Here is a 45,732-nt window from a genome sequence, read left to right on the forward strand (position 1 = left end):
CAGATAAACAGCTATCATCTTTATTATTAGGGCAAGAACCACAAATATCATCTTCGCAAGATACTAAGGTTATTTTAGAATTACTGTTGTCTTCCAGTATATTTATTATATTTTTCATATTAAAGATAAAGGTATCACTATACCCTTTTCCTATAAAATGATGTATACATAGTCCATGATGTGGTCTTAAGTAAATCATCTTTTATGTTTCCTCCAGTGTTTTTAGTAAGAACTGCTTAATAAATCCATTATAATATAAGTTTATTATATAGTAATTGTTTTAGGATAAAATCTAAGTGTAGAAAAAAGTTTGTGCGGACATGTTGCGGTGTAAATGCATAAATTAATATCTAAAATTGGAAGTATATATAGGAGATATAAGTTTAAGTTAATTTAATCAAATGGACAAAGGAGCATCAGAATTATGAATGTACAGTATGTTCAAGGGGATTGTATCTTTACTAGAGTAAATAAGGTAACTAAGCAGTATGAGTACTTGATTGATGATATAGATACAGATGTAATAATAGTTGGAGGTGGAGTTACTGGAGCAATTTTAGGATATTACCTTACAAAGAATAATATAAAATCTGTTATCTTAGAAAAATCAAGAATAGGTCATGGTAGTACTAGTATAACTACTTCTCTTCTTCAGTACGAACTTGATAGTACAATAATGGAACTGAAACAATATACAACCATAGAAAATATAATAAAATCATATAGATTAGGAATAAAGGCGCTTAATGAGATTCAATATTTTACAGAACAGTATGGTAATGATTGTGACTTTAAAAGAGTAGATAGCCTTTTATATACTTCTAAAGAAATTGATAAAAATAAAGTTGAAGAGGAATATAAAATTAGAAAAGCTAATGGGTTTAAAGTAGAATTTATCGATGAATCCAGTAATCCATTTTCATTTGATGTAAAGGCAGGATTATTAAGTAAAGATGGTGGAGCTCAATTTGATCCGTTTAGATTTACTCATGAATTGCTTAGAGTAAGCTGTGATAAAGGTTTAAAAGTATATGAGAATACAGAGGTTGTAAGTGCTACCTATAATGAAAGTGATGTTGTAGCTGAAACTGTATATGGGCATAAAGTTAGAGGAAAGATTCTTATAGTAGCAACTGGTTATAACACAAGTTTATTTACTAAGAGAGAGTTTGGTACTAAAACTACTGCGTTTAATCTTGCAACTAAACCTATTAACAACATAGAGGAAATATATAAAAATATAGTTTTTAGAGATACTGAAGTACCATATAACTATTTTAGAACTACTAATGATAATAGGCTTATTATAGGTGGAGAGGATATAAACTTTTTGCCTGATATATTTAATGAACAGCTATGTACTAAAAGCTATGATAAGTTAGAACAGAGAGTAAAGAATTTATTTAAGCAACATAAAAGAGAAATAGAATATAGATATTGTGGAGCATTTGCATCTACACAAGATAACTTGGGCTTTATTGGAAAGGATCCTGATCACTCTAGATTATGGTATTGCTTAGGATACGGAGCAAATGGTATTTTATTTGCGATATTAGGTGGAATGATGCTGAGTGAATTATACTTAGGTAAAGTAAATGAAGATTTAAAATTATTCAAGGTTGATAGATTTGATTCATAAAAAGTTTACAAAAGAATAGCAATGTATACACTTTGAGACTGTTTAAATAATATTAATTTATTAAACGGTCTTTTATAGTTGAAGGAAATTTTGTGCAATTATTTTAGAAAAGTTATTATTAAATAATTTATTTGGTGTTAACTTAAGTCATTATTTACTATAAAAAAAGACTTCATTCGATAAATGATATATAATGTTGATATAATCCTAATTTATTAACAGATAAAATTGAGGTTCTTATAAGTTTTATTAGGAGTTGATACATATGAGTGTAAAATTGAAGACTTTATTTATATCTACAGTAAGTTTTTTACTTTTTCTTGCTATTACAATTGGTATATCATATTTAGTTTTTTTTAAGTTTATAATTAATATAGAAGATACAGGTGTCAATAATTCTTTTAGGACTTTTGATTCCATAATTGATAGAGAAGAGAATGGAATTAAGAGAACGTCTTTAGACTGGGCACACTGGGATGATACATATAACTTTATGTTTGATAAAAATCAAGAATATATTAAGAGTAATCTGGTAAATCAGTCACTTCGACAACTTAATTTGAGTTTTATAATATTTCTTGATAAAGATAATAAAGTTTTTTATGAAATAGATGGTGATATTGATAATAGGCAAAGAGACATCTTAATAGATAAAATAACTAACATAAGGTATAAGAAGTTTTTCAATCCAGATAAGATTGATGCAGACGCTGGGGCAATCTATGCTTATGATAAGTTGTTTATAATATCTGAAGCTCCAATTACTACTTCTGATGAGAAAGCTAAAAGTAATGGAACCTTAGTGATGGGACGTTATGTAGATAAAGAACTGATGAACTATATAAACGAAAGTAGTAAAGCTAACATAACATTTAAAGGTTTACCTGGAAATAGTCATTCATTAAGTGAGATTTCAATTGCTAGAAGTTATGATAAGATAAGTGCCTATAGGAATACAAAGGATATAAATGAAGAAAGCAGTATACTAATATCTATGTCTATTGAAAGATATGCGCATATACTTGCAATAAATTATATTAAGATATTTTGTTTACTGTATATAGTAGCCTTGTTCATGATTTTAGTTCTAAATAACCGCATTTTAGATAAATATGTTTTAAAAAGATTAAAATTACTAGATGATTTCGTTGAAAGGGTCAGAAAGACGAAGGACACAACCTTAAGGCTTGTATTAGCAGGTAATGATGAATTAAGTAAAATAGCTGATTCTACTAGTAATATGGTAGCTGAATTAGCTATTGCTAATAATGATGTCAAGGAAATGGATGAAAGATTTAGACTTATAATGGAAGCTACTAAAGATGGGTATTTAGATTTAGATTTAGTTGCTAATAGATTATATATAAATAGAGAATGGAAACAAGAGTTAGGATATACTTCAAAGAATGAAAATGGATTGTTTTATGAGCATTTTTCAAAGATTCATCCAGAGTTTATTGAGTACTTGAGTACTAACTACACTAATATCATTAATAATAACGATGAGCTTTTTGATATAACCTACAAGATGATTAAAGATACTGGAGAAATAATATGGGTTTTAGAAAGAGGTAAAATAGTAAGTAAAGATGAAAAGGGAAGACCAACTAGGATTTTAAGTATAGTAATGGATATAACTGAAAGAAAAAAATATGAAGAAGAAATTTTGTTCTTGAGCTATTCTGATAAACTTACTGGACTTAGTAATAGAGCATATATGGAAAAGCAGTTTGAAGAGCTTGATAAAGATAAGAATAGTTCATATTTTATAATCATGGGGGATGTAAATGGATTAAAACTAATTAATGATGCTTTGGGTCATAAGATTGGTGATAAACTGATATATAATGTAAGCAATGAAATGAAGAATATATGTGATCATAATGATGTGGTCTCTCGTTGGAGTGGTGATGAATTCATAATATTAATCAAAAATAGAGAAAAAGACTATGTTGAAGATTTGATTGCAAAAATCAAACAAGCTTGTGATACTATAAAAGACTTTCCTATAAGTATTAGTATTGCCTTAGGCTATGCTGAAAAGGATGATGACAATAAAGAATCTGAAGCAGTTATGAGTGTAGCAGAAAAAAGGATGTATAGAAATAAGCTCATAGAAAAGAAGAGTACAAGAAATGCTATTACTAGTTCTTTACTAAGAACCTTGCACGAAAAACATAGTGAAACAGAAGAGCATACTATGAGAATTAAGAATATGAGTTTTAAGCTAGGTAAAAGGATGGGGTTGCCTCAAGATAAATTAGATGAATTAGAGCTTTTAGGTCTATTACATGATATCGGAAAGATAGGGATACCAGAACAAATTTTATTAAAACCAGCAAAGCTTACAGCTGAGGAGTGGGTTGTTATGAAATCTCATACAGAGATTGGATATAGGATAGCTAAATCAACTCCTGAATTATCGCATATAGCTGATGAGATTTTATCCCATCACGAAAGATATGATGGAACTGGCTATCCTAATGGATTGAAGGCAGAAGAAATACCATTACTTGCTAGGATTATCAATGTAGTTGATTCTTTTGATGTTATGACACATAAGAGAGAATATAAATTGGCTAGAGATATGAACTATGGAATTGAGGAGCTTAAAAGATGTTCTTCTACCCAGTTTGATCCGCATATTGTTGCAGAATTTCTTGAATTACTACAGGAAGACGATGAAAATGGACAACCTTAAGTTTATTAAATTTAAGTGATCATTTTTGGTCATAAGATTTTACATATAAATTCGGAAAGGCATATGCTCAAAAAACCTCGCGGAAGAAGGATGCTTCAGCGAGGTTTTTGCTGTGAAAAAAATATAAAGTTTTTATGTCATTTAAATCTTGAGGGGTTAAAGGTTTTAAAAGTTCTTTATGTAACAAAGATATAATTTTGAAGGATGGAGATTGTAACTAACAATAATACTGTATCTAGTTAGTTATTAAAAAATTTGCGGAAACGATAGCGAATAATGAAGAAAAAGCACTAAAATATTATGTTACAAAATTAACATTTTTATAAAAATCACATATATTATGATGAAAAATATGGTATAATTTTCAATAGATTCATATAAATTGATATTAATTCGTGAGTTTTAAAGGGGTATTGATTATGGAAGCTAACATGAGTAAATTATATGTCACTAAAAATCATTTACCATATAAGAAGATATTTTTTACCTGTATATATTCGATATTAGCTGCATTAATTGTATCATTTATAATATGTAGGTGGTATTGGGATACTTATGAAGAATCAATACACGCAGTGTTAGAGTTAGTAAGTATTATTATAGGTGTTGCCACATTTTTGATTGTTTGGTATCAAAGCGAAGTAGATAATGAAGTAAATAAAATCTTAGGTTTTGGTTTTTTGACTGTATCTATATTGGATTTATTACATGTACATTACTATAAATATATAGTTTTAAATGATATAACTAATGGGCAGTTACCCATTTTGTTTTGGATATTGGCGCGATTAATTCAAGTTATAACATTAATGATATTTTCAGTTAAGCCATTTTCTTCGAAAAATAGCAAGTATAAGATGCTTAGTTTAACTGCTATTGTAATAGTACTTATATCCTATTTATCAAAATTAACATATAAATGGATTCCACAGCTGTATAATGAAAAAGGAAATACTGATTTTAGAATCATGTTGGAATTCTTAATAATAATATTGGTAATTGTAACTCTATATAGGTTAAGGTCTCGAGTTGAAGAAACTTATCTTGTAAGATTTACGTATATCTTTCTTTCTGTTATTATGATAATTCCTTCAGAACTTTGTTATATATTATTCAATAATAATAATTCATTTTATGTAGTTATGGCATATCTATTCAAGATAGGAAGCTATTACTTTCTCTATAGAGCAGTTTTTTCCAGTATGATAAGATATCCATATACTGAACTTATAGAGAGTAAGCAACGATTAGAAGATATTCTTAATAATATTCCAATTGCTATATATACATATAATAGTAGCGATAAAGTGGATTTTGTAAATGATAGGTTTGAAGAATTATCAAGACATTCAAAAAGTTCAATAATAGGGCTAGATAATAAAGCATTATCAAAGGTTATACCTAGGCTTGGTAACGATGAAGAAGAGGGGTTGCTTGAAAAAGTATACAAAAATGAACAGGGAATCAAAAACATAGTAAGATCTTATGTAGATAGAGATGGAAATGCTGTAAAAGTGCTTGTAAATGCCAATAAAATAAGAAATGGTGCACTTGTTTTAATTAATGACATAAAGAAGGAACAAGAAATAGATAATTTACATCTACAAACTAAGGCGATATTAAATTCCATAGCTGTTCCAATAATGATTTTAGATGGGAATAATAAAATAACCGCTTGTAACAATTCTTACTTAGAAATTATAGAAAGATGTGATTTGGATTTAATTGGAATGAGGCATGATGAATTGATGCTAAATATAGGTTTTATAGAAACTAAGGGTTCTTTAAGATTAAATCAAGGAAAGGAGGGTAACAAATATTATGAAGGGTATTTAACAACTGGAGATGGTTTAGGTAAGCAAGTATGTGGAACATATACGCCTATACTTAATATTGATAACGAGACAATTGGTGCAATTTCAATCATACAAGACTTGACAGAGAAGAAAGAAAAACAGCAAAAATTAATTAATCAAGAGAAATTAGCACTTTTAGGACAACTGGGAGCAACTATAGTTCATGAAACTAGAAATTTTTTAGCAACTATAAAGGGTAATAGTCAGTTGATTGACCTTTATTCAGGAGATTTGAGAATAAAGGAATATGCGGCAAGAATAAATAGCAGTACTGATGAAGTAAACAGGATAATAACTGATTTTCTAAGTTTATCTAAGCCAAGAGAAACAGAACTCTCAGAAGTTTCTTTTAATGATTTGATACTATCAATGAAAGGTATAATCGAAACGTCATCTTTACTAAAAGGTATAGAATTAGTCCTTGATCTTGCTTATGATGAACGGTATATACTTTGCGATGAAACGCAGATTAGGCAAGTAATACTTAATATATGTAAAAATGCAGTAGAAGCTATGGGGGAAGTCAGTTCTCCAGTTTTACGTATAAGCAGTGGGCTTAAGCCAGCTTCTAATGAGATATTTATAAAAATATCTGATAACGGTAGTGGAATACCAAAAGACATGATAAGAAAGATAGGAACACCTTTTTATTCTACAAAGAAAAATGGTACTGGCCTAGGGCTAAATGCATGTTTTAACATAATAAAAGAGCATAGTGGAAGAATAGAGATTCAAAGTGATATAGGAGAAGGAACAACATTTACCATTGTAATGCCTTATATAGATGAAGCTCTAGAAGATATAATATAGTAATTAGATTTTTACTTCATATAGAAATCATATGTTAATAGCACTAATCTTTGTAGATTAGTGCTTTTAATTTCAATAGAGTACTTTAACAACGCCTAATGTCTTTATATGTCTATAAAAACTGAGGTATTATTTATTTCTTTTAGATAACATTTCTTCAAAGGATTGAACGGCATTTTTAGTAAAATTGCCGCCTTCAGCACCACCGACCATACCACATACTTTAGAACTAGTATTGCCCCAATATCCATCCTTAGGTAACTCAATTCCTAATTCTTTAGCTTGTTCTGATTTTGTATCTAATTCATTTAATTTTTCTTTCATAAAAATATCTCCCTTTCGTTGATTAATAATGCTACTAGGAATTTATTTTAATTAATTTTAGTATACACACTTATTGATTACCTTAATAAATTTTTTTATTCTTTAGAAAGTTATATTAATGCTCAAACAGGATTATTTTTTATCCAGTTAAGTAGGTATATGGTGTGTTTAAGTTGATTTTTACATATATAGAAGATAAAATTTACTAGTAAAATAAAATGTCAGCTTAAAGGAAGTGTAACAAGTGAAAAAAGAACTAAGGAATATTGAGCAAATGCTTCTAATTGGTTCAACAGGTAGAAATAGCGGAAAAACAACTCTTGCAGCTTCGCTAATCAGAAAGTGGAAAGATGAGATATCTATAATAGCATTAAAAATAACTACTATAGAACACAAAAACGGTAAGTGTCCAAGAGGTGGAGAAGGTTGTGGGATATGTACTAATGTAGAGGATAACTTTGAACTTATAGAAGAAATAAATCCCGACAAAAATAAAGATACTTCTTTATTACTTTCTGCAGGAGCTGATAAAGTTTATTGGTTAAAATGTCTAAATGACCATTTAGAAGAAGGTATAGAATATTTCATGTCAAAAGTATCTAAAGATGCACTAATTATATGTGAATCTAACAGGCTAAGAAATGTGGTTCTGCCAGGAAGTTTTGTTATGATTAAAAATATATGTAATGATTCAATTAAGAAATCAGCAGGTGAAGTAATAGATAAGGCTGACTATATTTTAGAAAATGACTTTACTAATAAAATAGATGACTTTATTAATAATATAGTAATAGAAAAAGATAAGGTAGGGATAAGGGTAAGAATAGTATGAGATTTTTTTATTCTTTAGAAAAAATACTGAAGAAAATCGCTTGATTGGTTTTTTCGTGATAATATAATTCTAGAGGCTAAGCTTTTATGAATACATTAGCGACGAAGAATGGGTAAAAGTCAATGAATTATAATCAGTTTATAACAAGTTTGAATATAAAATACTTGTTAAGAAGAAAAATGGGGTGTTAAGTCGTGGATAGGATAATTTGTATAGTTGGTGAAAGTGGAAGTGGAAAATCAACTATAGCAGAAGAACTTTCAAAAAAGAACTATAATTATATACAAAGTTATACTACAAGAAAACAGAGATATGAAGGCGAAAAAGGACATATATTTGTTGACTATGAGGCTTATATAGAAAGTACTATAACTATTGAGAAGAAATCTAATATAATAGCTTATACATATTTTGATGGGAATCATTACTGGGCAGACAGGCAGCAATATAGAGATAAAGGCGCATCAATTTATATAGTAGATCCAGTTGGCGTTCGTGAACTGAAGGAAGAAGTTAGTGATGCTGAAATAATAGTTATATATTTGAATGCAGATGAAAAGGTTCGTTATAACAGGATGTGTAGAAGAAAGTATAATGAAGATAATCTCTATGATGAAGAGATATATATGAGAATAAAACATGATAAAAATGCATTCAAAGTGGTAAGATGCGATTATGTTGTTGATTCTAACAGAGAGTTAGAAGAGGTATTATCTGACGTAGAAGATATAATTGAAAATATTGAAAAATAAATAATTAGCAAGTTGATAAAAAATAACTTTTAAATAGAGCCATATACTGTCGATGGCAATATTTTATATGTAAAGTTGTCTGAACTTAATACTTAATATTTCACCAGTTCTAAAATGCTGGTGATTTTTTGTGCATAAAAATAATATAAAATGTATGTACAAATCAATGATTGTAATCAGTTAACAATTTGTTAAATATCCATAAAGATCATTTTTATAAGTATTATTAGTTATATGGATAAAGTAAGTAAAATTGTTTGTTGATAATTATTATTACCAAATAAAAACCATAGTAATGTGATACCCTGACCAAGTATAATTAATTAAACATAAAAATGAAATTGATAACATTATTTTGATTCTAAAGGTTTTCTATATATAAACATCAATAAATAAATGAACAATATGTGCTTTAACAAAAGAGTAGATATATAAATTTAAATACAAAAGAAAAATAGAGATATAGGGGTGTTAATTTGATACGAAAAAAAGCTAAAATTATTGGCATTATTGCACTTTGCCTTGTACTTTATTCGCCAGTATCAAAAGTAGCAAAAGCTACAACAGTAATAACTGATAAAACTACAATAACAAACAATCAATCAGCACCTTGGCCAACTAAATTTTATCCATATAGTAAGAAGGATGGTACTTTTATTAGTGATATATATGAAGCATATAATCCTGGAACAGATTTAGTTAGTAGTGATGTGTTAACAAAAGGACAGGCTGGAAGCTTGCCTTCAGTATATGTGGCTTCAGATGGAACAAATATATTCTTTAGGTTTAGAATAGATGCGAGTCCTTTGGCCCCTACAGCAGGTGGCTTTGATACGTCTGTATGGCAATTAGTTATTGCTGCAGAAGATATTAACAATGGCAGCTCAAGTTATGGAAAGTATGTACAAAGAGTGACCATAGGTATAGATGGAAAGAACCCTTCAGACGATTATGTTTATATAACAGATGGTGCGGAAACAAATGTATATAAGATATTTAAAGCAATATCTAACGGAACAGCAGGACAACAGGTGGTTCCTGGAACAAGAGTAGTTAAGGCAGAAGGTACTGATCCATATTTCCTAGACTTCCAAATTCCAATAAGTTTGATAACTGATTTTGAAAAGAACGCATTAGGATTAGCAAGTCCTATAACTGGAAACACTCCGGTAAAATTATATTTTGGTACAACTAGAGCGGGATCCATATCTACGATAAATAAAGACTGGATGAATGGAACATCCATGAATTTTGATGATTTATCTACTGTAACTTTATCAAGTATATCTCAAACACTACCAACTATTAATATAGATGGTGGAAGCTCTGTCACTGCTACTACTTCAACACCAACAATTTCAGGTGATACAGAAACTGCAGATGGAAGTCAGATTGCAGTGACAATAAATGGACATACATATAATACTACAGTTAGTAATAAAAGATGGAGCGTAGATGTAACTGATCCACTTCCAAATGGAAGCTATCCAGTTACAGCAAAGGTTACTACTTCTTTAGGAAATAGCGCTACAGCAAATCAAACGCTGACAATTGCAAAACTAAATACTGCACCAACAGCAAGTAATGGAAGCTTAACAGTAATAGAAGACACTCCTAAGATTGGAGCAATGTTAGGAAATGATGTAGATGCTGGTACTACTTTAAGCTATATCATAGTAAGTGGTCCAAGCCATGGAACAGTTTCTTTAGGAAGTAATGGTTCTTATACATATACTCCTGCTTCAAATTATAATGGTACAGATAGCTTTACTTTTAAGGTTAATGATGGAGCCTTAGACTCTAATGTTGCGACTATAAACATAAATACTACTCCGGTAAATGATAAGCCTTTAGCTAATGGGCAAAGCTTAAATATTAATGAAGATACTACTTTAAATGGAACAGTAACTGGTTCAGATGTTGATGGAGATAGCCTAAGCTATTATGTGGTTACAGGTCCAGCGCATGGAACTTTAACTATAAATGAAGATGGCACTTTCACCTATAAACCAAATAAAGATTACAATGGTACTGATAGCTTTACTTTTAAGTCTAATGATGGACAATTAGATTCATTACCTGCAACGGTTAATTTAACTGTAAAACCAATAAACGATGCACCTACTTCTAATGGGCAGACTTTAAACACTAATGAGGATAAGGTATTAACTGGAACACTAACAGGAACAGATATAGATGGCGATATTCTTAAATACTATGTGGTAAGCGGAACCTCTCATGGTACATTGAATATAAATCTGGATGGGACATTTACGTATACTCCAAACAAGGATTTTAATGGGCAAGATAGCTTCACTTACAAAGTAAATGATGGAACTGTAGATTCTGCTCTAGCTACAGTAATAATAAATATTAGTCCTGTTAATGATGCTCCTATAGCATATGGACAAAGCTTAAACGTAGACGAGGATAATGTGTTAAATGATACATTGACTGGTTTCGATATAGATGGAGATATGCTAAGCTACTATGTAGTTACAGGCCCAACCCATGGAATATTAACTATAAATGAAGATGGTACTTTTACGTACACACCAAATAAGGATTATAACGGTCAGGATAGCTTTACCTTTAAGACTTATGATGGAAGTGAATATTCCACTCCTGCTTTAGTAAGCTTAACAGTAAAGCCAGTAAATGATCAGCCTATAGCTAACGGAAAGACTTTAAGTACTGATGAAGACAAGATCTTATTAGATATATTAACAGGTACAGATGTTGATGGAGATGGCTTAAAGTATTATGTAGTAACACAACCAAAGCACGGAATATTAATATTAAATCAAGATGGAACTTTTACTTACACTCCAAACAAAGATTATAACGGAGAAGACAGTTTTACTTTTAAAGTGAATGATGGAAGTATAGACTCGTTACCAGCTACCGTAAACTTAACTGTAGATCCAGTAAATGATCAGCCAGTAGCTGATGGGCAAACTTTAAATACTGATGAAGATACGGTTTTAGCAGGAACATTAACTGGATCAGACATTGATGGAGATAGCTTGAAATACTATGTAGCAACAGCTCCAAAGCATGGAACATTAGTAATAAATCAAGATGGAACTTTTACTTATACACCGTACAAGGATTATAACGGAGAAGATAGTTTTACTTTTAAGGTGAATGATGGAAATGTGTATTCTGACATAGCTACAGTGAACTTAACTGTAAATCCAGTAAATGATAAGCCAACAGTTTTAGAAAGTTATAAAAAGAGCACACTCTATAACCAACCCGTAGGTGGAACAATAACTGGCAATGATATAGATGAAGATATACTTTCATATTACGTAAATGAAAATAATAAACCTTCAAATGGTAAGGTGTCAGTAAATGAAGTTACAGGGGAGTGGACGTATACTCCAAATGAAGGTTTTAGTGGAGAGGACACCTTCAAGGTAACTGTAGATGATGGAAAAGGTGGGACTACAGAAACTATAGTGTATATAAATGTAGCACCAAAAATATTTGTAAATACTGCACCAACAGCAAATAAAGATACTTTTAGTATTGATGAAGACAAGAGTTTAGTGGGAGTTGTTAAAGGTTCAGATATCGATGAAGATAACTTAACATACTACTTAGTAACAGGTCCAACTCATGGAACCTTGATATTTAATGAAGATGGAACTTTTACTTATACTCCAGATAAAGATTACAACGGAAAAGACAGTTTTACTTTTAAGGTAAATGACGGATATGTATATTCAGCACCAGCCACAGTAAACTTAACAGTAAAACCAGTAAATGATGCACCTACATCAGCTGAAAGTTATACAAAAACAACGCCTTATAATAAAGCTGTTTCTGGAACAGTGGTAGGAAGTGATATAGATAATGATGAACTTAACTACTCTGTAGCAGAAATCAATAAACCAGTTCATGGAATAGTTAGCATTAATCCTATTACAGGTCAGTGGACATATACTCCGAATAAAGGTTTCAGTGGTAATGATAGTTTCAAGGTAATTGTAAGCGATGGAAATGGAGGAACAGCAGTATCTACTGTTTATATAAAGGTACTTAATGCTGATCCAATAGTAGAAAACTACTCAAGAAGTACGACCATAAATAAAGCTGTATCAGATAGTGTAGTTGCAATAGACGAGAATGAAGATAACTTAACTTACTCTATAGTTAGTTCACCAAGCAACGGAACTGTAAGCTTAGATAATAGTAGTGGAAGATGGATCTATACACCAAAGACTGGCTTTAGCGGTTTGGATAGTTTTAAGGTAGAAGTAAATGATGGTAATGGCGGAGTTGCTGTGTCTAATATAAGCGTAAATGTTTCTGCAACCTTGAACTTAATTGGCAATATTACTGATCAGGTTACAGGTAATATATTAGTAGACTCTACTGTTGAACTTAGAGATTCATCAAACACATTAATAGCTACAGTTAATACCAATAGTAATGGTAACTATTACTTTAAGAATGTAAAACTGGGTAATTATGTTTTGGTAGTTAAAAACGCTAAATATAGTACTCAAACTCTTGCGTTGACAGTAGCAACGGGTAATACTAATACAGATGAAATTAGAAAAGATGCTAATTTGGTTAATTTTGTAATAAATTTAGCAGCTAACCCAAAAGTGATAAAAGGTGATGGAGTTCAAACTACTATCTTAACTGCAAAAATTACCGATAAGAATAACAAACCTTTGGCTAATACAACAGTAACTTTTAGTGCTTCAATGGGAAGTTTTCCTAATGGAAGTATAGTAAAAACTGATGAGAATGGAATTGCTACAATAGTATATAAATCAGCAAAAATTGAAGGTACTGAAAATGTTAGTATACCAGTAATAGCTACAGTTGAAGATAAATCAAGAGGTTTATATACTTCTGATAAAATCACTATAACCTTTGAACCAGGAATACTTACAGGAGTTGTTGTGGATAATACTACTCATTTACCTGTAAAAGGTGCAGTTATAGAAATATCAAAAGATTTTAATAATGATGGAATTCTCGACTTTTATTCAAAAATGATAACTGGAATAGATGGAACATATAAAATTGCTATACCAAAGGGTGGAATAACTTATGATATAAAGATAACTAAACCTGTGGTAATTGGCGGTGAAACTAAGCTTGTGACTTTTAATCAAAAGAGTACAGTAGATGACATAAAAGGTGATGGAGGAGAAGTATTTACTTCTGACAAAACCGCAGCTGGAATGGTTTTATTTAAGAAGCCGAACGGGCAAGATACACTACTTAAAGACTACTCAAACCTAAGTTTTGATGTTTATGACAAGGATAATAACCTAGTTACAGTAGGTATAAATACTCATATATATAATTCAGCAAATGATAAAGGGGTATTTAGTGCTGATGGTTTAGAAAAAGGAGAAGAATACAAGTTTGCAGTAAAGTATACTTTACCAAATGGCCAAAAGATTATAATAGGAACTATGAATGTATCTATGAGCCAAGATGGTGAGATTAATTTAAGTTCTGCATTGATTGACCCATATGGAACTATAACTGACAGTATAACTCACAAAATAATAACTAATGTTGATGTGAAATTATATTATGCAAATACTGCAAGAAATATATTGGCTGGAAGAAAGCCAGGAACACTTGTTGAGCTACCTTCAGTTGCTGAGTTCCCACCAGCAGATAATGCTAACCCTCAGTTCTCTGATGATTTTGGAAAATATGCATATATGGTATTCCCAGATGCAGATTACATTGTTGTAGCAGCTAAAGATGGGTATGAGACTTATACAAGCCCTATTATTTCAGTAGGTAAAGAAATTGTTAGACATGATTTCTCTATGAATTCAAATGCTAAACAACCAGCTATTATTGCAGAATTACCTAAGACAGGATCAGTAGTTGATATGAATGGCTTGGTAATGCTTGGAACTATATTAATGCTTTCAGGGATGGGGTTAACCTTAAGACCTAAGAAAAATTAATTAAATATCAGTATCTATAAAAGGTTGTTGAAGAATTATAAATTTCAACAACCTTTTAACTGTATAGCAAGTTATAGGGTTTTCCTCATATACAGTGGGAAAGGCAGATGCTTTAAAAAAGCTAACTGAAAAAATTCGCTTCAGTTAGCTTTTTTAGGATATGAATTAAGTCAAAATATGATAGGTGATTATTTTACCCGATACTTCACAAAATATTCTAAATTTGATAGAATATTTATATAATAACTTTAAATTAGTTAGACAAAGCTCGTCTTCAGTAAGTACTGAAGCGAGCTTATTTTTCAATATTTAAGAAGGTCGCTTCAGCGATTTTTTAGACAGTTTTCTATACATATAATTGGGCTAATAAGTATAAAGTTTACTGTTACAGATGTACCACTTCGAACCGCAATCTATTTTTAAAACTCTCACGGCTTCTGGTGAGAGAATTTAAAAATAATAAATTTCATTACGAAGTGGTACATCCATAATAATTTAAGGTTTTTAACAAGACAAAATAGGGGGCAAATAATGATGGTTGAGTGTAATGAATTTACCAAAGAGCAATTTTTGGAGGCAACTAATAGGATAAAGGATGTATTAAAAGAGACAAAACTTGTTTATAGTAATATTTTTAGCAAAGAATCAGGTAATGATATATATATAAAACCAGAAAATCTTCAAGTAACAGGAGCATTTAAGATAAGAGGAGCTTACAACAAGATAAGCAAGCTTACTGAAGAAGAAAAGAAAAAGGGGCTAATAACTTCTTCGGCAGGAAATCATGCTCAAGGCGTGGCTCTAGCAGCTCAAAAATTAGGGGTAAAAGCAACTATAGTTATGCCAAAAGCTACTCCACTTATTAAGGTTGAAGCTACAAAAAACTTTGGAGCAAATGTTGTGCTTCATGGAGAGTGTTATGATGAGGCTTATGAAGAAGCAAAGAGATTGGAACAAAAGAATGGATATACATTTGTACATCCTTTTAATGATATAGATGTTATAGAAGGTCAGGGAACTATTGCAATTGAAATTTTGGATGAACTAAAAGATGTAGATTGCATAATGGTGCCAGTTGGTGGTGGTGGTCTTATTAGTGGAATAGCTGTTGCAGCTAAATTAATCAATCCTAAAATTAAAATAATAGGGGTTGAACCAGAAGGTGCAAATGCAGTAAAGTTGTCCATAGAGAATAATAAAGTTATTTCTCTAGAGAATTTAAAGACAATTGCCGATGGGGTAGCAGTAAAAACCCCTGGTGATTTGAATTTTAAATTAATTAAAAAATATGTAGATGAGATAGTAACAGTTTCTGATTTAGAGGTTATGGAAGCTTTTCTTATACTCCTTGAAAAGCATAAGCTTATAGGAGAAACTTCAGGGGTATTACCTTTGGCAGCCTTAAGAAAGATAAACGAAAGAGATAAGAAGATAGCATGTGTAATTAGTGGTGGAAACATAGATGTTTTAACAATTGCATCAATGATAGACCGTGGACTTGTATCTCGTGGAAGAAAGTTCTGCTTTACTGTTGAGCTTTTAGACAAGCCGGGACAATTACAAAAAGTATCTCAAATATTGGGGGATTTAAATGCTAATATAATAAAGCTAGATCATAATAAGTTTAAAACCTTTGATGCCTTTATGAAAGTTCAGCTGGAAGTTACAGTTGAAACCAATGGTCACGAACATGTTCAGTTAATCACAGACGAATTAGAAAGAAAGGGCTTTAAGATAGTTAAGGTCTATTAAAGATAAATTAACTAAAGGAAGTTATGTATCCTCATTTAGTTAATTTTATTTTTAAAAGTTTATCTTGAAGAATATTTATAAAATTAATTTCATTAAAATGCCTAGTACATGTATTTGCACTTTCAAAATAAGAAAAATTTATTTTAATAGATGATGATATAATTTAGGAAAAACTATGCTATTTAGTTGGAGGATTTAATTATGGCGAGAATAGAACTAGTTATCTTCGATATGGATGGATTAATGTTTGATACTGAGGCACTTACTAAGAGAGCATGGCAGGAAGTAGGCAGACTACATAATTATGATATTCCGATGCAATTTCTTCTGGGACTGTTAGGAATGAATAGCGCTTCTATATCTAATCAATTTAAAACAGTATTTGGACAAGATTTTCCTTTCGATAATATGTATGCAGAGCAAGGTAAATGCGTAGCTAGAATAATTGAAGAAGAAGGACTTGGAATAAAGAAAGGTCTTACAGAACTTTTAGAGTATCTGCAAGAAAATAACATAAAAAGAGCAGTGGCTACTTCAAGTAGTAGAGAAAGAGCTTCTAAGCTTTTAAATATAGCAGGTGTTTTTGATAAATTTGATAGAGTTATTTGTGGGGATGAAGTAACAAAAGGTAAACCAGATCCAGAAATATTTCTAACAGTTTGTAAAAAGCTAGACGTTGCGCCTGAAAACGCCATAGTACTAGAAGACTCAGAAAGAGGGTTAGAAGCGGCGGTAGCTGGTGGAATGAGATGCATACTTGTACCTGATTTGGTAGAACCTTCAGAGGAACATGTAAAAAGAGCGTATGCTAAGGTTGCTGATTTAATAGAAGTAATTAATCTAAAAGAATTATTCGAAGAAATAGAAGAAGCTAATCAATAGACTATATAGAAAGAGAGTGCTTTACGTAGCACTCTCTTTTTATATATGGTGTGATTTATATTATAAATCTCTTTTTAAATAAATTCTTAAAGATAATAAAGATGAAGCTAGTAGAATAACAGCTAATATTAAGATTACAGAAGCTTTAAGTATTCCTTCAGGAACTTTACTTAAATAGTCTATAATATCAGCGGTATTTCCTTTACCTACAAATTCAATGATAGCTGCAGGTATAAAGAATGATCCGAGTAACATAAACATACTTAGATATTTTGATTTTAAATATCCAAACTTAAAGTATACTGGATAATAAATTGAACATAGAAATGTAATACTTATAAAGGCTCCTAGTACATCTTCTAGGTTCATAAATCTACTGGCATTGCCGAATTTCAAATATTTAACGGCTGTGGTAAATATAAATGCAATACAAACTCCAATTATTGCATATAAAACAATAGATAAATATTTAGATAATACTATATCCTTTCTGCTTATAGGAAGGCTGTTAAGCATTATTTCAGATTTATTCTTATCATCATAAGCACATGCATATGTCACAAAAAGATAGCCTATAACTGATGGAACTGCAATAAATATACTTTCAGGATTACTTGTGTTAGAAAAGGTCACTGTGAACACAGCACCGTACAAAATTGCTATTAAGAAAGATTTTTTTTGTATTAATAAATCTTTAAATACTAAATTAAGCATTTCTGTTCCCCCTTATTGAATAGACCATTATATCTTCAAGTGAAGCTTTTTCTAAAAGAACCTTATCTCCAAAGATCCTTTTTATGGAGCTAGCATCATCGGTTAACGCTTCGAAGCCAAAAGAATTTTCTTTTATGCTTATAAAGTTTTTTCTAGTATCTCTATCTAAGAGCGTTGTATCACCTTTCACAATTCTATAGTTTTCAAGCACTTCATCCTTTTCTTTTGAAAATACTATCTTTCCATTATTTAAGAAAGTTATATAATCAGCTATCTTTTCTAAGTCAGTAGTTATATGGGTGGAAAAGAATATAGATTTATTTTCATCCTGGATTATAGAATATAGTATATCTAGCATTTCACTTCTAAATATAGGGTCTAATCCAGAAGTAGGTTCATCCATTATTATGAACTCTGCATTATGAGAAAGCGCTATTGCTAGTGAATACTTCATTTTCATGCCTTTAGACAAGTCTTTAATCTTTTTCTTCTTAGGAAGCGCAAATTCATCCATATATTTATTAAAAGCTTTATTATCCCATTCTTTGTAAAACGGAGATACAATATCCTTCATTTCTGTAGTTGTTAAATCTTCATAGAAATAATTTTCATCATAAACAAAGCCAATCTTTTGCTTAAGTTCTTTTTCAGAAGAGATATTGTCTTTCCCAAAGATCTTAATACTGCCTGAATCTTTCTTTATAAGATTCATAATTAGCTTTATAGTTGTGCTCTTTCCAGCACCATTAGGTCCTATAAAGCCCATTATATAACCTCTTTTTAAACTGAAACTAATATTATCTAAAGCAAAATCCTTATAAGATTTCGAAAGATTAGTTACTTCTAAAATATTATCCATAAAATAACTCCTTTTTTATTTGTTTATGTTTAAGAATATTATTGAAATTAAATGGTTATACAGAAGATGCTATATGCGTAAGCTCATTAAAGCTTTGGATGGATAAGCATTTAATTTCAACACAGCACTTTAACATATCATTTCATTTAAATTTTCATTGATATCACTATTGAGAATAATGTGATGATACAGAGCTTAAAACTATATCTATTTATTACTATCATGCAGAATCTGCAGCATATCTTTTAAGTCATCAACTGATAAATTTAATATCTTACCTTCTTCTATTACCTCCAGAAGTTTATCTTCGATTAGCTTAAGTTGCTTTTCTCTAATAAGTTCTTTGTTTTTGCTTGCTACATAAGATCCCTTACTTGGGATTGTCTGAATGAAGCCTTCGTCCTCAAGCTCTTCATAGGCTCTTTTTGTGGTTATAACGCTTATCTTTAATTCCTGCGCCAGGCTTCGTATAGAAGGAAGAGCATCTCCTTCTGATAATTCGCCGGTAAATATATGGTTCTTGATCTGGCTCGATATTTGCTCATATATTGGTTCACCAGATGTATTTGAGATAATTATCCTCATTCATTAGGCTCCTTTGCAAAGTGTGTATATATTATCTATACTGTATATAAACAGTATATACAGTGTGAGTGCTATTAGTCAATATAAAAAGTAATAATAAAATTTTTATTTCATAAAAATAATTTTATTAATAACCATAAGCCTGTGGATTAATATAGGAAAAGTGCTATAATTTATATAAGAAAATTCTGTCTATTTAGTAATACTCAATGAGGTTACTTTATTAATGGCATATGATTGGAGGACTATAATGGGATTAAATTGGAGTTTAAAAGAAATCTACAGTTCTTTTGAAGGTGAAGATTTTATAGGAGATTTAAAAAGAGTTGATGAATTATCTGAATCCTATAAAAAACTTGTTGATGTAATATGTGCTTCGCATGAAGACGAAAAAAATAAACTAGAAGATTTTATAAATAAGTCTATTGAAGTTGAAAGCTTATTTAGTAGACTATTCTCGTTTGTTAACCTCACTTTAAGTGTTGATACAAAAAATAAAGCAGCACTTAAATATTCGGATATACTACATGAAAAAAATAGTGCATTTGCAGAACCTAAAGCTAATATAGAAAAGTGGATAGGCGAAATTTCTGCAATTGATAAGCTTATTAATTCTTCTAACCTTTTAAAGGAACATGAATTCTATTTAAATGAAATAGTACAAGGAAGTAAGTATCTTTTAAGTGATAAGGAAGAAGCAGTAATAGCAAAACTTAGGAATACTGGATCTAACTCTTGGTCAAAGCTTAGGGATCTCTTAACTTCAACTGTACTTGTAGATATTGAAGTAGATGGTGAAGTAAAGGCATTACCTCTTACTGTTGTTAGGAATATGGCATATGATAAAGATTTGAAAGTAAGAAAAAATGCATATGAAGCGGAGTTAAAGGCTTATAAAAAAGTAGATGCAGGAATAGCAGCTGCACTAAATGGAATAAAGGGAGAAGTTATAACTCTAGCAAAATTAAGAGGATATGAGTCTCCTCTAGAAGAAACTTTAATAAATTCGAGAATGGATGAAGAATCTCTAGAAGCTATGCTAACTGCTATGAAAGAGAGTCTGCCAACTTTTAGAAAGTATTTGAGAAGAAAAGCGGAGCTTTTAGGTTATAAAAATGGATTGCCATTCTATGACCTTTTTGCACCTATGGGAGATGCTGATATGGACTTCCCATATGAAAAGGGACAAAAGTTCGTTGAGGATAACTTCAGAACTTTCAGTGACAATCTAGCTGACTTTGCAAGAACAGCCTTTGATAATGATTGGATAGATGTTATGCCAAAGGAAGGAAAGGTTGGAGGAGCTTTCTGCTCAAATCTTCATTTCATAAAACAAAGTAGAGTGCTTTTAAACTACGGAAACAACTTTGGTGATGTAGTGACTTTAGCTCACGAGCTTGGTCATGGATACCATGATGATTGTGTTAAGGATAAGAGCGTATTAAACTCTGACTATCCAATGCCAATAGCAGAAACAGCTTCAACCTTCTGTGAAACTATAGTTAAAAAAGCTGCAATCAAGACTGCAACAAAAGAGGAAGCTTTCTCAATACTTGAAACAGAGATAGGTGACTGTACTCAAGTAATAGTAGACATATATTCTAGATTCTTATTTGAAAGTGAATTGTTTAGAAGAAGAGAAGAAAGTGCTCTAAGTGCAGAGGATTTGAATGAGATAATGCTCAAGGCTCAAAAAGACTCCTATGGAGATGGGTTAGACCCTGAATATTTGCATCCATATATGTGGGCGTGTAAACCTCACTACTATGATGCAGAATACAACTTCTACAACTTTCCATATGCCTTTGGATTATTATTCGCAAAAGGTCTTTATGCAGAGTACCTAAAAAGAGGAGAAGAATTCGTTAAAGTTTATGACGAGTTACTAGCATCTACAGGTGATAGAAAGATAGCTGACGTTACAAAAATCATTGGAGTTGATATACATTCAGTAGACTTCTGGAGAAGCTCCTTAAAGATAATAGAAGAGGATATAGAAAGATTTATTGAACTTAGTAACCAAAAGTAATTCAAGACTAATATAGCATATGATTTCTTTTGATATTAAAATTCAGAGGGCGATACGGAGATACTATATGATCGAATAATTAGAATTAAATGATTTTTGTAAATGGAATAGCGTTTAAAAACTGTATTGTCCGAACGTAGTGAGTTATACAGTTTTAGCTATGGAATTGTAGAAAATCATATTAATTCTTTATGAAGATCATTAAAGTATCGGAGGTAGCGACCTCTGAATTTTAAAAATACCAATCATAAAATAAAAGGTTAGAATATAGAGTTTTTCTATATTTTAACCTTATTTTCCGTAAAATTTTATTTGTTTATAGGATTATAACTTAAACTTTAAGTTATACTGTTATTTCAATTCTATTGCCTTCATGATCTAGTATACAACTTTCATAATAACCATCTCCAGTGGTTCTTGGTCCGCTGACAACAGTAAAATCGTCATCTACTAGTAATTTTGTCAATTCGTCTACCTTCTCTACACTTCCAACAGAAAAGGCTACGTGAGCATAACCAAAGCACTCATAATCTTTAGAAACATTTATTGAAAGAACAGTCGGTTTCTCCATAATTTCTAGCTTAGAACCATCATCAAAAGATAGAAAGTATGAGCTGAATTTTGTTTTTTCATTATGATACTTTTCATTAGGGACAGCATTAAAATACTTTGTGTAGAAGTTTTTTGTCCTCTCCAAGTCTCTAGTCCATAGTGCTAAATGTGTGATTTTCATTGAATCAACCTTTCTTTATTTTTATATGATGTATCCTTTAATTAACAATATTGTATCATAGTTAAGTAAATATAAACTAGTTTAATTCTAACAATTTTCAAAATTTTCAGTGAGTATTGAAAACTTACAAACGCTATTGACCGACGGTCGGTCAACGAAGTATAATGAATTATAATAATATAAATCCATATAAGGAGATTTGATTATGAAAAATAAAAGAAGGCTAGTTTTATTGATTATGTTCTTTACATTACCGATTACTCTTAACTTTTTTTCTCCATACATCATAATTGATGGGTTATTTAATAAATTTATATCTGGAGCATTTGTAGTGTGGACAATCATGGCATTATCATCACTTTTTATAGGTAGAGCTTTTTGTGCTTATGTGTGTCCATATGGTGCTTGGCAGATGATAATAGATAGGTGCATTGAAAAACCACTTAAGAAAATCAAAGGGTTAAAGATTTTAAAATATTTACTTGGGGTTACTTGGATCTCTATAATAATATTTGCTTTAATTTTTAATAGTGGGTACAAGTTGAAGTTATTTTACCTTACAGAAGGTTATGTTAGTGTAGATAAGATATCGAATCTTATTGGGTATTTTACTATATTGACTTTACTTGCAGTTCTACCTATTATTTTAGGTAAAAGAGCTACTTGCCATTACTTATGCCCAATGTCTATCTTGAATATAACTGGAAGTAAAATAAAAAGTAAGCTTAATGTGCCTTCATTAAAATTGAAGGCAGAACCAAGTAACTGTAAAAAATGTGGGTCTTGCAATAAGAGTTGCCCTATGAGTATAGACGTTATGGAAAAGGTTCAGCATAATAATATGGAGTCATCAGATTGTATGCTTTGTGGTGAATGTAGTAAAGCATGTAAGTTTGGTGCTGTAAATAGAGTTTGTGGAAAAGATAGAGTAGCAGGAAAGGTCTTAGAAATAAAATGAAGAGAATTGTAAAAGACCCTTTAGAAAGAAAAACTGAAATAATGGATAAAGCTCTAGAATTATTTATTGAGAAGGGGTATGACAATACCTCAATTAATGAAATAGTTAATAGTTTATCTATAGCAAAAGGAACTTTTTATCATTATTTTACTTCAAAAGAAGAAATACTAGGTGAGCTTTTGAAAAGGCGGTTAGATGAGTATATAGTACCGCTAATAAGTATTTATAATTCAAATTTAGATCCAAATTCTAAATTAGAAGCAATTTTAAAATCAATGTTTTTAGGTGCTAATAATAGCCTTGTATTTACGAATGCTCAGACAGATAGTAATAACTTAAAATTAAATAATGCGCTTGAAGAAGAATTTTTTAATAGATGTTATCCCATTATTTTAGGTGTAATAAAAGATGGAATTGAAAAGAGGAGCCTTGAAGTGGATTTTCCAGAAGAAGTTGTTGAGATACTTTTAAGAGGGATACAGAAATTTATAAACAAGCATTTTCATGAATTATTAGATAAAAATTCTGCAATTCACATACTTAAAGCACTTGAAGATATCTTTAATAAATTAATAAAGTTTTCCAATGGTAGGATAGAATTAATTCCTAAATACTAGATTTTAATGGGATAAGAAGTATCATTTATGGACCTCCGTAGATTTATGCTTCAACATATGATAAAATATACTTATAAATAATTATTATTAGATGTTTCAAATTGTATTATAAATACATATTTATAATACTATGATTTAGATTTTTCTTATGGCTAAGGATATTGTTGAAATTGATTGCTTACGCAGTAGATGCTATATGAGGGATCAATTATAAATAAATGATTTTTAAAATGCCTAATCAATTAGTTTCAACACAGTGTTTAAGCTGCGTCTATATATATGAGTTTAGAGATGGAGGTTGTTTAATGATAAAATTAATCGCAACAGATATGGATGGAACATTACTAAATAGCAAGGGGGAACTTCCAGAAGGGTTCTTTGATACTTTAGATGAATTGATAGATAGAGGTGTAATATTTGTAGCGGCAAGTGGAAGGCAGTATTATACTTTAGCTGATAATTTTGGAAAAGCTAAGGATAAGATGCTTTTTGTAGCAGAGAATGGTTCTTTCGTTGTTCATAACGGAAAAGAACTTTTTTCTAAGATATTACCTAAAGAAACTATTATGGAAATTTTAGAAGCGGTAAACAAAATACCTAACTGTTTTCCAGTAGTATGTGGAAAGAAGTACGGATATTATAAAGATACAAATCCTAGATTCTTAAAAGAATTGCAAAAATATTATTATAATAGGAAGCAAGTAGAAAATTTTGAGGATATAGAAGATGATTTTTTAAAAGTAGCAATTTTTGATCTAGAAGGTTCAAGCGAGAACTCATACAAAAAGATTGATAAGAAGTGGAAAGAAGAACTTCAAGTTACTGTTTCAGGACAAGACTGGGTTGACATCTTTAGAAAAGATATAGATAAGGGAGTTGCTATTAACTATCTTCAGCAGAAATTCAACATAACCCATGAGGAAACTATGGTTTTTGGAGACTACTTTAATGATATTCAAATGCTTCAAAATGCTTACCATAGCTACGTTATGGTAAATGCACCTGAGGAGTTAAAGAAGTATGGAAGATTTATGGCTAGAAGTAATGATGATAATGGAGTAATAGAAGTAATTGAAAGAGAAGTTCTTAAAAAGGACGCTTAATAGCTAAAAAATTAGACTATGTTTTCGAAGGTTTTTGAAGTTAAGTTATTATGTGTAAGCTCAATAAAGCATCGGATGCCTAACTACTTAATTTCAAAACATCAATTTAGTAGAACTAAAGCTTAAAACCTACCTAAAGTAATGCTGATTATTATAAAAAATCAGTATTACTTTAGGTAGGTTTTTTGATGTTATATATTAACATAGTTTTAAGTTTTTAACTATTGCTTGTAATAAATGGTCTTTAGGTAGTAATATTATTTAAGAAGTATTTATAATTTATCAATAATTTTCTACTTGAACATTTTAAGAATTAGCTATAACATAAGACTAAACATAGGGGGGAGTAATGGATGGTAGCAATAGTAAAAGCTTTAATGAGAGCATTAAATGATATACATGATGTTTTTATACAAAAAGCACAGGGTTCTGGATATAACTTTACAGACAAACAACTTCATTTTATAATTATAGGAATTATAGGTATCTTAATTTTCGCAGGAACTCAAATGTTATTTAAATGGCTCGCAAAATATAGTATTACAGCTATATCTTTTATATATACCTTTACCGTATTACTTGTAATAGTTTTTGGTATTGAAATAGAACAAAAGATAACTAAAAGAGGGAATATGGAGTTTGCAGATATAGTAGCAGGTGTATGGGGATTTTTATACATATTTATAATTTATTTGATAATAAGAATAGTTGTATATCTAATAAAACAATATACTAAAAAAAGAAAAGTTAAAAAGCTGTAATATTGACTATAATAAATATGAATACTATAATTTAGTTGACAATTTAATAAGTTCTTATTGGTGCTTCAAGGACAAATACATTTGTTCAATAGAAGTTAAAAGGGAAAAAGGTGAAAGACCTTTGCAGCCCCCGTTACTGTGATGATGACGAAATTTGCACTAAAACTTATATTATTTAAGTTTTTATCCACTGAGTTAAGAATGTTTATCTAGTAAGTTCAAACAATGCTTGTGATAAAGGTGTATGTTTATATTTTTTAGCATGTGTAGTTTGTAGTTAAAGATTATGAACATATTAATACTTGGGAAGGAGCAAAAAGTAGGATGACTCAAAGCCAGAAAACCTGCCGTAAGAAAAGTTAATTTTCCGGGGTGGAGAAGTTACTATTAATAAAGGGATTTTTTGATGATATAGAGCTGTTTTGTTGAAAAGTTCGGATATATTTAAGTTTAAATATAGCTTTATTAATACTGAGAGTAAGTTTTATCTATTTATTTAGTTTAATATAGATATATTGATTCGAAGAATAGTTATAAAAAAGCCTCCTTAGGGAGGTTTTTTTTACTGTCTATGAAAGTATAAAATTTTTTGATACCTAAATCTAGCAATATTAATTGGTAGAACAGAGATTTAAGCTAAACAGTATAAAAACAAAGTTATGTCGCCGGTAAGATTCTTCACATACGTTCAGAAAAGGCGGATGCGCAAAAAAAATTCACTGAAAAAGCTCGCTTCAGAGATTTTTTTGTTTTAGAAGAAAATATAGACAAAATATAAGATTTTAATGTTAGATAAATCTGTGGATAATTATATTTTATTTGTTGATAAATTTGCACAAAGTAAAATTCACAGATAAATAGTTTTAGTTGGGGGGAGTATTAAAGTGCAGGAAGCAAGTCTAATAAAGAATATACAGCCTCTTTATGAAAAATCTATGACTGAAGCTAAAGAAAGAATAGATAACTTAGTAAAGCCTATAGGTAGTCTTGGAAAGCTTGAAAAGATAGCTATAAAGTTATCTGGAATAACAGGTGAATTATATAATCATATCACAAAAAAAGCAGTGGTTATAATGTGTTCTGATAATGGAGTATGTGAAGAAGGCGTAGCATCAGCTCCTCAAGTAGTTACTGCAACTCAAACAATAAATTTCATAAAAGGTGTAACGGGAGTTGGTGTTTTAGCAAGACATAACAATTGTGATTTAAAGGTTGTAGATATAGGTATCAATGAAGAAATAAATCATAGTAAGCTAATAAACTGTAAGATAAGGAAAGGCACATCAAATATTGCTAAGGGTGAAGCCATGACAAGAGAAGAAGCTCTTACAGCTATTGGGGCAGGAATTGACTTAGTTTCAAAGCTTAAAAAAGAAGGTTATAACCTTATAGGCACAGGGGAGATGGGAATAGGAAACACCACTTCTAGTTCTTCAATATTAATTGCCTTAACTGGTTGCTCTATCGATAAAGCCGTAGGTAGAGGAGCGGGGCTTACTGATGAAGCTTTTGAAAAGAAAAAGAAGGTTATAAAAAAAGCTTTAGAAGTAAATAAGCCTAATTCTAAGGATCCATTAGATGTTTTACATAAGGTTGGAGGCTTTGATATCGCTGGACTTGTAGGAGTATATTTAGGGGCAGCAAAGTATAGGATGCCAGTAGTTATAGATGGATTCATTTCTGCAATTGCAGCCCTAATAGCGCACAGGTTAAATAAAGTCACTAAAGATTTTATGTTTCCATCTCATATATCAATGGAAAAAGGGTATAACTTAGTTTTATCTGAGTTAGGATTAGAGCCAATTTTAGATTTATCCATGAGACTCGGAGAAGGGTCTGGATGTCCATTGGCTTTTAATATAATAGAAGCTTCTACAAAGATAATGAATGAAATGGCAACCTTTGAAGAAGGTAATGTAGATTTAGATAATTATAAGGGGCTTTGGGAGGAAAAGATATGATTACTTTAGTAACTGGAGGCGCAAGAAGTGGAAAGTCTTCTTTTGGAGAATCATTACTTAAAAGTGAACTAGAAGTTTTGTATATTGCAACTTCAATACCTTTTGATGAGGAAATGAAAGATAGAGTCAGGAAGCACAGAGATCAAAGACCAAGCCATTGGCATACCTTAGAAAGTTATAAAAATTTCCAAGCTGAATTTGAAAAGATACTAGGTAGTAATATAACTTATGATGGTGTAATTGTTGATTGTATAACTATAATGATTTCTAATATATTATTAGAGAATTTAAGTGATGATGGCAATGATGATTATAATTTAATTGAGCAGAAGGTTATCTTTGAGATTGATAATTTAATAAAAGGTTTAAGAAACTTTGATTGCAAAACCGTTATAGTAACTAATGAGGTTGGAAGTGGAATAGTACCAGAAAACAAGTTGTCTAGAGAATTTAGAGATATAGCAGGGCGAGTAAATCAAAGATTAGCAAAAGAAGCAGATGAAGTTTACCTAGTTGTATCAGGTATACCTGTAAGGATTAAGGGTGAATGAATTGAAAAAGTTTATTTTGATTATACAGTTTATGACTAGAATACCTATAAACTTAAGTTTAGAAGTTAAAAGAGAGGATTTTTCGGATGCAGTAAGATACTTTCCTTTAGTAGGACTTATAATAGGTGCGATAGATTTACTTATATATATAATTACAAGCAAGTTATTCCATGGAATGCTGCCAGCAGTATTTACAATAATATCACATATTATTGTTACTGGAGGTCTGCATCTAGACGGCTTAAGTGATACCGCCGACGGAATATTTTCAGGTAGAAGCAAGGATAAGATTCTTGAAATCATGAAAGATAGCAGAGTTGGAACCTTTGGAGTACTGGCCCTTGTTGCACTAATACTTCTAAAATTTGCAGCAATCCAAGAACTTTCAGAGGTTAACATATACTCAGCTCTTTTGATTTCTCCAGTACTTAGTAGAACTTTAGCTACGCTTTTGATGTACAAAAGAAGATATGCAAGGGAGAAAGAAGGTTTAGGGGATCTATTTATAGGTAAGATTTCTTTGTTAACCTTTAGTATTGCCTTGATTTTAGGCTTAATTATAACTTTAGGTTTAGGAAGAATTTATGGGCTTATAGTTATAATAGTAGGGTTTATTTTTACAATGTTATTTAGATCTTATATAGAAAAAAGGCTAGATGGTATAACAGGAGACATATTAGGAGCAAGTGTTGAGTTAAATGAAGTACTTGTATTGATAGTTTTCTGTTTATTAAAAAGTTTAATTCAACTGTAGTATTATTGAAATTAAGTGGTTATAAAGGATATGCTATATGAGCGAGCTGTTAGAATTAAATGATTTTGTCAGATGGAGTGGCGTAAAAAACTGTACTGTTCGAACGTAGTGAGTTTACAGTTTTAGCCATGGAATATGAAAAAATCATATTAATTCTCTGCGTAAGCTCATTAAGGCATCGGATGTATAACTGCTTAATTTCAACACAGTGCATTAAGAGCACCATATTTTAGAGTTATTCATCTTTAAGAGGAGATATTATGAAGCTTATCTTAATAAGACATGGAGAGACAGAAGGTAATTATAAAGGCTTATATCAAGGCATTATGGATTATCCATTAAGTGAAGAAGGAAATCTACAAAATCTAAAGGTAAAGAGTAAGTTAGAAAATATAAATGTAAATAAGGTCTACTATTCTGCACTAAAAAGAGCGAAAAAAACAGCTGAGGCAATTTTTGATTTTTCAAGTAGTACAATTTGCTTTGAAGAAGTCTCAAGTTTAAATGAGATAAACTTTGGAGTTTGGGAGGGTAAAGATTATAAATATATAAGCAAAAATTATAGTGAGCAGTTCCAAAGCTTTATAGATGATTTTAGGACTTTTGAATTTCCCGAAGGAGAAAGCTTTAAGGATTTTTATAATAGGGTATGCGAAGGAATTAAGAAAATTATAAATGCATCAAAGGAAGAGGACAATATTGCAATAGTTGCTCACGGGGGCACCATAAAAGTAATATTATGTATGCTTTTAGGATTTAATTATGAAGGTTTTTATAAATTCAATGTTAATCATGGCTGTTATAGTTTGATCACTGTATACAAAGATAGTGCAGTGTTGGAATTTTTAAATAAATAAGTTGATATTATATAGGATTTAAGGAGGAATAGAAATTGAAAAGTATAAAGAAGTTATCAATTGTAATAATAGCATTAGTATTTACTTTATCTCTAATGGCTTGCACAAAGAGTGAATCAAAAAGTGAAGAAGGTAAAGTGATAAAAATAACTGATTCATATAATAGAGAAGTATCCTTAGATAGAGTGCCTCAAAGAGTAGTAACTTTATCACCAGGTGCTACAGAAACTATATTTGCTTTAAAGAAGGAAAGTATTTTAGTAGGAAGATCAGACTACGATGATTACCCAGCAGAAGTTTCTAAGGTAGAAAATGTAGGGGGATTAGAAAACCCAAATATAGAGAAAATAACTGAACTTAAGCCCGATTTAGTAATAGCTGGAGCACATTTTTCTAAGGAAGTGCTTAAAAAGCTTGAAGATCTTGGCATTAAGGTTGCAGTGCTTTATGGAGAGGATAATTTTGATGGAGCATATAAGAATGTTTTAGATATAGCAGAAGTTCTCGGAGTTAAGAATGATGGACAAAAGATAGTAGATGGAATGAAGAAAAAGGTTTCAGAGGTTGAAGAAAAGATAAAAGCTTCTAAGAAAATCAAATTATATTATGTTGTTGACTTTGGCAAACAAGATTTCACAGCAGGCGGAGACACTTTTGTTGGTGAGCTTATAGAAAAAGCAGGTGGAGATAATATAGCTAAGGATGTTAAGGGATGGAATTACAACTTTGAAAAAATAGTTGAGAATAATCCTGATGTCATAATATTATCTGACAAATATGATGCTAAAAAAAGATTTATACAAGCAGATAGATACAAAGATCTTCCTGCAGTTAAAGCTAACAAAATTTTTGAAATAGATGACAATATGCTAGTTAGACAAGGACCAAGGCAAGCAGACGGCCTAGAGGCGCTTGCGAAAATATTACATCCAGAAGCTTTTTAAGAGGTAGCTAAATGAAGAAAAAAAGACTACTAGCAGTACTTTTTATTTTACTGATAGTTTTAGTAGTAGCTTCCATCACGGTAGGTTCAGCATCGTTAAAATCTAGTGAGGCTGTTAGATTAATATGGCTTAAAATAATTGGCGTGAATATAGATTCAATATATGAGAAGATAATATTTAACATAAGGTTACCAAGAATAATATTGGCAGCCTTAGTTGGGGCGGGACTTGGAGTAAGTGGAGCTGCCTTTCAGGGGATATTTAAAAACCCAATGGCAGATCCTTACGTTCTTGGAGTATCTTCTGGGGCGGCGGTAGGTGCTACCATTTCTATTGTTTTTAAGTTGGAGAACTATGGTGTGTTTTTTACTACAATACTTGCATTTTTAGGAGCTTTTATTTCGCTAATTCTAGTTTATAACATAGCAAAGGTCGGTAAAAAGCTTCCTACCACAACACTATTACTGGCAGGTGTTGCTATAAACTTCTTGTTTTCATCAGTTATATCGCTTTCAATGATTTTACATAGAGAAGCTATGGAAAGAATAATATATTGGACTATGGGAAGTTTTAATGAAGCATCCTACAGTCAAATATTGATTGTTGCACCAGTAGTTATAATTATATCAATTAGTTTTCAGCTACTTTATAGACAATTTAATATATTAGCTTCTGGAGATGAAGGTGCATATTCTTTGGGAGTGGAAGTAGATAAGCTTAAAAAGCTGATTATATTGGTAAGTTCAATTATGATTGCTGTGGTAGTCTCAGTAAGTGGGATTATAGGTTTTATAGGACTCATAATACCTCATATTGCAAGGCTTATTGTAGGAGCAAATCATAGAGAACTGTTTCCATTTTCCTTTGTATTAGGAGCTATATTTTCACTTGGCTGTGATACTTTGGCTAGAATATTATTATCTCCTACAGAATTACCTGTTGGAGCAATAACAAGTCTCTTTGGAGCTCCATTTTTTATATATCTTCTTTGGAAAAGAAAGAGAGCATGAATATGTCTATAATAGATATTATACAATTACAATATAATCTAAATAAAGTAACTATATTGAAGGATATAGATTTAACCTTTGAAGCGGGAAAGTTTTATTCAATTGTGGGACCAAATGGAAGTGGTAAAACAACCTTGATAAAAAACATTATAAAATATCTAAGTCCCTCTAAAGGGAAAGTTCTTATTGAAAATAAAGGTGTCGATAAGATAAGGGCTAAAGAGTTTGCAGATATAATAAGTTATGTGCCTCAGGACACAGTGCTTGAAATGGAGTTTTCTTGTTATGATGTAGTTATGATGGGAAGGAATAATAAGATAAGGTTTCTTGGAACTGAGACAAACGAAGACATAAAAAAAGTTGAAGAAGCAATGAAAGCAACTGAAATCCTTGATTTAAAAGATAAGCTAATTACAGAAGTTAGTGGAGGCGAAAGACAAAGAGTATTGCTTGCTAGAGCCATAGCACAGGATAGTAGGTGCATAATACTGGATGAGCCACTATCTAATTTAGATATAAAGCATCAGTTAGAAATTATTCATATTCTAAACAAGCTAAGCGCTTCAGGAAAGACCATAATTGCTGTACTTCATGATATAAACTTGGCTTTGACCTACACTGATAATGCAGTGATAATGAAAGACGGAAAAATATTTGCTTATGGAAAGACAGAAGATGTTATAAATGTTAAAAATATAGAAGAAGTTTATGGAGTAAGCTGTAAATTAGTATCAATTGAAGGCGGAAAACATATAATATTTACTAGACAATAAAAAAAGGCATCACTACTTAGCAGGAGGCTTTGCAGTGGTGCTTTTTAACTTTGTTGTGTTTAAGAATATTGTTGAAGCATTGGATGAATAACCATTTAATTTCGGCACGGTGTTTTCACAGCGTATAATTAATTATTTCTTAGTGTTAAAAATGCTACTAAGAACTCTTCCGTCAGGAGAAGGAAGCTCGGTGCCTATAATCTTTGATATAGTTGGAGCTTCATCAAGTAAGCTCATTTCTCCGATATCAAAGTCCTTTTTGATATTTTCTCCACTTATTAAAAAGAAAGTTTGATAATCCTCTTTATAAGGCGAGTAGCCGTGGGTTGCTTTATCGTACTTTTCTCCCACTTCTTCTATAGTTTCACCATTTAAATCATTTGAAAAATAATAGCCTGCTTTAGCTTCTAGCATAAGTGCACAATTGTTGTCTATTCCTAAGTTTTTCAAATCATCTCCACTTAGAATTTCTTCTAAGCAATTATCATTGTTACTTGAAAAGTCCTTTAGTAATTTGATTACTTTATCTTTCAATTCTATATCATTATCTTTAATATAGATATAGGCTGAACCATCGCAATTATTTAGGTAAACCTTAGGCTCTTGAAGTTTTCCTTTTTCATCTTTAGGTATATAACCCTCTTGTAAAAATAAAGTGTTTAACTTTATAACTTTATTTGTATCCATAAGAGAGTGGTCGCCTAAAACAACTATAGTAGATTGTTTATAACAATCATGAGTATTTAAGACTTCTATAATTTTTCCAAGTCTCACATCATGTCTTCTTAAAGCATTAGTTACCTCATCATTTTCTGTACCATGATGATGCTTATTAGTATCAACATCAGTAAGATGAACCATTAGAAAATCAACTTTTTCCTTTTGTAATAGATAAAGTGCACACTCCGTAGAGAAATTATCGAGATGAGGCTGTTTCTTTCCTTCTCTGAGATAACCATATTTAAAATTCATCAAAAGCTGATAAGATGGTGTTCCACTGTATAAAGATATCATAGGCTGCGTTAACCACCAACGATTTGCAAAGATTTCAGGCATATTATAATCTATTGCAGCTTTACCTGTTACAGGCCATAAAATTGCCCCAGTAGTATAGCCTTCCTTTTTAGCTAGATCATAAATTGTGTCACAGTTAACCTGAGACTTAAACCAAAACCAATCAGGGGAGTCCACTCCTGGTTGCAATAAGATATTGTTAATTACACCATGATTAGCAGGTTTTTTACCGGTTACAATTGACACATGCGCTGGATAAGTTAGTGATGGATATATACTATTAACCTTATAGGAATAAGAACTAGTACTAAGTAATTTGCTAAAGCTAGGAAGAGTCTTCAAGAACTCGAAATCCTTTCTTCCAAGACCATCTAAAGATATTATTATAATAGGATTAGATTTCATTAATTAAACCTCCTCGTTACCTTATGAAACGGTATATGGTAAAATATATTTGCGACTTAGTTTATAATGATAGCAGAGTTTTATAAAAGACTTATGTAATTAAAAGCTAATTTTATTATTGATTACAGCTTTTACTACTGTCTAAATTAAAATTCAGTGTCATTAAATAAGTTACCTAATTTCAGTATAGGCTTGTACAACAGAAATTAAAACCCTTTCAGTGTTACATTTACTAATATTTAATATTTATAATGTGAGGAAAGTCTACACAAAATACAATTAAATTATATAAAAGTGGAATTATATGGTTAAGCGCTTAGGAAAACAACTTAATTTTAATATCTAACTTACATTTTGTCTTCTGCGCAGCCACTTAATTTGAACAGCGTTATTCAATTCAGCAATGTTCGTGAACATAGACAAAAATAAAAGAACTTTTTAGATATAACAATACAAAAGTTTAACAATATAGGAATTTTTAAATTTAAGAATATAAGAATTTGAGAATATAAGAATTTGAGAATATAAAAATATAAGAATTTATAGTGATAATGATGGAGGAGAGAGAATTTATGAATAAGGTTTTTTGTATTGGAGAGTTGCTAATAGACTTTATATGTGCAGATGTTAACAGTAGTTTAGTGGAAGGAAGTAACTTTATAAAGAAAGCAGGAGGAGCCCCAGCCAATGTTACAGCAGCAATATCTAAGTTAGGTGGTGATGCTTCATTTGGAGGCAGTGTAGGAGCAGATGCTTTTGGTTTGTTTTTAAAGAATACCCTAGAAGATGTAGGAGTAGATACAACTTACATGAAGCTTATGGAGAAACAAAATACTACTCTAGCATTTGTATCCTTAAAAGATAATGGAGAAAGAGATTTTATATTCAACAGAGGTGCAGACGAAAGTTATGAATTATCAGAAGCAGAGATAGAAGAGGTAAAGAAAAGTAAGATAATTCATTTTGGATCTGCCACTGCGCTTCTTGGAGGTAATTTAAGAAAAACATATTTTGATTTAATAAACAAAGCAAGAGATGCCGGAATCTTCATATCTTTCGATCCAAACTATAGAGAAGATCTTTGGAAAGGAAGAAAAGAAGAGTTTATAGAAGTATCTAAATTATGCTTAAAGCATTGTGATTTTGTTAAGGTTAGTGATGAGGAAGCTCTCTTAATATCAGGAAAAGAAAGCATTGAAGCTGCAGCAAAATATATTGCTGAAATAGGAAAAAGCATAGTTGCAGTAACTCTTGGCAAAGAGGGAACTATGATAACTGATGGAAAAGCTATTGAAGTGGTAGAAAGTATAAGTATTACATCTATAGATTCTACAGGTGCAGGAGATGCTTTCGTTGGTGCAGTCCTATACGAATTAGCCAAAAGTGAATCACCTAAGGTAAATGTAAGAGATATGGAGTCAATGAAAGCTATAATAGCCTTTGCTAATAAAGTTGGGGCAATAGTATGTACTAAAATGGGAGCGATTGCTGCACTTCCTGATTTAGAAGAAGTTAATGAATTCTAGGTATAAATGTATTCTTTTATATAATATTAAAAATAAAGAATAAGATATAAAATTAAATAGTAGATTCTAAAACTAGAATAAAGGTTTATCCTATGGAGTAAATGTTCCCACTACTCTATAGGATATTTTATTTTGCTTTTTTATAAGGCTGAATATGTATATTATTTAATATATATATAAAAATTGTAAAATTCGTTTAAAAATGGCTATATTTTTAATAAAAATACAAAAATAAGCAGTAAATAAAATAAGTATTGATAATTTGAGATTCGTGGAATAGAATGTTGTAATATACAATAAATGTAATTTTGTTTATAAAAGGGGGTAATTTAGTGAAAAACAGAAAGTTTTTATCAAAAACTATAAGTATGATTGTTACACTAGCCTTGGTAATTCCAAATGGATTTATTAAAGAAGCTAAAGCTGTTGAAAACAAAAACATTGCTTCAAAAGATCCTAAAGCTATTGTAGCAGAAGAATTAAAAAATAGGCTCGAACAGAGAGTGGACAAGTTAAAGGGTAAGAAACAAGATGAATCAGTAAGGGTTGTAGTTGAACTTTACGGTGAAGCTGCATTAGATAAAGCTCAGAAAAAAGGGCTAAAAGCTGCAGTTAAATCAGACATACAATCCGTTAAAGATGACCAAAAGAATCTTCAAGAAAAAGTTAAATCAATAACAGGAAATAAAATAAGGAATACCTTTGGCACTGTTGTAAATGGATTTAGTATCGACGCCAAGGTTAAAGATATTGACGCCATTAAGAAACTAAAAGGTGTTAAGGATGTTAAGGTAGTAAATGTTTATTACCCTGATATGAATTCAGCCAAAGAGTTAACTGAAGCGACTAAGGTTTGGAAAGACTTGGGGTTAAAAGGTGAAGGTATGGTAGTATCAATTATTGATACTGGTATAGATTATAATCATAAAGATATGAAGCTTACAGATACAAGTAAGGAGAAACTTACAAATAATAATATAAAACCAGGTTTGGGTAAGTTCTATACTGATAAGGTTCCGTATGGATATAATTTTGCAGATAAAAATGACGAAGTTAGAGACACTACTTCAAGTATGCATGGAATGCATGTTGCTGGAATAGTAGGAGCTAATGGAAGTGAAGAAGATATAGAAGCTAACAATGGTGTGAAAGGCGTTGCTCCAGAAGCACAGCTTTTGGCCATGAAGGTTTTTTCTAATAATCCAGAAATAAAAGGCGCTTTTTCAGATGATATAGTAGCAGCAATAGAAGAATCAGTAAATCAAGGTGCTGATGTGATAAATATGAGTTTAGGGTCAACTGCAAGCTTCCAAGAAGATGATGATCCAGAACAAGTTGCAATAAAAAGGGCAGTTGATGCTGGAACTGTAGTTGTAGTATCTGCAGGTAACTCAGAGTATTCAACAGCTCCATATAAGTTGCCGGAGATGACTGATACTGGTCTCGTAGGTTCTCCTGGACTTGCAAAAGATGCACTTCAGGTTGCTAGCTATGAAAATACAACAGTAACACTTTCAGCTATAAGTCTGCTTGATGGAAGTCGTGCTAAGTCTGGCTATACGACTTCTGAAGTAGCTCCAAGTAAAGTTTTAGATTCAGCTAAAGAATTTGAGATAGTTGATTGTGGTATTGGCCAAGTAAGTGACTTTAAACAAGATGTTAAAGGAAAAGTTGCTCTTATAAAAAGAGGAAGCTTAGACTTTGTAACAAAAAAGAAGAATGCACAGGATAAAGGTGCAGCAGCAGTTATAGTTTATAACCATGAAGCTGGTGGAGATGCTTATATAAATATGCAAACTGATAACTCGATAACTATTCCAGGTGTGTTTGTGACGAATACAGATGGTAATAAGCTTGCAGCTCTAGCTAAAAGTGGTGGTAAAGTTAAGTTTGGCAATGAAAGAATAGTAACTTCAAATACAAATTCGGGAGATTTCTCTGACTTTACATCCTGGGGACCTACACCGAATTTAGATTTTAAGCCTCAGATTTCTGGGCCAGGTGGAAATATATTTTCAACAGTAAATAATAATGATTATGAAGTTATGAGTGGTACTTCAATGGCTTCACCTCACGTGGCTGGTAGCGAAGCTCTAATTGTTGAAGCTCTTAAAAAAGCTAATCCTAATTTAAAAGGCAGAGATTTAGTTGATCTAGCTAAAAATACTGCAGTAAATACAGCTGTTATTGAAATGGACAAACAGCATCCTACAATACCGTATTCACCAAGAAGACAAGGTGCTGGTATGATCCAAACAGAAAAAGCTATAAACAATAAAGTTACAGTTACTAATGACGGTAATTCTTACGTAGCTTTAAAGCAGATAGGAAATCAAGTTGAATTTGATTTGACACTTAAGAATTATGGAGATAAGGCGACTACGTATGATTTAGAGAACTATGGTGGAGTTTTAACTGAACAAGGAAATGCTACTACAACTATGTCATATGACGTAAAGGTAGATGGTGCAACAGTAACCTTTGATAAGAGTTCAGTAAATGTGCCAGCAAATGGAACTGCTGTGGTTAAAGCAAAGCTCTCTATACCTAAAGCAATTTCAACTAACAGATTTGTCGAAGGTTTTATAAAATTAAATTCTTCCGAGGTTCCATCACTAGTTATACCATTCATGGGATATTACGGTGATTGGGGTGCGGAGAAGATTATAGAAAATATGATCTATGACAATAAGGCTACTCAACTTCCATCAGAGCAATCATATCCACTTACTAATATAGGCGCTGAATATGGCATCTTAGGACAAGTAGGAATAGATGAGGATAAAAATCCTATAATGGATAAGGACTTCATCGCAATATCTCCTAATGATGATATGAATTTTGATAATTTTATACCATATTTATATTTCTTAAGAAATGCTAAAAACGTAGATGTAGATTTGGAGGATGCTAATGGTAGTACCATAGGTAAACTTGCAAATCAGAAGAATATAACTAGGAAAGTATTTAGTGAAACAGATGCTAAAAACCAACCTGTTGGACAAATGGGAGAGATATACGATCAATTGTCTTGGGATGGAAAGCTTTATGATGCTACAACTGGTGAAAGAAAAGCAGTTACAGATGGACAATACTATTTAAATATAAAAGCAGTGGTTGACTTTGATGGAGCTAAGCCACAGGACTATAAGGTACCAATAAAAGTTGATACTACTGCACCGGTTATAACCCTTGCTTCAGCAAAGCAAAATGGAGAAGCAAAGGCAGGAAAGGTTCCATATCATATAACTTTAAATGTTCAGGATATGTTACTATCTTCTGAAGCTCCAATTCTTGTCGTAAATGGAGAAAAAACTGCTGCAGAAAATCTTCAAGTTAAAGATGGTAAATATGATTTTGATATTTCTCTTAATACTAATAATGTGAACGATGTTTTTGTTGGTATTCAGGACTTTGTTTACAATGTCGGAATGAATGAGTTTAAGGTTACGGTTGGTGATGCAGGTCCAGTGACATTCTACGATAATAGATTTACTAAAGGTTTTGATACTAACTTAAACACATACACATTAAGTGGTCAAGTTAATACAGAGCTTAAGAGTTTTAAAATAGCAGGTAAAGATGTGAAAATAGCAGAGGATGGAACTTTCGCGGTAGAGCTTAAATTAAATGAAGGTGTTAATGTTATTCCACTATATGCAGAAGATGCAAGTGGAAAGGCAATAATGAATTACTCTACTAAGATAAACTGTGATTCGGTAGCTCCAATAATAAATCTTCAAACTCCAGCAGTAAATGGCGACGGATTAATAGTCACTAATCAAGATAAAATAACTTTAAAAGGTAGTGTTGAAGATAATGGTTGGGGATATAAATTCGAAATTAATGGAGAGCCTGTTCTAAATGTTAATGTTGATGGCAAAACAGGTCCAGAAGTTAATAAGAAAGAGTTCGCTAAGGATCTTTCAGTAAAAGATGGTGATATCATATCACTTAAAGCAACAGATACTTTAGGTAATGTAACTGAAAACAAGATATCAATAAAGATTGATAAAGTAGCTCCGAATGTAACTTTATCAGGAGTGACTGATGGTGGGGTGTATAATAAAGCAGTAACACCAAAAGTAACTTCAGATAAGAAAGTTAATCTAACAGTTCTTTTAGATGATAAACAATATAATGGAGAACCAATTGAAGCTGAAGGAAAACATGTTCTTAAGGTTAAGGCTGTCGATGAAGCTGGAAATGTTTCTGAAGCTACAGTTGCGTTTGAGATTGACAAGACAGCTCCAAAGCTAAGCATTAAAGGAGTAGAAGATGGAAAGCTATATAATGTAGATGTTACCCCAACTCTTGATACTGAAGAGGGAGTAACAGTAAAAGCTTTATTAGATGGAAAAGACTATGATCTTAAGACAGTTACAGCTGAAGGTAAACATGTTCTTGAGGTAACTGCAGTAGATAAGGCTGGAAATCAATCAACTGCAAAGGTAAGCTTTGAAATTGATAAGACAGCACCAATATTTACAGTGAAAGATGTAGAGTCTGGAAAGACATATCTAGATACTGTTAATCCAAAAATAACAGTGGATGATAAAGACGCGACAGTTAATCTATTATTGGATGGAAAAGCTTATGATGGAAAAACTGCTATTGATGTTGAAGGTGATCATATTATAGCTGGAACTGCAGTAGATAAAATAGGCAATAAAGCAAATTTAGAAATCAAATTTGCAGTGAAAAAATCAGTTAAGATTGATAAAAATGACAATGGATCAATAAATGTTTCAGTAAGAAAACCTCTAGATAAAGATGGTAACAATGTGATTACTACTGATGCATCTAATACTGCAAGCTTTGTAATTGAGAACACAGAGGCAATGAAAGAAGGCAAAGGATCATTAACATTAAATGTTGGTGCAAATAGTATTAACTTGCCATTTGCAGCATTTGATTCTACACTTATTAAAAATAGCTCTAAAGTTACTATAAATGCGACAGTTGAGGACGGAGCTTCATTAACTAAAGGCTTAAAGGCTGTTAGTAAAATATTTAAGTTTGAAGCTATAGTTGATGATAACGGAAACAAAACTACTGTTCATAAATTCAGTAATGAAGCAGAAGCAACAATAACAATAACATTATCTGATAATGAATTGAAAGGCTTAGATAAGAGCAAACTTGCTATATTCTACTATAATGAAGAGACTAAGAAATTTGAAGAGATGAGTACGAAGGTAGATGGAAACAAAGTTACCTTTAAGACTCCTCACTTTAGCCAATATATATTAGCTGAAAAGCAAGCTACAACAAATACTGGTAGCGGTAATTCAAATTCAGGTACAAACTCTAATACAGGAGGTACTAACGGCTCTACATCAACTAATGGAGGGGCAAGTTCAACAAGTACTCCTGCAACAATAGTAAAGACTGGTTCAGTTATCGATTCTAACATACTTATAGTATTTGGAATCTTAGCAATAGCCGGTGGTGCTGTTATTATAAGAAGAAAGAGATTGAATTAATAAAAAAACAGGTATCTCAGAAATGAGATGCCTGTTTTTTGTCAAGATTAATTTTATTACTGAAATTAGGTTGTGTTTAAGACTATCGTTAAAGCATCGGATGCATGAACACTTAATTTAAATATTGTACTTTAATAGCTACTATTTAGCATTTAATGCAACTATATTTAACAAACTCCATGGTTTGTTAAAATGAGGTTGGAAGAAGAAGTCTACAAATGCAAGTTCATCTATAGTCATCTTGTTTTGTATTACAACAGACATTGTATTCATTAATTGTGTTAAATCTGTCTTAGAGATAAGTTGAGCACCTAATATCACTTCTGATTCAGCATCATAAACAACTTTAATAGTTACTGAATCAAAGGTTGGCATGAATTCAGGTCTGTAATTATCAGTAACTGATGTTGTTTTTATATTGAAGCCAGCAGCTTTTGCAGATTCTTCTGTAAGACCTGTTGATGCAATATTGTACTCATAAATCTTTATACCTGAAGTTCCTTGAGTTCCAAGGTATTTAGTTGTCGGTTTAACTAAGTTTCTTCCAATAAGTGTCCCCATTCTCACTGCATTTGTAGCTAGAGGGATATATTCTCTCTTGCCAGTTGGGTTATAGATTACTGAGCAGCAGTCACCAGCAGCGAAAACATCTTCTTTGCTTGTTCGCATATATTCGTCTACTATAATTGCTCCATTTGGAAGCATATCTAATTTTCCTTTGAATAAATCAGTACTTGGTCTAAAGCCTATGCATAAAATAACAAGATCAGCTTCATATTCACCTTTATTTGTTATAACCTTAGTTACTTTTCCATCTTCACCTTCAAATTTACTTACAGTTTCGCCTAAAGCAATCTTAACTCCGCGATTAGCAAAAGCCATTTCAGCAGTATCAGTAAATTCCTTATCTAAATATTTGCTTAGAATTCTATCCATGCTATCTATCAAAGTAACCTTTTTCCCATTAGCTTCAAAGGCTTCAACAAGCTCAACACCTATGTAACCAGCTCCAACAACTACGATTCTATCAGCATCTTTTGCTTTTTCTATAATTGTGTTTGAATGATAGAAGTTCTTTGAAAGAAGTATGTTATCTAAGTCAATCCCATCAATTTTAGGAACGATTGGCCACGAACCAGAAGTAATGATTAATTTATCAAAAGAATCTTCAAATTCTTTATCTGAGTTTAAGTCCTTAACCTTTAATATTTTAGCATCAAAATCAATATCTAAAACATCGTGTGACATCTTTGTCTTAACTCCAAGCTCTGCTAATGCTTGAGGTGAACTATAAAACAATCCTTGAGGATCTTTAACAACTCCTCCAACATATAATGCTATCCCACAAGATAAGAATGATATATTATCATTTCTTTCATACACTGTTATTTGTGCATCTGGATATTTCTTTGCTGTATTTACTATTGCTGCGGTACCTGCATGAGTACAACCTATAACTGCAACCTTCATTTTATTTTCCTCCGTGTAATGAATATAAATTATTTATGAATAATAATTATTGCTTGAGTACATTTTAACAAGAGTCTGTTAAAAAATCTATATGTTTTTTATTTTTCTTCTAAAAAATATTTATATGCAAAGAAATTGTAGTAGATGAATAAGTTTTGGTTCTAACTCTATATTATTAAGAACTTATATTACCATTTAAATTTCTAGATTTAGAAGATATACAAACTTTATACTTTTTTATAAAGTAAAAAAAGACTGCATAAATATATGCAATCTTTTAGTAATTATAAAAATACTAATTTTTATTTAAATTTATATCACCAGAGGTTGTATGAATAGATATCTTGTTAGTTCCGGTGCCGTAAGAACCGCTTAAGCTCCTCTTACCAGAAGAGGTGTTGCTTAGAGAAAACCTGCTACTTATGTCACCTGAAGTAGAGGATGAATCAAGGTTGAACGAGCAGTTATCTGGTAAACCTAATCTGATATCGCCAGAGGTTGAATGGACATCTATGTCACCTATCAAATTAGCATATTTTATAGATATATCACCTGATATACTTGAAGCTTTAGTCACTCCCTCAAAATGATCAAAATCTATTTTGCCTGAAACAGTGTCTGCTACAAACTTATTGCTTGTTATATTAGAGGCTGATAGATCACCAGAAACTGTTTTTATATTAAGAGAATCCACTTTAATATTAGATATTTTAATATCTCCTGATGTAGTTACTGTTTCTAGGTTAATAAATTTTTTATCGGATAGAAGCATATCTGCAGATACTGATGAAACAGAAAGATTTTTTGAGTAATCTTTAGGAAGATATATGTCTACCTTTGAATTTAATGAATAGCTTCCAAAAAATGCGTTTTTCTGAATAGAAACTTTTAGAGTAGACCCATTCTTGGAGTATTGAAGTTTAGGTGCAGTTAATTCAGAACTGCTTCGTAAACTACCTGATAAAGTAACTTTTATTTTATTTTCATTATTTTCATGAAATATTATGTCGCCGCTTACAAAGGATAATTGAATGTTATCTACGTCATCTAAACTTTCATTGATTTCATCATTAAGATCATAATTATATTTATTGAAACCAGTATTGAAGTTTAAATCTTTGTTTATATTAAAAGAAAAATTATTGTCATTATTAATTAATTGTGAAAAACTAAAATTAGATAACTTCAATATTATAGCTGCAGAACCGTAGCATATTAACATTATAGCTGCTAATATTATACAAAATCTCTTCATAAATGTATTTTTCATATTTTCACCATCCCTATCTGAAAACAGATATTATCCATTTTACAAATTTAATTACGAGCATTACAAATGCTTTCATTAGGTAGAAGCATCCTATAGTGCACAATATGCCTAGAGCTAAAGTTCCTATACCGATTAATAGAGAAGCGGTTGCCGGCAAAGCAGTGATACCTGAAGGAATTGTAAATATACCGAAAACTGAACCAAAGGTAGCTCCTAGTGCAACAGCAAGACCTGCTACAGCTATGCCAAAAGCTCCAGCAACTAAACCAATTATTCCTCCAAATACGCCTATTATTAGTCCTAATATTCCTGGACTGAAAAGTAACAATAATACTAACAATATAATGGCTAAGGTTTTGTTATTAGAATTGACATTGCTACTATTATAAGTCTGATTGCTTTGAACATCATTATAGAAGTTTCGGTTTGCACCACTCTTATACTGGTTTACAATGGTATGAGGATCTCCTAATTCGTTTATTATTTGTTCTTCAGTTTTCCCTTGCGCTAAGCCTACGTCAAAATGTTCTTCATAGTCGTAAAGTATGTCCTTGCGTTCCTTTTCAGGGAAATCAAGTAATCCGTTTGAAAGTATATTAAGAAATTGATATTTGTTCATTAGGATTGTCCCCCTTAATAATCATATTCACATTTTTTGAGAAGTTAAACCATTCTGTTTCTAATTCTAACTTTGTTTTGTATCCAAGGTCTGTTAGTCTATAATACTTCCTTGGAGGACCTTCTTGAGATTCTTGTAGATAAGTTGTAAAGTAACCTTCTTCTGTAAGTCTTCTTAAGATTGGATATATAGTTCCATCTGATATTTGAATGTTTTTTGATATTTCGTTTACTAATTCATACCCATAACAATCTTTCCTGGCCAATACAGAAAGTACGCATAGTTCTAAAACACCTTTCTTTAACTGTATATTCACTAAATCACCTCTTTATTAATTTTAAATATCTTAAAAACAAGTTTTTTATTTAATGTATTGATTAAAGCTTTTATATTTGTTGAGAAGTTAATTTACTAATTATTACTTCACTGATATCTATAGTATATGAAACGGTATTATATAATGCAAGGTACTAAACAATGTTTAAGAAAATCTTAAGAATTTGATAAGTAGTTACAGGGTTCCAACTTCAACTATTAATTTATACATGTCTAAAAACCCCCAGAAGCCGCGATTTTTAAACAAGTATAAATTAAGTTTTCGTAATGGAACCTATAAAGGGTTGTCATTTCAATCTGAGAGCTATGTATAAATGAACTATTTTACTCATTAGACTTCAAATAAGTATTCTGATGAATCTACAAATATTTATTTTAATAAATTAGATATGAAGTAGTCTGTCTATCATATTAACTAGAATGTAATTAATGGTCAAAATGATTGCTGCTATGTTTTAAGATTATGAAAATGGGATACTTATCTATATAAATTATTAAGCAAATCTATATAATTTATTCAGTAGATTAGCTAGATTTGGTATATATGTCTAGAAACAGTTCCTGGTGTATCAATATAACCAATACCTAATAATTTTGAGAATTATATAGGAAGTTAAACCTAATGCGTATATTTGCCTTAAATTGAGATTTGAACAAGATAAGACACATGTTATTATAAAAATCGTCGCTGCGACAAGGTTGTAGTGATGAACACAAACTTTTGAATAAAGATTTTTAAGCAAATTAAAAAGATTCAAAAAAAGTATTGACAAAGAAATCTTACGGTGGTAAGATATAAAAGCTGTCAGAAAAACAGCAAAACAACTTGGTCTTTGAAAATTAAACAGAGAAGATAAACAAAGTCTAAATATAGACTTAAACTAAACCAGCA

Annotated in this window: 33 protein-coding genes and 1 riboswitch (1 of these 34 running past the window's edge); of the genes, 22 read left to right on the plus strand and 11 right to left on the minus strand. The window is 31.1% G+C overall.

From position 1 onward, the window contains the following. Positions 1 to 199, minus strand: partial view of a DUF1284 domain-containing protein gene (locus JHL18_RS07185; RefSeq protein ID WP_200267567.1) — the 5' portion only. The gene continues 182 nt to the left of window position 1, outside the view; only the first 199 of its 381 coding nucleotides appear in the window; it begins with the start codon at positions 197 to 199; the stop codon falls past the left edge of the window. 225 nt (positions 200 to 424) lie between these two features. Here JHL18_RS07185 and JHL18_RS07190 point away from each other — a divergent pair, with 225 nt between their 5' ends. The 3 genes from JHL18_RS07190 to JHL18_RS07200 all read left to right on the plus strand — a co-directional run bounded on the left by JHL18_RS07190 (position 425) and on the right by JHL18_RS07200 (position 7,006). Then, positions 425 to 1,639 (plus strand): NAD(P)/FAD-dependent oxidoreductase, encoded by a 1,215-nt coding sequence (locus tag JHL18_RS07190; RefSeq protein WP_200267569.1) that lies wholly within the window; start codon positions 425 to 427, stop codon positions 1,637 to 1,639. A gap of 265 nt (positions 1,640 to 1,904) precedes the next feature. Beyond that, entirely contained in the window at positions 1,905 to 4,340 is a 2,436-nt protein-coding gene (locus JHL18_RS07195) for an HD domain-containing phosphohydrolase (protein WP_243277818.1), read from the plus strand. Between the two features lie 419 nt (positions 4,341 to 4,759). Continuing rightward, the gene (locus JHL18_RS07200) at positions 4,760 to 7,006 is read left to right on the plus strand and encodes an MASE3 domain-containing protein (RefSeq protein WP_200267571.1); all 2,247 of its coding nucleotides are present in this window, start codon (positions 4,760 to 4,762) and stop codon (positions 7,004 to 7,006) included. A 129-nt stretch (positions 7,007 to 7,135) separates the two neighbouring features. Here the strand turns inward: JHL18_RS07200 and JHL18_RS07205 are convergent, their stop codons facing one another. Further along, entirely contained in the window at positions 7,136 to 7,330 is a 195-nt protein-coding gene (locus JHL18_RS07205; protein WP_200267573.1) for an alpha/beta-type small acid-soluble spore protein, read from the minus strand. A gap of 244 nt (positions 7,331 to 7,574) precedes the next feature. Here JHL18_RS07205 and JHL18_RS07210 point away from each other — a divergent pair, with 244 nt between their 5' ends. The 5 genes from JHL18_RS07210 to JHL18_RS07230 all read left to right on the plus strand — a co-directional run bounded on the left by JHL18_RS07210 (position 7,575) and on the right by JHL18_RS07230 (position 17,505). Next, positions 7,575 to 8,162: a hypothetical protein gene (locus JHL18_RS07210; RefSeq protein ID WP_338025454.1), complete on the plus strand. Its 588-nt coding sequence runs from the start codon at positions 7,575 to 7,577 to the stop codon at positions 8,160 to 8,162. A gap of 194 nt (positions 8,163 to 8,356) precedes the next feature. Continuing rightward, positions 8,357 to 8,914 carry an AAA family ATPase gene (locus JHL18_RS07215; RefSeq protein WP_200267575.1) on the plus strand — a complete coding sequence of 186 codons (558 nt, stop codon included), beginning with the start codon at positions 8,357 to 8,359 and terminating at the stop codon, positions 8,912 to 8,914. Positions 8,915 to 9,390: 476 nt separating this feature from the next. After that, positions 9,391 to 14,871, plus strand: a complete 5,481-nt coding sequence (locus JHL18_RS07220; protein WP_200267577.1) for a tandem-95 repeat protein — start codon at positions 9,391 to 9,393, stop codon at positions 14,869 to 14,871. 531 nt (positions 14,872 to 15,402) lie between these two features. Beyond that, on the plus strand, positions 15,403 to 16,623 hold the full coding sequence (gene ilvA / locus JHL18_RS07225) for a threonine ammonia-lyase (RefSeq protein ID WP_200267579.1): 1,221 nt from the start codon (positions 15,403 to 15,405) through the stop codon (positions 16,621 to 16,623). 201 nt (positions 16,624 to 16,824) lie between these two features. Further along, a complete protein-coding gene (locus JHL18_RS07230; protein ID WP_200267582.1) occupies positions 16,825 to 17,505 on the plus strand; it encodes an HAD family hydrolase in 681 nt (226 codons plus the stop codon). Between the two features lie 60 nt (positions 17,506 to 17,565). On the opposite strand, the gene JHL18_RS07235 is transcribed toward JHL18_RS07230, so the two are convergent. From JHL18_RS07235 to JHL18_RS07245, 3 genes are all read right to left on the minus strand, one after another. Further along, a complete protein-coding gene (locus tag JHL18_RS07235; protein WP_200267584.1) occupies positions 17,566 to 18,219 on the minus strand; it encodes an ABC-2 transporter permease in 654 nt (217 codons plus the stop codon). Next, on the minus strand, positions 18,212 to 19,078 hold the full coding sequence (locus JHL18_RS07240; protein ID WP_200267586.1) for an ABC transporter ATP-binding protein: 867 nt from the start codon (positions 19,076 to 19,078) through the stop codon (positions 18,212 to 18,214). The genes JHL18_RS07235 and JHL18_RS07240 overlap by 8 nt, the downstream gene beginning before the upstream one ends. 207 nt (positions 19,079 to 19,285) lie before the next feature. Beyond that, the gene (locus JHL18_RS07245; protein WP_200267588.1) at positions 19,286 to 19,663 is read right to left on the minus strand and encodes a GntR family transcriptional regulator; all 378 of its coding nucleotides are present in this window, start codon (positions 19,661 to 19,663) and stop codon (positions 19,286 to 19,288) included. Between the two features lie 250 nt (positions 19,664 to 19,913). On the opposite strand from JHL18_RS07245, the gene JHL18_RS07250 reads away from it, so the two are divergent. Next, positions 19,914 to 21,692, plus strand: a complete 1,779-nt coding sequence (locus tag JHL18_RS07250) for a M3 family oligoendopeptidase (protein WP_200267590.1) — start codon at positions 19,914 to 19,916, stop codon at positions 21,690 to 21,692. A 343-nt stretch (positions 21,693 to 22,035) separates the two neighbouring features. Here JHL18_RS07250 and JHL18_RS07255 read toward each other — a convergent pair whose 3' ends face one another. Then, the gene (locus tag JHL18_RS07255) at positions 22,036 to 22,425 is read right to left on the minus strand and encodes a VOC family protein (RefSeq protein WP_200267593.1); all 390 of its coding nucleotides are present in this window, start codon (positions 22,423 to 22,425) and stop codon (positions 22,036 to 22,038) included. Positions 22,426 to 22,630: 205 nt separating this feature from the next. Between JHL18_RS07255 and JHL18_RS07260 the strand changes: the two genes are divergently transcribed. The 11 genes from JHL18_RS07260 (at position 22,631) to JHL18_RS07310 (ending at position 32,714) form a co-directional block, all read left to right on the plus strand. After that, a complete protein-coding gene (locus JHL18_RS07260; RefSeq protein ID WP_200267595.1) occupies positions 22,631 to 23,383 on the plus strand; it encodes a 4Fe-4S binding protein in 753 nt (250 codons plus the stop codon). Next, entirely contained in the window at positions 23,380 to 24,000 is a 621-nt protein-coding gene (locus tag JHL18_RS07265; protein ID WP_200267597.1) for a TetR/AcrR family transcriptional regulator, read from the plus strand. Before JHL18_RS07260 ends, JHL18_RS07265 begins: the two co-directional genes overlap by 4 nt. A 305-nt stretch (positions 24,001 to 24,305) precedes the next feature. Then, on the plus strand, positions 24,306 to 25,103 hold the full coding sequence (locus tag JHL18_RS07270; protein WP_200267599.1) for a Cof-type HAD-IIB family hydrolase: 798 nt from the start codon (positions 24,306 to 24,308) through the stop codon (positions 25,101 to 25,103). Positions 25,104 to 25,456: 353 nt separating this feature from the next. After that, positions 25,457 to 25,864: a hypothetical protein gene (locus JHL18_RS07275; protein ID WP_200267601.1), complete on the plus strand. Its 408-nt coding sequence runs from the start codon at positions 25,457 to 25,459 to the stop codon at positions 25,862 to 25,864. A 41-nt stretch (positions 25,865 to 25,905) separates the two neighbouring features. Next, positions 25,906 to 26,230, plus strand: a riboswitch (cobalamin riboswitch). A gap of 518 nt (positions 26,231 to 26,748) precedes the next feature. Further along, the gene (gene cobT, locus JHL18_RS07280) at positions 26,749 to 27,825 is read left to right on the plus strand and encodes a nicotinate-nucleotide--dimethylbenzimidazole phosphoribosyltransferase (RefSeq protein ID WP_420839210.1); all 1,077 of its coding nucleotides are present in this window, start codon (positions 26,749 to 26,751) and stop codon (positions 27,823 to 27,825) included. Next, the gene (cobU, locus tag JHL18_RS07285) at positions 27,822 to 28,376 is read left to right on the plus strand and encodes a bifunctional adenosylcobinamide kinase/adenosylcobinamide-phosphate guanylyltransferase (RefSeq protein ID WP_200267603.1); all 555 of its coding nucleotides are present in this window, start codon (positions 27,822 to 27,824) and stop codon (positions 28,374 to 28,376) included. Before cobT ends, cobU begins: the two co-directional genes overlap by 4 nt. A gap of 1 nt (position 28,377) precedes the next feature. After that, positions 28,378 to 29,130 (plus strand): adenosylcobinamide-GDP ribazoletransferase, encoded by a 753-nt coding sequence (gene cobS / locus JHL18_RS07290; RefSeq protein WP_200267605.1) that lies wholly within the window; start codon positions 28,378 to 28,380, stop codon positions 29,128 to 29,130. 260 nt (positions 29,131 to 29,390) lie between these two features. Beyond that, positions 29,391 to 29,987, plus strand: a complete 597-nt coding sequence (gene cobC / locus JHL18_RS07295) for an alpha-ribazole phosphatase (protein WP_200267607.1) — start codon at positions 29,391 to 29,393, stop codon at positions 29,985 to 29,987. Positions 29,988 to 30,082: 95 nt separating this feature from the next. After that, complete coding sequence (locus tag JHL18_RS07300) at positions 30,083 to 30,931, plus strand: ABC transporter substrate-binding protein (protein ID WP_420839211.1); 849 nt, start codon at positions 30,083 to 30,085, stop codon at positions 30,929 to 30,931. 11 nt (positions 30,932 to 30,942) lie between these two features. Continuing rightward, positions 30,943 to 31,941 carry a FecCD family ABC transporter permease gene (locus tag JHL18_RS07305; protein ID WP_200267611.1) on the plus strand — a complete coding sequence of 333 codons (999 nt, stop codon included), beginning with the start codon at positions 30,943 to 30,945 and terminating at the stop codon, positions 31,939 to 31,941. 2 nt (positions 31,942 to 31,943) lie between these two features. Next, positions 31,944 to 32,714, plus strand: coding sequence for an ABC transporter ATP-binding protein (locus JHL18_RS07310; RefSeq protein ID WP_200267613.1), 771 nt, complete (start codon positions 31,944 to 31,946; stop codon positions 32,712 to 32,714). Positions 32,715 to 32,846: 132 nt separating this feature from the next. Here the strand turns inward: JHL18_RS07310 and JHL18_RS07315 are convergent, their stop codons facing one another. Further along, entirely contained in the window at positions 32,847 to 34,133 is a 1,287-nt protein-coding gene (locus JHL18_RS07315) for an alkaline phosphatase family protein (protein ID WP_200267615.1), read from the minus strand. Between the two features lie 572 nt (positions 34,134 to 34,705). On the opposite strand from JHL18_RS07315, the gene JHL18_RS07320 reads away from it, so the two are divergent. Next, positions 34,706 to 35,659 (plus strand): carbohydrate kinase family protein, encoded by a 954-nt coding sequence (locus tag JHL18_RS07320; protein ID WP_200267617.1) that lies wholly within the window; start codon positions 34,706 to 34,708, stop codon positions 35,657 to 35,659. Positions 35,660 to 35,991: 332 nt separating this feature from the next. Further along, entirely contained in the window at positions 35,992 to 41,145 is a 5,154-nt protein-coding gene (locus JHL18_RS07325; protein ID WP_200267619.1) for a S8 family serine peptidase, read from the plus strand. Between the two features lie 141 nt (positions 41,146 to 41,286). On the opposite strand, the gene JHL18_RS07330 is transcribed toward JHL18_RS07325, so the two are convergent. From JHL18_RS07330 to JHL18_RS07345, 4 genes are all read right to left on the minus strand, one after another. After that, on the minus strand, positions 41,287 to 42,615 hold the full coding sequence (locus JHL18_RS07330) for an FAD-dependent oxidoreductase (protein ID WP_200267621.1): 1,329 nt from the start codon (positions 42,613 to 42,615) through the stop codon (positions 41,287 to 41,289). 295 nt (positions 42,616 to 42,910) lie between these two features. Next, positions 42,911 to 43,885: a DUF4097 family beta strand repeat-containing protein gene (locus tag JHL18_RS07335; protein ID WP_200267622.1), complete on the minus strand. Its 975-nt coding sequence runs from the start codon at positions 43,883 to 43,885 to the stop codon at positions 42,911 to 42,913. 13 nt (positions 43,886 to 43,898) lie between these two features. Beyond that, complete coding sequence (locus JHL18_RS07340) at positions 43,899 to 44,504, minus strand: DUF1700 domain-containing protein (RefSeq protein WP_200267624.1); 606 nt, start codon at positions 44,502 to 44,504, stop codon at positions 43,899 to 43,901. Continuing rightward, positions 44,482 to 44,820, minus strand: a complete 339-nt coding sequence (locus tag JHL18_RS07345) for a helix-turn-helix transcriptional regulator (RefSeq protein ID WP_200267626.1) — start codon at positions 44,818 to 44,820, stop codon at positions 44,482 to 44,484. Before JHL18_RS07345 ends, JHL18_RS07340 begins: the two co-directional genes overlap by 23 nt. Between the last annotated feature and the right edge of the window lie 912 nt (positions 44,821 to 45,732).

The organism is Clostridium yunnanense, from assembly GCF_016595795.1.
Classification (GTDB): domain Bacteria; phylum Bacillota; class Clostridia; order Clostridiales; family Clostridiaceae; genus Clostridium_AR; species Clostridium_AR yunnanense.

Excerpts from the sequence above, each read along its gene's own strand:
- JHL18_RS07190 (WP_200267569.1), top strand. The coding sequence starts at position 425 with ATGAATGTACAGTATGTTCAAGGGGATTGTATCTTTACTAGAGTAAAT.
- JHL18_RS07195 (WP_243277818.1), top strand. The coding sequence starts at position 1,905 with ATGAGTGTAAAATTGAAGACTTTATTTATATCTACAGTAAGTTTTTTA.
- JHL18_RS07200 (WP_200267571.1), top strand. The coding sequence starts at position 4,760 with ATGGAAGCTAACATGAGTAAATTATATGTCACTAAAAATCATTTACCA.
- JHL18_RS07205 (WP_200267573.1), bottom strand. The coding sequence starts at position 7,330 with ATGAAAGAAAAATTAAATGAATTAGATACAAAATCAGAACAAGCTAAA.
- ilvA (WP_200267579.1), top strand. The coding sequence starts at position 15,403 with ATGATGGTTGAGTGTAATGAATTTACCAAAGAGCAATTTTTGGAGGCA.
- JHL18_RS07230 (WP_200267582.1), top strand. The coding sequence starts at position 16,825 with ATGGCGAGAATAGAACTAGTTATCTTCGATATGGATGGATTAATGTTT.
- JHL18_RS07235 (WP_200267584.1), bottom strand. The coding sequence starts at position 18,219 with ATGCTTAATTTAGTATTTAAAGATTTATTAATACAAAAAAAATCTTTC.
- JHL18_RS07240 (WP_200267586.1), bottom strand. The coding sequence starts at position 19,078 with ATGGATAATATTTTAGAAGTAACTAATCTTTCGAAATCTTATAAGGAT.
- JHL18_RS07245 (WP_200267588.1), bottom strand. The coding sequence starts at position 19,663 with ATGAGGATAATTATCTCAAATACATCTGGTGAACCAATATATGAGCAA.
- JHL18_RS07250 (WP_200267590.1), top strand. The coding sequence starts at position 19,914 with ATGGGATTAAATTGGAGTTTAAAAGAAATCTACAGTTCTTTTGAAGGT.
- JHL18_RS07255 (WP_200267593.1), bottom strand. The coding sequence starts at position 22,425 with ATGAAAATCACACATTTAGCACTATGGACTAGAGACTTGGAGAGGACA.
- JHL18_RS07260 (WP_200267595.1), top strand. The coding sequence starts at position 22,631 with ATGAAAAATAAAAGAAGGCTAGTTTTATTGATTATGTTCTTTACATTA.
- JHL18_RS07265 (WP_200267597.1), top strand. The coding sequence starts at position 23,380 with ATGAAGAGAATTGTAAAAGACCCTTTAGAAAGAAAAACTGAAATAATG.
- JHL18_RS07270 (WP_200267599.1), top strand. The coding sequence starts at position 24,306 with ATGATAAAATTAATCGCAACAGATATGGATGGAACATTACTAAATAGC.
- JHL18_RS07275 (WP_200267601.1), top strand. The coding sequence starts at position 25,457 with ATGGTAGCAATAGTAAAAGCTTTAATGAGAGCATTAAATGATATACAT.
- cobU (WP_200267603.1), top strand. The coding sequence starts at position 27,822 with ATGATTACTTTAGTAACTGGAGGCGCAAGAAGTGGAAAGTCTTCTTTT.
- cobC (WP_200267607.1), top strand. The coding sequence starts at position 29,391 with ATGAAGCTTATCTTAATAAGACATGGAGAGACAGAAGGTAATTATAAA.
- JHL18_RS07300 (WP_420839211.1), top strand. The coding sequence starts at position 30,083 with ATGGCTTGCACAAAGAGTGAATCAAAAAGTGAAGAAGGTAAAGTGATA.
- JHL18_RS07305 (WP_200267611.1), top strand. The coding sequence starts at position 30,943 with ATGAAGAAAAAAAGACTACTAGCAGTACTTTTTATTTTACTGATAGTT.
- JHL18_RS07310 (WP_200267613.1), top strand. The coding sequence starts at position 31,944 with ATGTCTATAATAGATATTATACAATTACAATATAATCTAAATAAAGTA.
- JHL18_RS07315 (WP_200267615.1), bottom strand. The coding sequence starts at position 34,133 with ATGAAATCTAATCCTATTATAATAATATCTTTAGATGGTCTTGGAAGA.
- JHL18_RS07320 (WP_200267617.1), top strand. The coding sequence starts at position 34,706 with ATGAATAAGGTTTTTTGTATTGGAGAGTTGCTAATAGACTTTATATGT.
- JHL18_RS07330 (WP_200267621.1), bottom strand. The coding sequence starts at position 42,615 with ATGAAGGTTGCAGTTATAGGTTGTACTCATGCAGGTACCGCAGCAATA.
- JHL18_RS07335 (WP_200267622.1), bottom strand. The coding sequence starts at position 43,885 with ATGAAAAATACATTTATGAAGAGATTTTGTATAATATTAGCAGCTATA.
- JHL18_RS07340 (WP_200267624.1), bottom strand. The coding sequence starts at position 44,504 with ATGAACAAATATCAATTTCTTAATATACTTTCAAACGGATTACTTGAT.